The sequence below is a fragment of the Nostoc sp. ChiVER01 genome (assembly GCF_034531155.1).
GTDB lineage: Bacteria > Cyanobacteriota > Cyanobacteriia > Cyanobacteriales > Nostocaceae > Nostoc.
Genome location: NZ_JAVRBS010000031.1, coordinates 1 through 54,850 on the forward strand (window position 1 = coordinate 1; position 54,850 = coordinate 54,850).

Genomic DNA, 54,850 nt, shown 5'->3' on the forward strand with positions numbered 1-54,850 from the left:
TACTCTTCAGTTTTATTGGGCAATAAAAATTGTGTAAATATTCCAGTTTTATGTAGAAGTGGAATATTCACTGATGCGATGTATCCTTCGCCAGCATTACGATTGAGCGAATATTTGCTAATAGTGAATATTTAGATAATTCCGCTTTCACCTCTGATTCAAGTAAAAGCAGAACATACGAAGTTTATTTTTTACTATGCCAAAGAATAACAGAAAGGGAAAAGCGGCGGTACTAACTGATGGTGAATACTCCAAAATTCGCCGGCAGATTAGAACTGAGAAGTACAGATTGCTTTTAGACCTGGCGTGGTTTACGGGCGAAAGGTGGGGGGCTTTGGTTCAACTCAAGGTGAGTGATGTTTACAATCGCACTGGTCAGCCCAAGTCAGACATCATTTTCCCGGCGATTATTAGAAAGCACAGACCAGACGGAACAGCCGAAACAACCGAAATTCCAGTGCATCAAATTTTGAAGGAATCCTTAGAGCGATACCAGCCAGAAACAGATAGCGAGTGGCTATTTCCCTCAAGATGTGGAACTAAACCAATTTGCTGGAAGAATGCCTATAACATTTTCATGCGGGCATCGGATAACGCCGGATTTGAGGCTAAGGGAATTTCGACGCATAGCACCAGAAGGAGCATGGTAAACAAATTGCGGCGGGCGGGAATTGCTAAAGAAATCATTCGCACTTTCACCGGACACCGCGACAACAAAGGACTTGACCCTTATTTTGAAATTGAAATGGACGAGCGCCGGGGCGCGATCGCAACTCTATGAACCCCAACCTCCTATTCCTGCAAATTGAAATTTTCTTCGAGCGCTTGCAGAAAGGGGAATATGACCATCCCCTGTATTTAGCTATGGCACTGGAAAATCTCACCAACCAGGCCTGGGATGAAGTTGACCGTGTATACCCAAATTTGTGACAAACTCCCTGGCTGCGAATAGGCTGGAATTTGGTTTGATGCACCTAACCTCATCGGATTTGTTGCGATCGCAGTTCTTGGTATGCGATCGCATTTTTCATTTTTGAGAGATTAATGCTACTCAATTGCAATAATAAATTTGCTTTAAAGCACATTTATTACGATAAATCAATGCTTTCACCCTACTCTGAGAGGCCCGCAGCACAGCTTCTATTTATTGAGAATCTTTGACACTAAATAGTCATTAGGGAATGAGGAGTGGGGAGTATAAATCAGTCATGTCCCTTACCATTCATAAATTTCATCGCCAATTATCTCTGAAACCTCGTCCTTGGAAAATCGGTAGGTCTTTGTTCCTACTTTTAAAATCCCCGCTTCCCCATCAGCAAAGAACTCTTGCCTATCCTCTGGGTCAAGTTCTTCTAAGTCTTGTTCGATTTCTTCAAATAGTTCCTCGTGAGTCTCTAAAAGCTGAATCAACTCTTTTTCTAGTTCTGTACTCATGGCTTGAATATTGGGCATTGGGGAGCAGAGAACGAAAACCAGGCATCGTAATTTCTATGACTCGTCCGGGTGGTCTTCCTCCCAATCGAGTTCTAAGTCAACTCGCATCATTTGAATTATCACTTGCTCAAGCCCCTCGTATAATTCAGCTGCTTTTTCTGGCGACGATACTTTGACGGTCAACTGTACAAGTGTTTTGTCTTCGCTTAGGGTAAGACGGAAGTTATTATTTTTTGGTCTAGTCATTAGGCATTGGGGAATGGGGAGTGGGGAGTGGTACTATTGCCCTGTTACACGGCAATTGAAGTTAATATGGGGCGGACTAGTACAACTTGGGAATCAGGTAGCACTTGGCACAGTGGGGAAACGACCTCAATTCGCGTACCTATCTCGCTAAAAAATCAGATTTTGGATTACGCTAGGTCTGTTGATTTCAAACTGGTCAACGATCAAAGTCAAAACATCCCCGATTCCGGGGATTTTTTGCAGATAATTGACCGCTACATCGCTTGGAGAACCAAGAATTATCGCTCTACACTTCGGAGTGCAAAACCAGATATTACCGCTCGTACCTGGGACGAACTGCGGAAGCTGCAAGACCTACTGCGGAAGTCTCCAGAACTGTTGCAGGACTAAAGCCTTTGCGGCATTCCTGACAAAACCATCTCTGAACTACGGTGTTGTCAGATAATTTATAACTACCGTTTTTAAAGATTAGTGTTTCGTGGTGGCATCTTGGGCATGGTGGGCGTTTCATTCTTCCAGCCTCGGATTAATTTTTCGATTTCACATGGAAGCTTACCATCTGCGATCGCAATTTCCACATCTGCCTTTTTACGCTTGGCGATGACACTATCCACACTACCCAGGTAAAGGCGGTTTTTCTTCCTGCCTACCATCCAGCAGTAGCGGTAATACCAATATCTATTACCAGACCGCTCAACCCAGTATTTCTCTATCCAGTGGGTATCGTGTTGGGGCGCAACTTTTTTAGTAACTTGTGATACTTGCGCCCCAACAGTCTTATACGGATTGTCAGACTCTAAGATTTGCGCCCCAACACTATGTGACTCTTGGGGGGTGAGTTCATCCCAGAACGGATCGTGAACGTAAACAGGAGTATCAACCTTAGTAAAAGCTTGTAAATCAAAAAGTGTAGGTTGGTTCATAATCAGATTGGAAATTAATGGTCGCTGCTTTCACTTTTTATGTGGAAGCAGTTTTTATGTGGAGTAATAGTCGTAGTAAGGAGAAGAACGAGTAATAATTCCAGCTTTGTGTAGTAAACGTTTGTTTTCTGGTTCTTCCCAGTATTCCCAGCGCAAGCAATCAATCAATAAGCCGATACGGTTATCAATTGAGTCTCGTTTATTCCGCAAGAAGACAAGGTTTAAAGCTAAGAAGATTTTTTCAATTGGGTAATAGTAAACTTCACACTTTTCGGGTAATTGAATGTCTACTTTTTGAGCAAGTTGTTTAATTTCGTTTTTGGTTTCATCGGATACATGATTGCTTGACTTAATATCTAATTGCTGCTGCTGACTAGGCTCCTGATGAGCAACAGAACTGTTTTCTTGGGTTTGAGGCAATATTTTGGAACTGTTGATCCTGATTTCGGATCTTTGTTCCACTCGTTTTCTAAGTGGTTCTAACCACTCTAAAGGTTTGATTATTAACTTGAATTCGTGCCAGTTATATTTTTTGATGAGTCTGACTAGTCCGAAATCAAGTAGTCTTTTAAGAAGATTTTTCAGATGTCTTTCGGATAGTGGTTGTCCTGATTGTTTTTCTACCCAAGCATTAAATTCATGCAATGTAATTTCTATTACCTTGCCAGGTTTAGCGTAGTTTATTAACCAGCACCAAAACTGTTGATATGCTGCTTTTATCCGATATTTTAGACAAAGTTCTTGATGTTTCTGCGTCCAGAAATTAGGATTATTTTGGCTATTTTGTGGCATAATTATTATTAGTTAATTATCCGAGAGCCACCACGATCGCTAAATCTCTGGTGGCTTTTTGGTTTTTTTTGGCTACCGCTTTGCGTTCAACCAATGATCGTCGGGGAAGCGGGAGTCTGCTTCAAAATCAGCATTTTCACAGCTGGTAACACCAAAATAAGAAAGCCCGTTTTGTTGACATAAAGCTGTGCCCACATCGCCGGCTCTACCTTGGTCTATGTGCCAGCACAAGGCAACTAGCGCTCGCGTTTCTGGGCTTAGAGCAAGAGCAATGTAAATCGTTTGTCTCTTCATTGGTCATTAGTCATTGGTCATTAGTCATTAGTCATTAGTCAGCCGCGATCGCACTCTCTACAACTTGCGCGATCGCAAAACAAAACCGCCCTTACCACAGCAGGCAGGACGGTTTTATTCAGGTTCTTTGGGATTTTCGAGCGACTGAGCAGCTATGTTATAAAGTTCAGCCTTGATCAGTCTCATTCCTTCTTCAAATGAGTCTGTAAATTTTTTATTGTCATCAAGTCGAGCTTCAAGACGCTGGCGATGAGAACCAACATAGAAATTAAAACCTTGCTCTAATAACTCAAGTCGCTCTATTACTTTTCCAATATGGCTTTCTCCAGCGAGGGAGACGGCTGCCCTAGCGGTATGTCCCCCCTCGCTATCTTCGCTACCAAGTCCGCCCTGCTTAATCCCATCATTTTTGCCCTCGTCTCGAATAGCTCCCAGTCCTTCTGACTCAGGAATAGGGACACGTTCTTCGCATCGTCTGCCAGTTTTTTCGGCCTCGCCATTTTTCTTGCTCATACACGGTAAACCCATTTTACATATAGAAAACTAAATCTCATATAGAAAACTGTTGACAAGAGGTTTTCTATATGATTAACATAACATTAGTTTCTCACATAGAAAACTATTTTTAACTCCCCCACGCCTAACCCTTTGCGTGGCATCACCGGAGCAACTCACCCGCGCCACCTTGCGCGGAAACACCCTTTAATCACCGAAAACCGAGCGCAGTAACGAGTTTACTGAGCGGTGATATTTTGATGTCTGCACACTTACTTTAGAAACCAAATGACAACCACAGTTTTAGAACTGCTTGAAAACCTAAAACACTACCCCGGTGCAACAGAGGTAACTATAAAAGCCGCAGTCGATGATCGGGAATTTGCGATCGTTGATTTCAAGTCTGAAGCCAACGGCTTGAATATTGTCATCGTCAGTAAGCCAGAGGAGGACGAGGAGGAGGAAGTCTAACTATTAAAAGGCGACCACCTACCGTCCTGCGTAAGCGATCGCCAAATGCGTAGTATTTAATAAGGAAATTGTAACAATGAGTAAGCCACTAGGCTATTACACCAATTACACCCCTGGCGAAGAAACCTTACTTGCGACATTGCAGGATAACTATGGTGCAGCATTCGAGAAAATCAGTAAGCGAGAAAAGCTCGTTATTCTGAGCGTTCTAGCGTCACACATTGGCTGTCAGTTAGAAGGTGATTGTCGAGCCGAAATCTTCACTGTTGCCAAACAAATCACCGAACAGCTGACCATCGCTGACCAAGCAGGAATCATGGAGGCGATTATCGGTCAGATTCGCTGGGGTCAAAACTTTGTCGTTTCAGGAGAGCCGCCTATGGAACAATAACAACCACTCCAAGTTTATTACTGTCAATGGATTATAAGGTTCACCAGCGTGGGCTGGCAAAACTCGCGCTGGTGTTTTTTACACTCATTAGGAATTTAATTATGACTTACCGCGACGACCTTAGACCGTGGGCAATTTTCAAGTATCTGCCCACTGGTGAAAATGTTTGTGTGGCTCGACTTCGTACCCGCACCGATGCCGATGCTTACGCAAGTCTTCTTCGTCAAAGTGACGGTAAATTTGAGGTGGTTTTCGACCAACCACAGAGAGTTCAAGGATAGCTGAAAAATGAGATTGCGATCGCGATCCATGAGGAGTGCGATCGCTGACTCAAACACTTCAAACGTGAACAAGTAAAAAATATCACATTTTGAGCAAATGAAAGTAACAACCATCACTTACCAAAGAGTTCTAAATCTTGGGGATTATAATTCGTGCAGGTTAGAGAAAACAGCATGTGCTGATGAGTTTGAAGACCATGAAGAAGCAACACAGACGCTTATAGAAAGTGTTGAGCGCCAAATTCATGACGAGCATATACAGAACCAAATTGATAAAGAAATTGCAGCCCGGAGGAAAAAAATAGTAGCTCTCAAGGCAGAGTATGAAGAGTTCAGTCAACAGGTTGAACTTCTCAAAGCTCAACAAACAAGCGAATCGCTTGCTGAAGACGACCGATTTTAATTAATAGCTCAAATCAGGAAATGTACGAACCTTTAGAAATTAATGATTTTCAACACATTTTATACATTATCAGGGACAACCATAAATCACATAACTCTTTAACTCACAAAGAAGTCCGGGTGTATTTGGATTGTATGGAGCAACTATGGCCAAGGCTTAACATACCTAATTGTGACTATCCACCAACTATGAAGTTTTATCTTTGGGCAATGTCTTGCACGATTTCTCACGAAAAGCGGGCAATGCTAGCGGGCAAATTACTCGATTTAATTTTGTTGCTAAAACAGCCTAATACCAGCCCTTCTGACAACTTTTAACTGAGGTTTTTGGTGAAACTTACATTATGACCAAACATGACACTTGGGTAAAACTCAAACCCGGCAATCCTTGTGAGCCAATTTTAGACTTGTTCCCAGACGGCATGATACCCATGCGTGACCCTTTCCCCCTGGAGCGGACAAACACATCAGAGGGACTTATTTCTCTGTGGATTGTTGATCTGGAGCGCCTTAGCAGTTTTCAAGCTCAAGCCTTAGCCCAAATTATTGCAATTCACCGCAACACCGATCCGCTTGAAGTAGCGCAAGAGGCAGTAACCAAAGGTGGTTTTTCCATTAACAACGAGTGGGTTGAATCAATGAAATGCTGGCGTGAAGGTTTCGAGCGAGCTAGAGAACTTGCTGATTTTTTAGAAACTGCCCCGCCACAAGGAACTCCTGAAGCCACTAAAGCATTCTGGGAATTTCACCAAAGCCAACATGACCGATGGATTGAGGGGAACCAAGAGCCGCGGCCAATTAATTCTATTGTTGATATTCATCCCTCATTGCGTACTCCTGAACTTGAACGATTAATCAAAATGCATCAAGTCGAGAGTGCGATGGGGCAGGGTAATTATTCAGTATTGGACGTTTTAACTGGACGCGCAATGGTTGATTCTCTAAACATTATCGACCCAGAAAATGAATATTCATTAGTTATTGATGATGATTTTGAGGACGATGAAATTTATGAATAATGAAGAAAATTTAAATATCTCTCAACCAGATCCAGCATGGGATTATTACGAAATCTGGCAATCATTGCACATTATCAAAAATAAAATTGATGCCGGAATAAAGCTCATTTCTGGTGAAGAGCAGGCAGATGATGTAACTGACCAAAAACTTAGACAAATACTAGAACCAGCTTCAGAGAAACTGGTTGGCATAATCGAGCAAGACTTAATGGACTACCAAAAAGACTATGAGTAAAACCGCCCGATGAGCCGGACTGACTCGCCGGCGAAACGCGATTGCTTGATTGATCGCGTCGCGGACTGGAGTCCAACCCAGACGTACAGCACATACACACAGCAGCTTAGGGCTTTTACCTTGAATCAAGCTTTTATGGCTTTCCTGTTTTCATAAGCTCGGCTGCTGTGAGTGCGCTGTTTTCTCCCTATGTCGCCGCAGTTTGCGCTGTGGCTTGCCTTGAGAGTGAACTAGGCTGTTGTGGCCTTCGGGTGATTCGCAGGCATGGCATCAGGGACAAGACGAAACCACCCAGAGGAGAACTGAATGATTAAAATTTTGGGGCTTGATGTTAGCAAGTCCTCAGTCTCGGCTTGTCTGCTTACGGAGAAGCCCGAAGACCCACGTCAATTCTACTACGAGTGTCCATTTTTTAAGTTGAGCGCTGATGCAAAAGGAATTCAAGATTTGCTCGCGCTCAATGCGGACATTGCACTGTTAGAACCAACTGGCAACAATTACAGCAAGCTTTGGGGTACTCACTTGGCCCGCGCCGGGGTAGAAGTGCGGCTGGTAGGTCACAAGGAACTAAGGAATTATCGAGCCAATCACTTAGCACTACCTGATAAAGATGATGATGCTGATGCTCTTGCCCTTGCCTGTTACTACTTTGACTACCAAAAAGAACCGCGTCGATTTGTCCAAATTCGCGATCGCACTATTGTTAAAATTCGCGAATTGGTGCTGAGACTTGCTCACCTAAATCGCGTTCAATCACCGATCATGAATCGGGCACGGCAGGATTTAGCGTGGCAGTTTCCAGAAGTGGCGCTAGTAAAGTCCATGCGCGGTGAATCAGGTGAAGCGCCTTTACTTTGGGGTTGGCTTGCTGGAATCCGGAAAAGCAGCCGCTATGACCGTCTCTACTCTCAATCTGTGGGACTGGGCATTACTGACACTGTTCGAGAACACGCGAAACGTGTCTGTGACCTGCAACGTGAGGAGTATGTCATTGAGGCAGAATTACGAGAACTGCTTGCTGATCCACGGTTTGACCATTACCGGACAGTTTTCAAACACTTTGGATTTGGCGATCGCCTCTCGTCGGTGATTATTTCCCAGATTTACCCCATCGAGGGATTTTTACTAGATGGTAAACCAGAGGTGAGAATACGCCAGGGGCGGAATTCAAAAAAGCCTACTAAACGCCACCTTTCGCTGAGAAGATTTCAAAAAGCCCTCGGCGCTGCTCCTTCAATGGAAGCTTCCGGCGATAGCCGCAAAGCTAAAGTGGTAGGCGGTTCAGATTTGTGTCGTAAGTCTCTCTGGCAGTGGGTTTTTACCCGCATTGAACCAAAGCGATCGCGCCTCAAAAATGAAATTGGTAAAACTTTGGGTGAACAGTTAGACGCTGAAAAAGCAGCTGGTCGTCCGGTGAAGCTTGTCAGAAATCGGATTGCAGCCAAAGGAGCGCGGCTGTTATTCAGAGAACTGATTCAAGTCCACGATAAATTGTTAGAGTGAAAACAGACAGTATCTTCTATCGCATCTTCCAAAGTATCCCCAGCACTTTTTTTGAACTGATTAACCAACCGCCCCAACTAGCTAGTGCTTACCAATTTTCTTCAGTCGAAGTCAAACAACTAGCGTTTAGAATCGATGGCGTCTTCCTGCCAAATGCAGCAGAACTACCCATCTATTTTGCCGAAGTGCAATTTCAACCAGACAAAAAATTCTACTCACGTTTATTTACTGAAATCTTTAACTATCTTGACAAAACCGAATTAACCAACAATTGGCGTGGTGTTGTCATCTTCCCCAACCGCAGCGTTGATACTGGAAATACCGAAAGATATATAGAATTACTCAACTCACAACGCGTAACTCGCGTATATCTTGATGAATTAAGCTCAATTGAGGCATCATCAATCGGCATAAAGACAGTTAAACTCATCATTGAACCTGAATCAACTGCGACAACAAGAGCTATCGAAATAGTCAACAGTGCTAGAGAGCAAATTTCAGATGTCGCTACTATTAGGGAAATTATACAATTAATAGAGACGATATTAATCTACAAGTTGCCGCGATTGAGCCAAGAGGAGATCGGAAAAATGTTTGGATTAAATGAGTTAAAGCAAACTAGATTTTACCAAGATGTTTTTGCAGAAGGCAAACAAGAAGGTAAACAAGAAGGCAGACAAGAAGGTAGGCAAGAAGGCAGACAAGAAGGTAGACAAGAAGGTAAGTTAGAAACGATACCCCAGTTATTAGCGTTGGGTTTAAGTATTGAGCAGATAGCTCAAGCGTTAGGTTTGGATGAACAACTTGTTAGGCAAGCTGCCCAATCAAAACCCTAAAACAGGAGGAGATTAAAACAATATTTGGATCAAATGAGTTAAAGCAAACTAGATTTTACCAAGATGTTTTTGCAGAAGGTAAACAAGAAGGGAAATTAGAAAAGATACCCCGGTTATTAGCATTGGGTTTAAGTATTGAGTAGATAGCTCAAGCGTTAGGCTTGAACGAACAAGTTGTTAGGCAAGCTGTACAACCGAAATATTAAAGCAATAGGGTGCGCGAAGGCTTAACAGTGCGTTTAATAGAGACGATATTAATCTAAAAGTTGCTGCGATTTAGCCAGGAGGAGATCGGAAAAATGTTTGAATTAAATGACTTGAGGCAAACTAGATTTTTCCAAGATGTTTTTGAAGAAGGTAAAAAAGAAGGTAAACAAAAAGCTAAGTTAGAAGCGATACCACACTTATTAACATTTGGTTTAAGTATTGAGCAGATAGCTCAAGGGTTAGGCTTGGACAAACAACTTGTTAGGCAAGCTACACAACCAAAATCTTAAAAAAAACTGATATATAGCTGACGGGGTGCAAGACTTTGCACCCCAATATTTTGCTGAGTTTGAATCGGTTATTAAATTAAAATATGACTGCTGAAAATACTCATACTTTCGCACGAATTAACAGCTAGCAGGAATGAATTCAGTACACTAGGTTATTTAACGCCAGTAAGTAAAAAATAATGATTTTGTTTTTACTATTTTTTGTTTATTACATCTGTTACGAGTATAACAAACAGAATAATTGAAAATAATCTTGTAAAACTGTTAGCTATTGTTAATGATTAATTCTTTTTTAATGAAAGTGAATTAAACCAAAAAATATCTTAAGATTGAAAAATAAATATTGATAAGCAGGTGAGACTTTACAAGCATTATCACCTACCTCATGCATGGTAAACAATACAAAAACACCTAGCCGATGACTAACGTACTATGGCTACAAGGTGGTGCTTGTTCAGGCAACACCATGTCATTTCTCAACGCTGAAGAACCGACAGTCTGCGATTTAATTGCCGATTTTGGTATCAATATACTTTGGCATCCTTCCTTGGGATTGGAACTAGGCAACGATTTGCAAACACTGCTACGGAATTGTATTTCTGGCACAATTCCTTTAGATATCCTAGTATTTGAAGGCAGTGTTGTTAACGCCCCCAACGGTACTGGCGAATGGAATCGGTTTGCCGATCGCGCCATGAAAGATTGGTTAGCAGACCTCGCCAAAGTCGCTAAATTTATCGTCGCCGTGGGAGACTGTGCCACATGGGGAGGAATTCCTGCCATGTCACCCAACCCTAGTGAATCGGAAGGTTTACAATTTCTCAAACGTCAAGAAGGCGGTTTTTTAGGTAAAGACTTTGTGTCACAGGCTGGATTACCTGTAATTAATATACCTGGATGTCCCGCCCATCCCGACTGGATTACGCAGATATTAGTTGCGATCGCTACTGGACGCATAGCAGACATTGCTTTCGATGAACTAAATCGTCCCCAAACCTTCTTCAACACTTATACCCAAACTGGTTGTACCCGCAACGTCCACTTTGCCTACAAAGCATCAACCGCCGAATTTGGTCAGCGTAAAGGCTGCCTATTTTACGACTTGGGTTGTCGTGGCCCCATGACTCATTCCTCCTGCAACCGCATCTTATGGAATCGCGTTTCATCTAAAACTCGCGCTGGAATGCCTTGTTTAGGTTGCACAGAACCAGAATTTCCCTTCTTTGACCTTAAACCTGGAACTGTATTCAAAACCCAAACAGTAATGGGAGTTCCCAAAGAATTACCGCCAGGGGTAAAGAAAAAAGACTACGCCATACTCACAATGGTTGCAAAAGATGCAGCACCACCCTGGGCAGAAGAAGACTTTTTTACAGTTTAGTCATTGGTCATTAGTCATTGGTCATTAGTCATTTGTCCTTTGTGATTTGACCAATGACTATAACCTTTCATACTCTCCTCTACCCCTCAACGAGAAATCCAGTATTTCGACCATTTTGCAGGGAGACGAGTGATTAATTACCAATGATAAATGACCAATGAACAAGGACAAATGACCAATGACAAATGACAAAGGACAAATGACAAATGACAATTCAATCATTAGACATTTCGCCCGTTGGTAGAGTTGAAGGCGATTTAGATGTTCGAGTTGATATTGAACATGGAAGAGTAGTCAACGCCTGGACACATGCGGAACTATTTCGCGGATTTGAAGTTATCCTACGCGGTAAAGATCCGCAAGCCGGATTAATTGTCACACCTCGCATTTGCGGTATTTGTGGCGGTTCTCACCTAACTTCTGCATCTTGGGCATTAGATACAGCTTGGGAAACAGAAGTTCCCCGCAATGCAATTTTGGCGAGAAATCTCGGTCAAATTGTCGAGACAATTCAAAGTATTCCCCGCTATTTTTATGGACTGTTTGCTATTGATTTAACAAATAGAAAATACCGCAATAGTCGCTATTATGAGGAAGCTGTTAAACGTTTTGCTGCTTTTACAGGCAAATCTTACGAACTAGGCATAACAATTTCCGCTAAACCAGTAGAAATTTATGCACTGTTGGGCGGACAATGGCCACATTCTAGTTACATGGTTCCTGGTGGCGTCATGTGCGCCCCCACTTTAACAGACATTACTCGCGCTTGGGCGATTCTTGAATACTTCCGCACCAATTGGTTAGAACCAGTATGGTTGGGTTGTTCTCTAGAACGCTATGAACAAATTCAAACTTATGATGACTTTAGAGATTGGTTGGATGAAGACCGAAATCATCGAGATTCTGACTTAGGTTTTTATTGGCGCATGGGTTTAGATATCGGTCTAGATAGATATGGTGCTGGTGTTGGTAAATATGTAACTTGGGGATATTTAGCCCATGAAGATAAATATCAAAAGCCGACTATTGAAGGGCGAAATGCGGCGATGATTATGAAAAGTGGAGTGTACGACAGCTTCGCGGACACTCACGTTTTAATGGATCAGTCATTTACCCGCGAGAATACAACTCACTCCTGGTACGATGAGGGGACAGAGGATATTCACCCTAGCGATCGCACTACTAAACCCACTGCAATTAATACCAAAGACTTCGATAACGCCTACTCTTGGTCGAGTGCAGTCCTTCACAAAGACTTCGGACGTTTGGAAACTGGCCCCTTAGCGCGTCAATTAGTAGCTGGTGGTAAACATGGCGAATCGTGGCAACACTATGACGGCTTTATTCTAGATGTATTCAAAGAGATGGGTGGTGCTAGTATTCATGTGCGTCAACTTGCACGAGTTCACGAACTTGTCAAGTTATATCGGCAAGCAGAACACTGTTTACGCGAATTCAAATTAAACGACCCCTGGTATATCAAACCTACAGAAAAAGATGGACGCGGTTGGGGTGCAACAGAAGCAGCACGCGGTTCTTTGTCTCACTGGGTAGAAGTGGAGGGCGGTAAAATTAAGAATTACCAAGTTATTGCCCCTGGTACTTGGAATATCGGCCCTCGTGACGGTGAAGGTATCCGCGGCCCCATTGAAGAAGCTTTAATTGGGACACCAATTTATGATTCTAGCGACCCTGTGGAAGTTGGTCATGTGGCGCGATCGTTTGATTCATGTTTGGTGTGTACAGTTCACGCCCACGATGCGAAAACTGGTGAAGAGTTAGCGCGTTTTCGGACTGCTTAATTATTTGAGGTGCGTTATTAGTAATTTAACGCACCACAACCTAGTATATGCCTAAATTACTAAATGACTGCCCCACAGACAATTTCATAACGCGCATCCCAATTTGAAAAATTGTAATCTAATTGCTAAGTTAGACAGCAATAATTTTTTAATATTAAAATATTTAGATAGATTAAGTACAATTCTCTAGTAATATTTTTTTCCATTTGATCAATCCACATTAATTCCTGTCTTATACTTGTTCGTAAATCGCTTAGATATTTGTGTAGAGTCAAATCCATACTTAACCTTACTCCAATATCACAAGCCATAACTTTTTCGTAAAAATACCCCCATCTTAAAGCGTTGGGATGAGTTGAAATTTTATTATATGGATTGCCCTTAATTGGATTATCGTACCAAAGATTATAGTTTAAATCTCTTGTAGGTCTCCAAAAGATGCAGTTTCCAATGCTTTATCTCTCCATTTTCGGTTGATACATGTTGGAAGACAATAATAAATTTCATTCCTTTTTTGGATTAATTTAAATTGCCCTTTAGGGTTATGCAACTTCCAATGAAAGTTCTACTAATGGCGATAGTACCCAAAACTACTTACAGAATAACGGTTGTGTTTAGCGGTGACTAATAAATTTTGCAATCCACCAGGGGCTTCAGTCGGTCTAATGCGACATGGTTGTTAGACTTCATCGCCACTCCAGCATTTCTTCAATCGTCAAACCAATATCGCTCGCAATCTGCCGTAGCAATCTTGGTGAGATGTCACGCCCTTTATGAAATGGGACTGTTGTTCCTCGTCCGTCTTCGTGTCGAAACTGTTTGTGTGAGCCTTTCTGACGTACCTCCACAAAGCCAAGGCTCTCCAATATTCGTACAACTTCTTGGGGTTTCAGAATAGGAATATTACTCATGGTCTACTGAACCACAATCTGTTGTATACCTACAAACTCTGTCTCGAATACCAGATCCTCGTCCTCTAGAAGCATCTCAATAACTTCACGCAAATTTTCTTGCAATTCATCCAAGGTTTCACCTTGAGAATGCGCTCCAGGAAAGCCAGGGACATAGCCAACATAGAACTTAGTATCAGGATCTCTTTCAACGATCGCAGTAAAAGTTTTCATATCACAATCATGAACAACGCTCACTTACAGCTTACTGGATCGGTCATCTAACTGAACGTAGGCAGGCGTAGCCCACCGTAGACATCGCCTTTGCACCACTATGGCAACCAGACTAAACTTAGTTTACAGACTTAGTTTAATCTTATGGAAACCGTAAATATTCATCAAGCTAAAACGAATCTCTCAAAGCTTTTGTCACGCGTAGAACTTGGAGAAGAAATCATTATTTCCAACCGAGGTATTCCGATCGCTAAGTTGGTTCCGTTTCGATCCTCATCAAATCGACTCAATAGTTTAGGGCAAGATAAAGGGCGTTTCGTAATACCAGATGATTTCAATGCCCCTTTGCCAGAAGAAATTTTGGCAGCATTTGAGGGCGGTGAAGAGTGAAACTTTTGCTAGATACGCAGTGCTGGTTATGGTGGTTTACCCAACCAGAGCTTTTGAATGAAGCAGCAATCGCCCATATTGCGGATGAAACAAATGAATTGTGGCTCTCAGTTGCCAGCATTTGGGAAATGGGGATAAAAGTTGCGATCGGCAAGTTACCACTGGCAGATCCTCTAGACAGTTATATTTCTAGTCGGATGACGGTGTTGGCAATGCGTAGGCGTAGCCAGCCGTAGGCATCGCTAGAAATTACAGCTTCTCATGCTTTACAAGCGGCTGCATTGCTTTTGCATCACCGAGATCCTTTTGACAGAATGTTGATTGCACAGGCTCAGATAGAAGAAATGACGCTTGTGAGTGCCGATTCGATGTTTAATAAGTACGACATTTCCCTACTTTGGGCAGCCAAACCTTAATGTCTACGGCTGGCTACGCCTACGCATTTGCTACTTCGGAGACTACATTTGCTATTTCGGCGATCGCATTTACTATTTCGGAGACTACATTTGCTACTTCGGCGATCGCTGCTGCTTATTGCGTTCATCCCTAAATAATAGACTGACCTAGACAATCTAGATTGCAATCAGCTACAACGCTGTGTTATGCGCCACGTACAAGTGACTTATCAATACTTACAGTATTTTTACCTACGATTTCTCAATTCTGAAAAATACTAGGGGATTGCCATTCACGATTTTTTCATCCACCTTCGTCATGCCTATTCTTTGTGTTACCTTTTGCGATTCAAGGTTTGGGCGATCGCAGCTTGCTAAAAGATACTGATAGTTAAGTTTATTAAAACAATACTCCAGTATCTTGGTTGCCGCTTCGGTAGCATAGCCCTTTTTGGTTGCTTCAGGCAGCAAAGCATAAACTAATTGGGGCTGTTCTTCATCAAAGAAATCCCACAAACCAACAAATCCAATGATTTCTTGCTCATTTTTAGTCTCAATAAACCATAAACCAAATTTTTTTCTTCAAAATTATTCTGGCTTTATATCACCATTTCTTCAATCTGTTGCAATGGAAAAATTTTGTCATCGCACAGATACTTTCTAACGTATGAGTCAATGAGAATAGTGTGTAGTGTGTTCAATCCACTCTTCAAAATTGGTTTTAACAACAGCCTCTGAGTTTCAAGTATTAAAGTCATTGGTTTAGACCTCACTTCAACTCCAGCATTTTTCAGAACAGAAATATTATACCAATTCGCAATGGGCTTCTCTGCAAGACGCTAAAAGCGTACAGCTTTCTGGCTATGTAAGTTTTCTACTTTTTAGGGGCGCAAGAGATTGCGCCCCTACAATAGGATATTTTTTTAACTGGTAGTCCAAAAGATGCCGAAAGCACAGAGACAAAAAGGTAAAAAGCGAAATATTGAGGTTGGTTAAAACACGATAGTATTAGATCGTTAGAATGTTTGCTGCTATTCGCTGTGCTACATCTTTATTTTGCCAATAACTTCCGTGAGCGTTGCCGCCATTTGCTAAAGCCAAAAACGTTTGTTGAATGGGTGGGGTTTGAGCAAATAAATTCAATAAACCAGAGTCACTAGTGAGAACGTCTTCTACGTTAACGTAAGAACCAGAATCGGGAATTAACTTAGTGATAAGATTTTCTAGCGGCCAAGCAATTGGATCGCCAGGATGTATAAAATTGATCCAAGACAACTCTCGATCTCCTTGGGTAAGGTTCTTCAACAAATTACTTAAACCAGGGCTGATGTCATGAGTACTTTCATCATTAGCGTTTCTACCATTGATAGTAATTAAGCTAAACAAGGCGATGGGAGAACCCATAGTCTGAATGCTAGCTAGTCGGATACCTGTTGTAGGGTTGTCTCCAACGCCATAAAGCTTATCTCGAATATCCTTTACACTCTGATAGCCAGGAATTTCCTGATTATCCCAACGGCTGGCAAACAGAATATCAAACAGTATGATTGTCCCCCAACTATGAGTCACCAAATGTAGGCGATCGTCCTGTTTATACTTTTCTAAGCCTTTAAATGTTTGGTTTTTGAGTTGTTCAGCCGCCATTGATCCAATTAGGCGACTGATGTACAGTCCTCCATCCCCGACAAATTGCAATATTTGCTTCTGGCGAAAATCCTGAAACCAGAGTTGGTTCCACTTAGACGAGCCTTTCAGGTTTGTTAGTAGTTCATTCAAGGCGCTTTCGTTGACATCACCCCAGTAAAGAGGTACTTTGATGCATTCACGATTACGATCTTTCTGCCGGACTACCTCAACAATCAAGTTAAACAACTTATTGGCATAGGTGTAATTCTGGTTCCTTTCGTTTTCTTTCGATTCCCGTACATTTACGCCATGCAGAAATAAAATATAATCTTTTCCCATAGCTAACTTTGCCTTCCTTAAACTAATTAATCAAAACGGGTGATAATATTCTTAAGATTCTCATGAGAAATACAACTTGAATACATCTGTAAATATTCTTTAAAATATATCCTTGTAATTGTCGTTTTCTCGTTAATCGACAATTATTTCAATATGAAGAGCATCATCGCTCTACTTTAGGATGATTTTTGCTTTAGATATCTAATAATCTAACTATTTATTCAACAGTCGTAGCGTAACACACCAAAACTTCTAGAAACGATGCGTTAGGCTGGCGTTAATGCATTTGCATAAAACAGCAATTTACACGGTAAGCTTGTGTCTGATTTAGCGCTACATAATTATCTTCCTCGCGTTCCCGATGCAGCATTGCAAGAATACATAGAATGGTGTGTTTTAGAGCAGGCTCAAGCCGCAGAATGTAACTTTACTCCCGATAGAAGTAAGTTAGATAATTTGCCACCAGAAGACTACGTTCCTAAACTTGTCGAGCAGTTCATGAAAGTTAAACCAGACCCAATTAAAGCCGGATTGGTAGCTGCGATCGCTGGTAAAGAAGCTGACAAACATGCTTTATCCGGTTTAGCGATCGCTGCTGATTTTGTATCTCTTTATGTCAAGTATTTAATTCCTAAAGAAGGAAGTACTAAAGAACAGGCTGAAGAGATATTAACTCAAGCATCACAACATCAGTATGAGAAACTAACTGAAGTTGCCAAGAAACATGGTGTAGATTTATAGCTTCCTGCTGATAAATTATTTTTCAGAGGCTTTGTCTGTCCCATCAGTCAAAGCCTCATATTTTGCAGATTATGGTAAAAACTCAAAGTAATCACAATCACCAGAAGCTTGATGGTGACTTGTTCTTAATCTTATACCTTTTACTATGACCTTAAGGTTTAAAGTAGGTTTCACTGCATTTATAGATACAGTGCAGCTTATTATTTTATAATTGAGGAAACATATTATTAGTTTATAGTTAAATGGACAAAATTATAGTTAACTCTCAAATTCATTTCGGTAAACCTTGCATCGCAGGCACACGCATCACTGTACAAAGCATTCTTGAACTGCTCAATGAAGGACTTTCATTTGAAGAAATTATCCGAGACTACTATCCAGACTTACAAATTGAAGATATTCGTGCCTGCTTAGGATATGCGATCGCGCTAGTGGCAGCTGAAGACATACGCCTAGTATCTATTTGAGCATGAGATTATTACTAGATCAAGATGTGTATGCGGTAACAGCAAGATTTCTAGTTGATACCGGACATGATGTAGTTCTTGTTGCTCAGATTGATCTTTCGCAAGCAAGTGATGAAGAAATACTTAGAACAGCACAGGAACAGAACCGTATTCTCATCACGCGAGATAGAGACTACGGAAATCTTGTTTTTGTTAGAGCAATGGGATCTGGAGTAATTTATCTCCGAATCCTACCTACAACTGTGAATAAAGTTCATAACGAACTGGTACGAGTTATAGAAACTTACTCGGAAGTTGAATTGATAGGCGCATTTGTAGTTGTACAAGCAGATGGACACAGGTTTAGAAAAGTATCTTTGTAAAAGCTTAAACAATTAAATCTCATCCCATGCTAACTATTATTGGTTGTGGCAATCTAAATCGCAGTGATGACGCAGTAGGCGTAATCATTGCCCAACGCTTACAAAAATATCTAGCTGAAAATCCTCATCTTCATGTGCGAGTATATGACTGTGGCACCGCAGGCATGGAAGTAATGTTTCAAGCTAGAGGTAGTAAAGAATTAATAATTATTGATGCAAGTTCAACAGGTTCTGAACCTGGTGCTGTGTTTAAAGTTCCAGGAAAAGAACTGGAAGCAATGCCCGAACCTAGTTATAACTTGCACGATTTTCGTTGGGATAATGCTTTAGTCGCCGGACGGAAAATCTTTGAAAATGACTTTCCCCAAGAGGTAACAGTTTATTTAATTGAGGCGGCAAATCTTGGTTTTGGACTGGAGTTAAGTCCTGCTATCAAACATTCTGCTGATTTAGTTTTTGAAGAGGTAGCTGCACTCATCAGCCAAAATAATGAGCAGAAATTTTAAACTCCTAACTTTTGTACAAACGCGATTCATCGCGTCTCTCTTCTCTTATGCCCAATCCCGATAAACAGACAATTCATCTACCCTCATTTCAAAAGGTACGCCTTGACTCTCTGGCGGACAAACACGGATTTTAGCACTGCTAACAATTCCATATAATAATGTCCCCATTGGCACGATTTTTTGCAAAATACGCCAATTAGTAACTTGATCGGGACATTCAATAACTAATGTTAGAGCATTGGCATGGGTTGTGACATACCACCGACAAGTAGACAGAAGATTTTGAATCGTGCGATCGCAAGCGTCATAAAAGTATCTACTAATAGAATACTCTAGTTGCTGCCGTAGTATAATGTCCGCAGATGTCGGTTGCATAGGATGCGAGTCATCACCATTTAAGTAATACATCTTTCTAGGCATATCTCTTTAGCTTCCTGTTTATATTCCAATCACCATTCCATAAAGTACATCTTTATTTGTTTCTAATAATTCTTGGGTTTCGTCATCATAATAAGCACCAATCCCACTACACTGAATTCCCAAATAATTACTAATTAAATAAAGCCTCTGTCCGAGAAAACCAGCTATTTGCATAGCAGTTTGATAGTTTAAATAATCTGACACAAAAAATAAAGTTACAGCGCTATCTTTAGCAATAGCTTGATTAATACATAAGTAACCTGTCTTTTCACTAAAGTTACCCGCTTTAACCAGATACGTACCTTTATATAATCCAGGTGTCATTCCCTCTACTCGATGCACCACTAAGTAAATTTCTATTTCTTCATAATTTTCTGTCGGTATTGACTGCTGAAGTTGTTGTACTACATATAAATAATCTTCTTGAGAAATAGACTCTTTCCGGAAACGTCTAATAGAACGTCTATTCCAAACTGTTTGAGAAAATTTATCCTTGTCGAAGTTAAATTGAGGATACTCTAATTTCTGCTGACGACTATTTTGTAGAGCAGTTGCTTGATAGGCATCTTCAATAAATTGATTAGATTCAAAATAATCAGTACCACAGACAAAAGGAACTTTCAGCCTTAAACGTCTAATTTCCTTGTCTTGTATTTCTCCTGACACCGCACAAGCCGTGATAAACTCCTTATTCTCGAATCCCAAATCGGAATTGAGAGTAAGTTTATCAAAATCGAAAATTAGTTGTATATCTCGGTTGTGGAGAAAAGCTGAAGCTGCGATCGCACCTAAATGGTGTCCGCTATCTAAGAAGCAATATCTTATGCTTCTATTTTGATATTTCCAGCTAGACCTATAATAAACACAACTAATTAAAAAGATGAATCCGTTGATACATTTACCCGGTATAATATAATTCTCCAATCCATCATTAATTAATTCATAGATGAGAGTTAGACAATTATTCTCAACTTCTAGATGGTATATACCATTGACTATTCCCTCAATCCCACGAACCTGTACGTAAACTTCCGTAGGATACAGAGCGCCTGCTGATGGATTCACCCGCAGTTTATAAGGGCCATCTTTATATACTTTTTCTAGTGTTATCGCACTGGTTAATGAGATAAAACCATGAACAGGATTATTGAGATTTAATTTCACTCTCCGATAAAACTTGGGATAAACTTTAAATGAAGATGGCTGTGTTGAACCATCTACATAATTTGGATCAAGTTGTACCGATAAGTAAGAATGCTTGGTAGCGTCATGATAAGTTTTGCCCGATATTTGATTTTGTGGCATTTTTAAGTATCCTTAAAACTTCTACGTTACTAGCAAAATCTATCGCTTTATAATCGTCTAAGTTTTTTAAATATAAATTAGGATTATGTTGTAAAAGTAATTTGACAACTTCTGTCTTTCCGGCTGATGCTGCATACATTAAAACGGTTGCACCGTTATCATTTTGATTGTCAATGTTAATGTTTGCAGCCAACAGTAAATTAATTAAATCGTAGTGATTACCAAAACAAGCAAACCACAAAGCATTGTTGCGATCGCTATTTCGAGCATTGATATCCACACCTGTATCAACTAACTCTTTGACGACTGCATACACCCCTTCTCTTGTAGCTTTCATCAAAGCTGTATCACCATTTTCACCCGGCTGATTTAAATCGCTAGGGTTATAGCCTTTTGCTATTAGCCATTTGGTTGTGACTTCACTCAAATCTTGTCTGTTTAATTGACTCATAATTATTTTTTCAACATCATACAATTAAGTATTCTCTAAGCAATTTTATGCTTGGAAAACTTAATGGTGGGCATTACCCACCATTACTTTAAAATCTTATACGAGTAGCTAAAGTATTGTTGTTTGCCAAAGCAACTTTGCTAGGTATTTAGAAGTTTGATAAGACGAAAAAACATTTCCCCACCTCCTACTCTCCGCCCTCATCCAGCAATTTGATTTTGATTTGCTTGAGTACTAAGTTAACTAGCAACAATTTAGCTTAGTTATATATTATCACTCTGATAAGTTTAAATCATGAATCATTTATAAAGATCCCTAGATATATCTAGGAAAAATATTTAAAAACAATTAAAATGCAGTATTTTTTATAATGTAATTTCATTATATAGACTAAGATAAGATAGAAGTTTTGCGTAAATAGTAAATTTTTGCGTAAGTTTTACTAGCTTTAATAATGGTCTTAAGCACATTGTCTAGCTCAAATTTGATGCTATATTTACATTGAATCTTATATTTAATAAAACTGACTTATGATCCTGAAATTTACTTTATAGATGTGAGAGTTATTAAGAAATTTAAAACATTTTCTTTTTTCAAGCCAAATTTGCTAGCTTGTTTAAGTATAAATAAGTAAAAACAGAAGGAACATGGAAATTAGCGCTCGTAATTCTCTCAAAGGTACTGTAAAAAAAGTTGTACCTGGAACAGTTAATACTGAGATAACTTTAGAAGTGGCACCAGGAGTAGAATTAGTGTCAATAATCACAAAATCATCGGCGGAAAAGCTGGGACTTACAGAAGGCAAGGAGGCTTATGCCGTGATTAAATCATCAGATGTGATAGTTGCTGTTGATTAAAAAATGAGCAAGTTGCTTTTTCTTGAAAGCGGCTTTGTCTGTAATACCAAATTGTGTTCATCTCTATAAATTTAGTGACCTCACTCCTGGAATTAATTGGAAAAGGAGTGAGGTCAATGTAATTCGTAATTAGTAGTTGTAATCAGTGCTTGTTTTGTATCTTTTTAATGGAGAAAACATTTGAATTATAAATTAGGGATTGTGAAGGGAAGAAGGAAGTATATTATCATCCTTCATCCTTCATCTTTTGTTTAGTCACTAAAGGTAGCAACCAAAGTAATGATTTAGACGAGATACGCTTCTTGATGAGTCTTAATTGTGCAATTAGAACGAGGATAAGTTACACAAAGTAAAGCGTATCCTTTAGAAACTTGATCGTCATCTAAAAAGTTTTGATCATCTTGATTAACTTCACCTTCAACAACCTTGCCTACACAGCTAGAGCAAGATCCTGCATGACATGAAAAAGGCAATTCAATACCATGTTCTTCTGCTGCTTCCAAGATGGTAGTCTCTTCGTCAACTTCAATTGTGGCGTCGATGTCTTCTTTTTTGTTGATTAGTCTAACTTGGTAGGTAGCCATTTTCAGATTCTCCTCAAACGTTATACAGTTGGTTTAATTTCCGAAGTTTTTGAGCAACCTATCCTACTTTTTGCTTCTTTTCTTCTTAAAGAGATGCTAAGTTTAGTCAGCTTCTCTATAAGGGGTAAGAAATGCAACGCGAACTAGAAGCTACCTCAAGGCATTGAAACTCTGCGGAAGATGTCTATTTGGGATTTGGGTGCTAACGGAATGATGTTAGCTGCAAGGTACACCAGTAGGCGTACAGTCGCCTGTTTTGAAGGACTTTCCACAACCGCAAGTATCAGTTGCATTGGGGTTGATGAATTTAAAACCGCTTTCCATCACTCCCTCAACGAAGTCAACGATAACTCCGTCTAATAACGGCGCACTTTTGGCATCAACGTAAACCAGCACTTTGCCTTGCTGACTTACCAAATCATCTGGTTGAGGCTTGCTGGTGATATCGATCGCATATTCATAGCCACTGCAACCACCATCTTTTACAGAGATGCGGACACCTTTTGTTGCGCCATCAGCGTCGGATGCTGAACCTTTGATGAATGCTCGCAAATGAAATTCTGCTTTTTCTGATAAGATAACGGCCATTAAGTCTCCTGATTTGTAGCGATTAGTTATTCTGATTTCAGGTGTAGGTTGTCAGTTGTCCTTTGTTATTCACTAATGACCAATGACAAAATTAAGTATTTTGTGCAATACCTGTGGCTGTAGGTTCCATCGAATTGGATTGCGCGTGTCTCCAAGGCGCACTATTACCGCATACTGGACAAGAGCGATCGCGGTGAGAACGGCGTTTAGCAAATTCCATCCGATTTAGGTCGATTGTCAGCAATTGCGACAATAGAGGCTGACTAAACCCGGTGATCAGCTTGATAGCTTCCAGTGCTGTTAAACAAGCTAGGGTTCCAGAAACAGCGCCTAGAACTGAAAAGCCGCGCTGATCCCACTCAGGCTTTTCTGGAAACAGACAAGACAAGCAAGGAGTCACACCAGGAATAATCGTCGTCAGGTAAGCCTCCATCCCATTCATTGCGGCTTCCACCATTGGCTTACGCGATCGCACACAGGCTTCATTTAACAAATTGCGCTCTGTAAAATTGTGGGCACAATCAAGAGCCATATCAGCAGATTGCACTAACGAATCTACATTTTCCGGGGTGATGTAATCATGAACAGCTTCCACTTGGACATCAGGATTAATCGCATCCAGAGTTTCTTTAGCTTTGAATACCCTTGGCTTACCTACCCAATCATCAGTCATGAGAACCTGACGATTCATATCATCTAGCCGTAAGTCACCACCCCGGACTAGGATTAGCCGCCCAACGCCCGCTACTGCTAAGTAAAGCGCCGCCGTACCGCCTAATCCCCCCACACCTGTAACCAAAACTGTCGCTGACTTCAGGCGTTTCTGTGCTGTTTCGCCAAAATTCGGAAGCATCATTTGGCGACGATAGCGTTCTAATTCGGTAGGCGTTAGGTTAACCAATTTATACCTCCTAATCAGAAGTGATTTCTGTCAGTGTGACTACATTTTTCGGCTTGTCGTTAAACACTTTGAACAGCTTTTGTTCGTAAGCTGTCGATTCGATAAATACTTGATAGGCTTTTTGCAAAGCCAAAGAATATTGATTTAGTTTCTCTTCTTGACTCAAATCAGGAGAATTCTCATCAATTTCGTGCATATATTGAGAAAACTTTTTCAGAATATGTAGACGATTTACATTCACAACTTCTAAATCGTAGGACATATTAAAGAATTGAAAAAATTCTTCTGCATCTACGAGCTTCTTGAATTCATCAATAGTTCCAGTCACGTCGCTTCGCTCCGAATTCAAAAGTCAAAAGTCAAAAGTCAAAATTAACAATCCCCATGATTTTAGGGCTTGTATCTTTTTCCTCTTAGGTCATTTAGCATTTTCCAATTGTTTTAGATGTTGCTTAAGTTCATCTAACTGGCGATAGATTTCATAAGTTGCGGCGGCAACATCCATAAGTTGGTTGTAATCTGTTGGCAGACCTTCAGCTAAATCATGCAGATCCATTTTCATTTGACCTGCTTTGCTGTTAAGCCGTCTGATTTGTCCTTGTAGTTCCTCAATTGTCATTTGTCATTTGTCCTTTGTCCTTTGTCTTTTGTCATTAGTCATTTATCTTTTACCAATGACCAATGACCAATGACTAATGACTACTTAAACTTTGCCAACTTCAGGAAAGCGCTTCGCCAAATCAAGACCTTTTTTGACGTAGTTTTCTCCCTCTTCTGCTAATTTCTCTAGCGAGTCAAAGCCAAAGCGATGAGCATCTCGCAGGGTTTTCACAGTTAGCAAAAGACGACCAGAAAAAACTAGCGCCCAGCCAAATCCTTCATGGCTCAAATCAACTACAACCTGGGATATCAAACCTGTTTCTTGTTCAATTCCAGCCGCTACAGCTCGAAAAAATGCCATAATCCGGGCTTGAGTTACCGCATCAACTTCGCCCTCAACGGAGATTTCCCGTTTCTTTTGTTTGGTAACAATAAAAGGTTTGAGAATCAACTCATCCGACCAAGTACGATAAACTCCATAGCTATCTTGACCACGGATTTGTTTGATTAATACCTTAAGAAAAGGTGAGTTCAAGACTTCTGTTGTAGCGGTTCCGTTAACACTATTATTTGCGGTCATACTGTTGCTTCGTCTTCAATTTCATCAGCAAAGTTTGTGGTTTTTGGCTGTAAAGCTTTACGCAACCAAGGTGGAGGATTACCTTTGAGGGTTTTGACTAACTTATTTAGAACTTCACTAATTTCTTCTTCTTCCGATCGCGCCTTCACTGGGGTGACACCTTTCTTGATTAACCGAGCGGCGGCACTACCACCAATTGCTGTTACGTAAATAATCGTACAGTCGCCTATTGCCTCAAGTTTTGGGGTGATTTTATCTTCATTCCCATCTTCTTTGAGTTCGCCTTCAAAGGTGAGGGTTTCTACGAAGTGGTATCCTTCATCGGTAATTTCGTAAACATCAATCATTTTTGCCCATCCGAAGTGAGCATTAATATGAACTCGGTCACTCGTCGTGAAGGCTATTTTCATTGTAATTCTCCTCTCTAAAGTTTTGAATTTTGAATTGGGAAGAAGGAATTCAGGAGTCAGGATTCAGAATTCAGGAATAAGAACTAAATCTGCATATTTAGTGTTTTTCCCTACGAAAACGTTCAGGGCAAACAATCAGTGACAGGTTTTACTCTTTCTGAAAAGCATTCTGAATTCTGGATTCTGACTTCTGAATTCTTGAAGAAGAATTCAAAACTCTGCGCTCACAGTTCCGAACTCTTGGAACTGTTTAACTCTCGCTTCTTCTGCCTCTAAAAACAGGTTGCCGATGCCAAATAAAAGTTCCATTGTGCCTCGATAGCCAACTTTGGTAAATTGACCATTACCTAAGCGGTCATAAATGGGCAATCCTAAACGATAAAGAGGAATCGAAAGGCGTTTTGCGATCGCACCCACATTGGAGTTACCAATCAGCAAATCAGAACCGCCCGCTAGACTCTCAAAGTCTTCTAAGTCGCCGATGGTAATACTTTTAACCGGGAGTTTTTCTAAGAGGTGCGATCGCGTGGTTGTCACCGCCGCATGAATTTGTGCTCCCATCGATTGCAGGAAATGCACGGTTGACCACAACAAATCTGGTTCTAGTGCGAGGGAAACTCGTTTTGCACCGAAGTAAAAGTGAGTATCCAACATCGCATCTTGCAACTGACGACGTTGGCGGCGGTATTTTTCAGGTACGCTATTACCGCTCAGAATCGCCAATGCTTGAATAAACTCATCTACTGGTTCTAATCCAGTTAGTTCGCCAAACACTTCGTAAGGTGTGCCAAAGCGTTCTTCGAGAATCTTGGCAGCCCCCCGCATACTTTCACCCAATGCCAGGGTAAAGGCAGAACTACCGACTTCTCGTAGCTGTTTTAAGGTAGTCCCACTGACTGTAACCGCACTATAATTATCCTCTAAATGTCCATCTAGAGAAGCACCAAGATCAGGTACAAAGATCGGCACTAATCCAAAAGATGTGACTATCTCTTTGATTTCCTGTACATCCCCAGGTGTGAAAGCAGAACCCGCCAAAATGGTGACTTGTTCAGTTCTGAGTCCACCTGGGCGAGGAATTTCCTGAACGATGCTTTCTACAGCGACAGCAAAGCCATCTTGCAACGCACCTTTAAAATCTGGGGTGGGTGCAAAAACGATCGCTAAATCATTTAATTCGGGATGGCGATCGCGGATTTCCTTAAGAAAACCTTCAATGTCATCACCTCTGGTTTCCGTTAACCCAGTACTACATAAACCAATAATTTCTGGGTTAGCTTTTTCTACCAGAGTCAGAATTGCTTGCTCCACATTCTCTTCACCACCCAAAATAGTAGTGACTTCCGTCATCGCCGTCGTAGCAAGGGGAATCGCTTCCCGGAAATGCCGCACCAGGACAACTTTAGCGAAAGCAGTACAACCTTGAGAACCGTGGAATAAGGGCATTGTCCCTTTCAATCCCAAAAAGGCTAAGGTTGCGCCCAAAGCTTGACTTTGCTTGAGGGGATTAACTGTCAGTGCTTTGTTAGAAGCGGTAACGATCGCCATTAAACTTCTTCCTCTTCTTCCCAAGGAGCGGGTTTGCGTATTTGTTCCCAAATCGGGCTATACAAAGCTTCGTACAGTTCCCGCGCCATCTCAATCATCCCCACATAACCTGCATAAGGATGGTGGCGTTCTTGGTTGATATCAAGGAAAGGAATCCGAGCTTTCAAAGCTGTGTATTGGTTACGTCCACCAGCAATCAGCATATCTGCTTTGGTGTTTTTAACCAGTTGTAACAATTCTTGAGCGTTGCCTTTCTCTAGCATGATGCCATCGTTGCCAATCAACTTCTTGATTTTGGCTTTATCTTCTTCAGTACTTTTCCGAGTACTGGTAGCAACAACTTCAATACCTAAGTCTCTAGCAGCCGAAATAATCGACCAACTCTTAACACCACCAGTATACAAAACAACCCGCTTACCTTTGAGTCGAGCGCGATAAGGAGCCAATGCCAAATCTAAAGCAGCCGTTTCTTCTGCAATTAGTTTTTCTGTCCGCTCCTGTAAATCAGCGTCACCTAATTTAGCGGCGATGTTTCGCAGACAGCGATTCATATCATCAATGCCGTAGAAAGACTCTTCAATGTAAGGGATGTTGTAACGCTCCTCCATCTTTCTCGCCATATTGAGCAGCGCTCGCGAGCAGATCATGACGTTGAGCTTGGCGCGGTGGGCGTAGCGAATTTCATTGTAGCGAGCATCGCCCGTAATTTTAGACAAAATACGGATGCCTAATTTTTCTAACAGTGGTGTTACTCCCCACATTTCCCCGGCGATGTTGTATTCACCGATTAAGTTAATATCATAGGGCGTTGTATGTTCCGGTTCTGCTGTGCCGACAACATATTCTAATAAAGATTCACCGCCAAAACGGTTGCCTAGATTTTTACTGCCAATGAATCCTGGTGCAATGACGGGAACAACAGGAATACCAATTTTCTCAGCCGCCGCTTTGCAGACAGCATCCATATCATCGCCAATTAAGGCTGTAACGCAAGTGGCATAGACGAATACTGCTGCTGGTTGGTAGCGCTCGTGAAGTTCCAGAATCGCTTTGTAGAGTTTCTTTTCGCCACCGAAGATGACATCATTTTCACCCAAGTCAGTGGTAAAGCCCATTTTGTAGAGTTGCGGGCCAGACGACAGACTACCACGACTACCCCAGGAATTACCAGCACAGGCGATCGGCCCGTGGACTAGATGCGCTGCATCTGCGATCGGCACTAGAGCAATCATTGCACCATCAAAGGCACAGCCCCCTTGAGCCGCGCCAGGTTGTGCCTGTTGAGCGCATGATTTATTTTTCTTTTCTGCTTGTTTGTGCTGATTATGCTCGCATCCTGTCTCAGTCAGCAGCTCGTTGATTTTACCTTGGGTGCTTTTCATCTCTCTTCTCTTAATTGTTAATTGTCCTTTGTCATTTGTTCTTTGTCATTTGTTCTTTGTCCTTTGAATAACTAACAACTAATGACTAATGACTAATGACTAATGACCAATGACCAATAACCAATGACCAATGACCAATGACTAATGACTAACAAATGTATTTTGTGACATCCTCTCCACAGACATCGGTCAGGTAAGATAGAGCGCGGAAACGCAATCCTACAAATTCGTCATATAAAGGATTGAGTTTACATAGTGGTGGAATATCAATACACTTCCCAAATAATTTAATTTGTCGCTCAAAGGGACAACAACAAGGAATTGTTTGGCAAATTAGATGAGCGATGCGATTATTTTTAACCTGAATTCCATCCACTACACCACGCAACGGATTCAGAAGATTGTTAAACCATCCTCGTTTTTTCTGGTTAGGTGGATGGTAATTAGGATGAGGATGAGTGTGAGTATGTTCGTGAGTGTGATTGATGGTTTCCATCTATATATACCTTGGGTAAATGCTATCAAGAAAAAGGGGAGTTGGGGATGGGGGATTGGGCATTGGGCATTGGGTTTGGATATTTCCCTATTCCCTATTCCCTACTCCCTATTCCCCTTCTTCACCCTTTAATTAACACGTTGTGTTTCTACGCAATTTCTAACGAATCAAGTCGTAGGAAATATCTGTCTTAGAAGGAATGTTGGTGTTGCGATCGATTTCTTCAAACAGGGTGTTTACAGTCCAGTTGAGGAGGTTGATCACACCTTGATAACCAATGGTGGAGTAACGGTGTAAGTGGTGGCGATCCATGATGGGGTAGCCGATTCTCACAAGGGGAATCTTGGTGTCGCGCCACAGGTACTTACCGTAGGTGTTACCAACTAAGAAGTCTACTGGTTCTGTGAACAACAATGAACGCATGTGCCACAAGTCCTTACCAGGCCAAACAGTTGCATGTTGACCGAAGGGGCTAGAAGCAAGCAGTTCTTTCATTTCTGCTTCAAATACTTCATTGCTGTTGTGAACCAAGATATGCACAGGTTCAGCACCCATTTCTAGCATAAAGCCAACTACGCTATATACTAAATCTGGTTCGCCGTAGATAGCGAAGCGCTTGCCGTGAATCCATGAGTGGGAATCAGTCATGGCATCAACTGCCTGACCGCGTTCAATTTCCAATTGTTCGGGAATGGGGATACCACTCAATTCGCTGAGTTTCATCAAGAACTCATCAGTACCCTTAATGCCCCAAGGACGGGAAACTGAGGTTGGTTGCTTCCATTCTTTTTCGATGTACTCGCGGGTTTTGGGTGTAGAGTGTGCTTGCAGAGCGATCGTAGCTTTCGAATTGATTGAATCTGCTGCATCTTCTAACTTTGTACCACCTGGGTACATATCGAATTCACCTGTGTTTGGTGAATCCAAGTAGTCGCTATTGTCGGCTAAAATTGTGTAGTCAAAGCCGAACAAAGAAGCAATCCGCTTGATTTCGCGGTTGTTGCCTACGTAGGTGTCAAAACCTGGGATGAAGTTGATTTTACCATTGCTGGTTTCTTTCTTATGACCTGCGGTCAAGTTAGAAAGAATTCCCTTCATCATGTTGTCGTAACCAGTGATGTGGGAACCGACAAAGCTAGGGGTATGAGCGTAGGGTACTGGAAAATCTTGAGGAACTGAACCTGCACTCTTAGCGTTGTTGATGAAAGCTTGTAAGTCATCACCGATTACTTCTGCCATACAGGTGGTGCAGACAGCGATCATCTTGGGCTTGTACAGTTGGTAAGAGTTCGCCAAGCCGTCGATCATGTTTTGCAGACCACCAAACACGGCTGCATCTTCAGTCATTGAAGAAGATACACCAGAGAATGGTTCTTTGTAGTGACGGGTTAAGTGGGTGCGGAAGTAAGCAACGCAACCTTGAGAACCTTGAACGAAAGGTAGAGTACCTTCAAAACCAACAGCAGCAAAGATTGCTCCTAGTGGTTGACAACCTTTAGCAGGGTTAACGGTTAAAGCTTCACGAGCGAAGTTCTTTTCACGATAATCCCAACCCTTTGTCCACTCTGCAACCCGTTGTACTTCTTCGGCTTCGTGACCGTTTTCAAACTGCTTTTTGTTTTCAAATAGCTGTTGGTACTCAGGCTGGTGGAATAACTCGACGTGATCTTGAATTTTTTCTGGATTCTGAGGCATTTTCGGATCTCCAAGCTTACTGAATTCTTTACTAATCGAGAAATGAAGATTTAAGGCGGAGTGGGAATATGATTCAAAATTCAAAATGCAAAAATCAAAATAAATTTTTAATCTTTCAATTTTGAATTTTGGATTCCCAACTCCCACCTGGGGTTTTAGCCCCAGGTTATCCTTACTTATCTCTCTCTCCCATTTCCCTAAACGGCAGCCTTAGCCTTAGCTTCAGCCTTCTTAGCCTTAGCTGCTTCATTCCAAGGAGCGCCAATTAATCCCCAGGTTGGGCTGTTGAGTGCCAAGTCCATATCGCGTGCGAAGATGGCGAAGCCGTCATAACCGTGATAAGGGCCGGAGTAATCCTTTTTGTGGTTTAATTTTTTTCAACAGCCTAATGTTTGCAATAAACAGTGTCAGCGATAAACATTGTTCGCTGATAACACATTTATTTTTAGGCTAAATATAGGCTAAAAATACAGCATAACTAGGTTCAGAACTCACGCATCATCTAAATGTTGTCCTGAACCAAGGCGATTAAAAAATCGCCTGTTTTTTTGCTCATCTCTGCAAGCACAGCAGCAAAAAGAACACATGAGAACGAAAGTACTACTAGAATTAGAGAAAGTTAATCTGCGTTTGAAGTCTGCAAAGGCAAAGGTGACAATTAGAGAATCGAATGGAAGTCTGCAATTACGGGCGACGTTGCCAATTAAACCGGGAGACAAGGACAGCAACGGTACTGGGAGAAAGCAATACAATCTCAGTTTGAATATTCCCGCTAACTTGGATGGACTCAAGACGGCTGAGGAAGAAGCATACGAATTAGGGAAGTTAATCGCTCGTAAAACTTTTGAGTGGAATGATAAATATTTAGGTAATGAGTCGATTAAAAAAGAATTTAAAACTATAGGAGAATTACTCGAACAATTTGAAGAAGAGTATTTTAAGACTCATAAACGAACTACTAAAAGTCAACATACTTTTTTTTATTATTTTTCCCGAACTAAACGATTTACGAATCCTAAAGATTTAGCGATCGCTGAAAATTTGATAAGTTCCATTGAACAAATCGATAAGGAGTGGGCTAAATATAATGCAGCTAGAGCTATATCGGCATTTTGTATGACATTTAAAATCGAAATCGATTTATCTAAATATTCAAAGATGCCTGAGAATAGTTCCCGCAACATTCCTACAGATGCGGAAATAGCTGATGGAATTCTCAAGTTTGAAGATTATTTGCATAACAGAGGTAATCAAGTAAATCAAAATGTTCAAGATAGCTGGCAACTTTGGCGCTGGACGTATGGAATGTTAGCAGTTTTTGGTTTACGTCCACGGGAACTTTTTATTAATCCTGATATTGATTGGTGGTTGAGTGCAGAAAATACAGATTTGACATGGAAAGTTGATAAAGATTGTAAGACTGGTGAGAGAGAAGCATTGCCATTATATATGCAATGGATTGATGATTTTGATTTGAGAAATCCGAAATATTTAGAGATGTTAAGGGGTGCGATCGCTAAAAAAGATAACACCAATCACGCAGAGATAACGGCGTTAACACAGCGAGTTAGCTGGTGGTTTCGCAAGATAGGATTAGATTTTAAACCTTATGATTTACGCCACGCTTGGGCAATTCGGGCGCATATTCTGGGAATACCAATTAAAGCGGCGGCGGATAATTTGGGGCATAGTGTGCAAGTTCATACCCAAACTTATCAGCGTTGGTTTTCGCTAGATATGCGGAAGTTGGCGATTAATCAGGCTTTGAGCAAGAGAAATGAAGTTGAGTTGATTAAGGAAGAGAATGTTAAGTTGAGGATGGAGAATGAGAAATTGAGGTTGGAGATTGAGAAGTTAAAGATAGAGTTAGTTTATAACCGGAGTTAAATTTTTTCATAAAAATAGATGTGGTACATTGTGCAAGTGATTAAAGTAGCCTAGCACCTACTAATTATCTTTCCCACCTTCAAGTTGATATCCTTTACTAGTGCCTAAAAGCTTTTGAGTTTTATAGTTTCCTGCTTGAAGTATTTCTCCATTCAGTTCAACTCCACGTTCGCCTACAAGTAAGCCATTGAGGTCTTCAGCTATAAGAATAGCTGACTTTTCAATACTTTCATTTAGCTCATCTACTTCAAGTCCTGCTTCCTGTAATTTTTCCCTCAATTTAAGAATTGATTCTATTGCTTCAGTCTTGCGAGGAATTGATTCAATCTTCCCTTCGGTAGTTGTGTTTCTATACAAAAAACCAATTGTATCTTTGATCAAATCGGAAATAATCTGTATAACTTTAGGTTCTCCAAATATTTTTACGAATAAACTTCCTGACTCTATTTTCGCAATTCTGAGTGGAAAATCACTTTCAGATATGTGTAGAAGAAAGCAAAGTTCTGAATAAATTTTTTGTAGAATTTCTAATTTCGTTATAAAATCATTATATGTATATTCTGAATGCAATAAAAGTGAAAAGCAACCTAAAGAACTATCGTGTTCATAATTATTTTTAAGATTTATTTCAATCAAATTAGTTACATCTTCAATACTTTTTAATGAGTGGAACATATTTGTTCCTGAGTTAACTAATTCCACAGTTGAAGAATATGAGTAATCTTGAATAAATTTCTGGTATACATCTTCAAATTCTGTAATTTGAGAATTAATATTATTAATAAAAACGTTTTCTTGATTTAAATTTTGTTGTAAAAAACTAAAAACTGTTTTTAACCTACCGATGGAGAGAAAAAATAACTTAGGTTGTATTAAGGCTTTTATATCTGATTTGCAAGTATTTATCTGATTTCTATAATTAGTTAAATTTTGACTATTAGCGTTTGCATCTATTTTAGTATCTAAGAGATTGACCATTGAATTATTCATTATAATTCTGCAATTGTCTAACATAGCTAAACAATCCATAAATACCTTGTTGTCTGCACTTTGTAAAACTTCACGTAAAGTCTCAAGCTATTCTATTATCTGAAAGGATTGCATATCAAGTCTTTATTTATAAGTTTGTCTACACAAGCAATTTAGTTGCCTATCCTACTATAATGCGATCGCATCCGTAGTGTAGCGTGCGTTGCCGCAAATCGCAATGCACCTTTATCGTATCAGCAGGCGATCGCACCCCTCCCAAAGCATACATCTTCACAAAGTTGATTTACTCAAAAACAACGCCGCGATAAATTTCTGCCATCGATAATGCGATCGCAACTGAATTTAAAGAAATAGATACCTCTAAGCTGCTAAAATCACTAAGCAACCAACCTTCAGCTTGTTTACTGTAGCGTTCCACAAAAGGTTCATCTTGCTCGACTAATAAATATTCGCTAAAACTCGGAATTGATCGGTACATCCGAAATTTACTTTGGCGATCGTAATCTGCGGTGGAAGGAGATAGAACTTCAACAATCAGCGTGGGATTTAAGACTTCATCTAAACGTTCAGCATTTAATTGCGGTTCACCGTCAAAAACCATTACATCTGGGTATACTCCGCGTCGATGTTCGGGAATCCACAGCCGTAAATCGCTGTTAATTGGCTCGAATTGAGTATCACGCATCACAGTACTAAAGTAGGTCAGAATGTTCCGACCAATGCGGCTGTGTTTAAGGGTTCCTCCAGGCATGGGTACAATTTCTCCATCTCGGTATTCGCTGCGTCCTTCGGCTTTTTCTTCGATCGCACGATATTCATCCAAGCTGTAGCGGCGCGAGATGGTAGAAATCATAGGTCGTAAGCGATCGCATTGGCTATCAAACAACAATATTATTTTGTCACAAATTTGATTGTGAGGGGATATCTTCTCTTTTCTACGAGATGCTGCGCGATCGCCTTCAAATTCTGCAAAGACGAATTTACACCTAATGCTGCTTGAGTGAGATCAACGATAGAATTTAGGCAAAGACTTTATCTTTCTGGTTAGCTATCTACGATGTCTGCAAGAGATAGGTTTCATGAACTGGTTAGAACTGCCCTTGAAAAGGAAGGGTGGATAATTACTCACGATCCATACCACATTGATTTGGGTTTTGTTGATTTTTATATCGATTTAGGTGCGGAACTGTTGCTAGCAGCGACAAAGGATGAAGAAAAGATTGCAGTTGAAATCAAAACATTTTTAGCAGCCTCAACAATTTCTGAGTTTCATACTGCAATTGGACAATTTATTAACTACCGCATTGCTTTGGAAGATGACGATCCAGAGTGGAGGTTATATTTGGCAGTTCCGCTCGACGTTTATAAGCGATTTTTCAGATATCCATTTATTCAAACGGTCATTGTCCGTAACAAAATTCCCCTTTTGGTGTATGACACAGAAAAACAGGAGATTGCAGAATGGATAAGCTAAATTTGTATCGTGAACTAATTCAGAAATTATTGACGGCGCGAGGAAAGTTGCGTTCTGAGAGTGATCCAATAGAAAGTCAAACCATTTTTGATACTACAAAAGACCACTATCAGCTTGTGCATGTGGGATGGAAGGATAGTAGTACCCGAATTTACGGCTGTGTGCTGCATGTAGATATTAAAGATGGAAAAATTTGGGTGCAGCATGATGGAACAGAGGATGCACTCGCAGATCAACTTGTGAGCGAGGGAGTGCCTAAGCAAGATATTGTGATAGCATATCATGCACCTCATGTACGGCAGTATACAGAGTTTGCTGTAGGCTAAACCTATTTAAAAAGCCTGTTTGCGATCGCTACTCGCAAACAGACTTGACTTTTTCACCTTTCTAATTAAGCTTGTTCCCAAAACTGACGTACATAATCAGGTAGCCAGCTAGCAATTTCCTGAATCCGTTCTTCGGAAAGTTCGTCTTTGGTGGCAGAAAACACTGCTTTAACCGCTTGCTCTCGCTCGACTGATCGCGGCATTCCACTTTCATTAGCAACTCGGAAGAGGAAGCGATCAGAATCGATCTTGAAGATGCCTGGGCCTTGCCAAGGTGGACGAACCCGGCTCAAAAATCTCACAAGTGGATTGCTATCTCTCCAGAGATCAGACACTTCAAACTGGAGTGCTTTTTCATCAGTAGGCACAGCCTCTGTATGCAGTTCTGCTTCTACGCGATCGCTAGCTTCTGTTGTCATTAAGTCGCGCATAACGCGAAACACAACTTCGGTAAAGTCTCTTGCATCATAGGGATCTGCAAATCCGGCTTTAACCTGGACTTTTTCTAAAAATGAGCGATGTTCGTCAGCGATCGCAGTTCGAGTATCTTCAATCTCTGTTGGATCAACTTCTGGAATATCTGTTCTAAAACTTTGATCTGGCATTGTTTTTTCTTCTAGTTATTAATTTTGAGTCTTTATGCTTACCTTATGTAAGGTCGCACAAATCAAAAACCCTTAGTATCATCCAGAAGTTTGAGATGGTATCTATTCTAAAGTTAGAAATTCATCTGATCTGTTCATAGCTGTAAAGTCATGGTTGAGGTGAGGAGAGCAATACTTCTGATGTTTGTACCCGTCTGTGTCGAAAACCAGTCAAAATAAATAAGTTGGTATAAAATCAGCCGAAACAAAGATGCTAGAAACAACAAACATCGAAATTAACACCTCCTATGTCAAAGTACCCAACGATGACTTAGAAATCGATGCTTACTTAGCTCAACCAGCACAAAACGGGACTTTTGGCGCGATTATAGTCTTTCCAGAAATTTTTGGAATCAATAGTAATATTCGAGATATTACAGAATTAATTGCCAAACAAGGATACGTGGCAATAGCTCCGACAATGTATCAACGTATTGCTCCCGGTTTTGAGGCTGATTTTAGCGCTGAAGATGTTGGGTTTAGCCCAGAAGCCTATCGCCTGGGCTTGGAATATTATCAACAAGTAAAATATCAAGAGATATTTAGCGATATTCAAGCTACCATTACCTACCTCAAAACTTTACCCAATGTAAAAAATAATGCAATTGGCGTCATTGGTTTCTGTTTTGGCGGTCATGTTGCTTATATGGCTGCAACTTTACCCGATATCAAAGCAACAGCTTCATTCTACGGTGGTGGGATTACTACTTCCAGTTATGGTGAAGAGACTCCAACTATTAATCGCACCTTGGAAATTAAAGGTACTATTTATGCATTTTTTGGTACAAGAGATGCATTAGTTTCGCAAGAGGAAAACGAGCAAATTGAGGCAGAATTAAATAAACAGAATATCAATCATCGTGTATTTCGATACGATGCAGGACACGGATTTTTTGCCGGATTCTTTAAAGACAAGTACCCATTTATAGAACAACACCCAAGTTACAATCCCGAAGCTGCTCCTGATGCTTGGCAACATGTTTTAGAACTGTTTCAGAATCACTTGTGAAACTGCGATCGCACTCTTGTTCAATAAGTGCGATCCTATTGCTTTTAAGCTTTTGAATTTTTCAGCAGCAATTGACAACCGCATAAAAACGGGTTTGGATTTTCTATGCGATTATCCGCAAGTACTTCAATAGTCAGCTTGCTGTGATAAATTAACTCGTCATAGTCCATCAATGCATTCCACTTGATTTTGCCAGTCGGGAAGCCTAACTGTGAACTAGCATCAAATATTAATTCTTGCCATTTCTGAAACTCTGGATCTTGCGATTTGCAGTAATCGAGAATGGCAATAAATGCACCAGGCTTGGTAACTCGTAGAATTTCCTTAAGAGCAAGAACTGGATCGTTAACGACACAGAAAGTAAATCCTGACGCTGCTGCATCAAAGCTATTATCAGGAAAATCAAGATTGCACATATCCGATACCTTAAAGGTGATGTTTGCGGATATGCGCTTTTTACGTGCTTCATCCATCATCTTCTCGGAAAGATCAACACCGACGACATGCACACCTTCAGGGTAGGCTGAAAGATTAAGACCTGTTCCTACCGCAGCATCTAGTACGGTTTGTCCTGGCTTAAGCTGCAAAGAAGCAATTAGAGGTTCGCGTTCAATGTGCCAGTAACGCTTCATAATTGCGTCATAATCCACTGCGCCTTGATCGTAGGTTTCGATCACCTGATTTATCTGCATAGGTTCCTGAACAAATATAACTACTGATTTTTAATTTCTTAATATACGTATAATAAAATACTTAAACTTGATTGACTACCGTAATAATAGCTAGATAATTTGGCAATTCCAAATTAGTATTAAGTTAAACTACTCCATGAACTTTTAGCTGGAGAGGAACTTGAATGATAAACTCGGTTCCTTCTCCAGGATTTGAAAAGCACTCCAGTTTGCCGCCATGTTTTTCTGTAATAATTTGGTAGCTGATAGACATACCCATTCCAGTTCCTTTGCCAATGGGTTTGGTAGTGAAAAAGGGATCGAATATTCGTTGCTGAAATTCTTTGGAAATACCGACTCCGTTATCAGCGATCGCTACTTCTACCCAGGTTAAGTTAACTACCGATGTGCGAATCCTAATTTGACTAGGATTGTCTTCAATCTCTTGATAAGTACGCTTGACATTGCTTTCTTCTAAAGCATCAATCGCATTTACTAAAATATTCATGAACACCTGATTGAGTTGTCCGGCATAGCATTCTATTAAAGGTACATTGCCATAGTCTTTGATCACTTCAATTTCAGGTTGTTCTGGTTTAGCTTTGAGACGGTGTTGCAAAATCATCAAGGTACTGTCGATGCCCTCATGAATATCGACCCTTTTAAATTCTGCTTCATCGGTGCGAGAGAAATTCCGCAGTGACAGTACAATTTGGCGAATCCGCTCAGTACCCACTTTCATAGAAGACAACATTTTTGGCAAGTCTGACTGCAAAAACTCCAGATCCATATCTTCAATAGCAATTTGAATTTCAGAAGCAGGATTAGAATCATATTGCTGATACAACTGCACAAGTGCTAATAAATCCTGAGTATATTCCTGCACATGAGTAAGGTTGCCATGAATAAAGTTGACTGGGTTATTAATTTCGTGTGCAACTCCAGCAACTAGTTGTCCGAGACTAGACATCTTTTCACTTTGAATCACTTGAGATTGAGTGCGCTGCAATTCCCTTAATGCATTTTTGAGTTCAATAGTACGTTCTTCTACCCGATCTTCTAGTTCTTCCTTATTTTTCTCTAGGGCAGTAAACGATTCGTGTAATTGCCCTGCCATGTAGTTGAAAGAGTTAGACAAGATATTAAGTTCTTGAATGTTGCTAGTTTCTACTGTCTGATCTAAATTGCCAGATGCCATTGCCTCACTTGCCCAACTCAGGCGCAGAATCGGGCGTACAATCCAATGAGAGGTGAACACACCCATCATTGAGGCAATAACCAATGCGCCAAAACAAAGGGCGATCGTGGTTTGCGTGTTGGCATTAATTTGCGCCATAAATGCGTTTTCTGGCACACTAACGACTACCAGCCAATCCAAGCCAAACTTGTCACGCCAAGGTGCAACATCGACAAAATGCCGTTTTCCTTGCACCTCAAGCTGAAAATCTGTGTCTTTAGTGATGGACTTAAACCCGTTGAAGGTTTGGAGGTGTCTGGCGATGTTCTGTATCATTGGATTGGGGCTGTTAATCGCCCGCAATCTCTGCACTTTTTGATTAACGAGGGTAAATGGTTTCTCTGTACCAGAACTGGCAACTAATGTGCCATCGCGCTCTAAAAGGAATACTTGTCCAGACTTACTAACATCTAAACTGCGTAAAAAATCGCTGAGTTTCAACAGATGAATATCCGTAGCAATCATTCCCAGCAAGCGATTTTGCGAATCATAGATGGGACGACTAGCAGAGGCAGCAATGTAGGGGCCTGTTGGGAAATTTGCAGTATAAATCTTTGCCCAAATAGGTTTACTTGCGGCGATGGGTTGGGTATACCAAGATTCCTTAGAATTTTCCCAATCCCACCTAGCATTGACCTGAGTTCGATTACCTTGATTATCGGTAGCGTAGGTGTAAGTATTATTTGGAGGCTTGGCAGTCCAATCATCAATGGTAATTGTCTTGCCATCATAACGAGCAGCACCTAATCCCTCACCCGTAGTTAGTCCCATGCCAATATAAGTCAGGTCATACAGGCGGATCTGATCCCAGAAATACTTGCCAAGGGTTTTGCGATCGCGTATATCTAATATTCCCCTATGGATAGCATCTGCATTGATCTGATTAAGGGTTTGCGGAATGGAAAGATGAGACTTTAAATGCTCATCCACTACCTCGCTAGTACGATCTATCAACTGCTCTGCCAAGTGGTTAACTGCTCTTTGTCCATTTTTAAAGGACAAATAACCTACTAAACTTACTGCTGCAAAAATCTGAATAAGGAAGGGAACAACAAGAACAATCTGTAATGGAAACGCTTTACCTTTGCTATAATAATGAGGTTTCATTGGCAACTAGAAGTTGAGTTTAATCTGATTTACTTCTATAGTTCCCAAGATGCCCACATACTCACCTTTGTTTAGATTTTTTTGTCAAGCTGTAGGGTGCATTGCGCTTTAGCGAATACTAACGGATAAATATTTTGATAAAACAGCGATGTCTACAACGAGCTATGACGCTCCTGCGTCGCTAACGCTACGCTATCGGCGTCGCAATTATTTAGGTTTGACAAAATTTTCAGTACTACGGCACATCTTAACTTGTCGCTACAGTTGTTTTTCCATTCTTGCCTTCCACACTAGCAACAAATGACGGTTGCTCCGCGTTAGGAGTTTGCGATTGGCCTCGCAGTCCCTTACGACGCTGGCTTTTAGGAACTCCTCCTGCCATGCCATACTCTACACTGCTTTTGCCATATCGAGTTCCAACTGCCATTAACATGTGTTCTGTCATATCTCCCAACTTATCTTCTGTTTCCAGCATTTCATGATACAACTTATCTAAGCTGGAAAGGGCGCTGTTGTAAGCATTTTCTTTAGATCGCATCGTTTCGATCAGGGTTGAAAAAGCAGGTAAAGTAAGTCCATTGCCTAAATCTAAACTTGGATCAATTGAGTTTATGCTAGCGGCACGGCGCACTGCTCTTTCTAACACTACAGAAGTTCTTTTTCTACGAGCCATGATCTACACCTTGGAATCTAGTACGGTTAATATTCTTTACCTTAAAAGGCTTCCGTATAGATCAGCCTGAGAGAATTCTAGCAAATCTGCAATAGTTTTTGCTACATAAGAATAATGGCAGCAGATTGCGCGAACTACTTAAATGAGAAAGCAAACTGGGGTTTGAGAAAGTAAAAGCTGCTTTTGCTTGCGGAAAACACCGAAATGAGAAAGCAAACTGGGGTTTGAGAAAGTAAAAGTTGCTTTTGCTTACTAAATTCGACTTTATTCATATTTCTGAGCTGTAATGCTAATTTTGATCGTCTTGAACAAGAGGTAAGGAAGCAGAGAGCAGTTCTTGTTTTACTGGGGGGACAGGATTGAAAAGCTTTCCCCCCGCTTTGTTCCCTGCCTCTTCGTTGATGGCAGTGCGTAGGCATAGCCTGTCGTAGAAATCGCAGAAGAGGGTTTGTTTTAGTGTTTTACTTTCATCAGTATGCTGGCAGTATGAATGTGTAATTTCGTTCTTAATGGTGTCACTTCCTTTGGAACGAACGGAAAGTAAAAATAAAATCATGCTAAATAAAGCAACTCTCGAACATCGTTTAGCAAATTTTGAAATTGGAAAAATAGGCGCAACAAAAGTTATTAATACCAATAAATAAAATCTATATATTTTTATTGATAGGGTTATTGTCTTGAAAGAATTCTCAGCAAATATAGTCAGCTAACTAACTACAGGAGAACGCTCATGGCTGTATATTTAATCGCAGATGTTAAAGTTACTGATGAAGCCTGGATTCCAGAATACGCAGCAAATGTTCATGATATTGTACATAATCATGGCGGAAAATACCTTTCTCGCAGTGGCAATATTACGACTATTGAAGGCGAGGGGCTAGAAACAACGTTGGTTGCCTTGATGGAATTTCCTTCTATAGATGCAGTGGAAGCGTTTGTTAACGATCCAGCCTATGCAAAATATCGTAAAGCTAGACAGGATGGTAGTATCAGCAGATTTCATATAATTGACGACACTGATCTTGCAGGAAGCATACCCTATTTACCAAAAGGTTAATATCGTCGATTGTCCACTTTGATCAAAATATGGTTTTGATTGCATCGGGTAAAACACTCTACTAGTCTGTTAAGTTTAAATTGTTATAAGCAAGTTCGTACTAAGGATTAAAGTCCTTACTACAAACCCTCAAAACTAACTTAAACAAAGTACTACTTCGCTATCGGAAAATTTAAGACAACAAATCTACTAAAAAATTTCACTGTTTCTAATCCAGCCCTTGAACTAGGAGATGTAGTTTACATTGATTTGAGTGAACAGCTAATTTCTAATTTACACTAGCTTGCCTACATTTGACTGAAGCTCGGTTCTATGTGAACCGAGCATTTCTTGAGATTTTATTTGATAAGCGTTATGCGCCTTAGAGGATGTTTTAAAAGCCCCGGAAGTTACAATTTTATATTTCTGTCAGGGTTATTACAACGCCAAATTCATATTTTAGCTATGTACTAAGATGCAATGCTTTGCTAACCATGAGAGCAAAAAACCCTTTTAAAACATCATCTTCAACAAACGCAATTACTTTGTATATAAGGCAAAGTAATTTTACTTGCGAGTTAGGTTAAGTAGTTCTTTGGGAGAAGCAAGTAAGTCAATAGCCACAAAGTAAATTTGACCTTGAGGGTCGAGTAAAAATCGCCAAGCAATATTCATCCCAACATTACCCCCAAACCAAGGAGTTTCGACCGTACCAGTAATTTTGTGCTGTGTGTAATCATCTTCTATAGTTTCCGAAACGCCTTTGGTTGGCTTCATCACTAACCCTTGTCCCTCATCTCTTAGGTAAGCAGTGATTGCTTCTCGGCCAACAATTGGTTTTTGGAAAGGTGGTTGCAGCGCACCATTGTTAGCAAATAAAGCAACAGCAGCTTCAAAGTTATCTGCATTCATAGCTTCAATGTATTTCAGCACTGTGGGTTCTGTAACTCCCTCAATAGTAAATTGGGGACTTAGAGATGAACGTGGGAACTTAAAGTTTATGACTTCTGCCTGTTTATTATCAGCCAGAGACGGATCAAATCCCATATTTACTACAGTATTGCGTAGTACAGTAATTTGCTGACTCGAATCGATTTTTTGAACAGCTTCTAGCACTGCTTTAACTTGGGTTGACATTTGATAGCCAGCTGGCATAGGAGCGACTATACCCTGTTTCATCCACTCTCCTAACTGCCACCAGAATCCCAATTTGGCATTGACACCAAAGTATGCATAAGAACGGCTGATAGGAGTATCAGCATTACTTGCTAAATCTCTCATTAACTGTGTTTGTTGTTCATGAGACATCTGCTTAATTTCGTTGAATATACCTTCCATTAATTGGAGATTGGCTTTTCCAGGAGCAGCTGGAGTAATTGTACGACCTAGTTCAGCGTAGGCATACCAGAGAAATGCCAATTGATCGTCAACGTTGAGTTTAGCAAACATTGCCGTAGTGGCTGGAACAGCATCTGCCACTTGAGTGCTAGAAAAAATATTCCGTGCAGATTCGATAGTATAACTCATGCTTGTTACCTCAAATATTTATCTATTAAGTAGTTGTTTTCGGCTACATTTTGCAGTTTGAGGGATAAATCTAGGGCATTTTTCCTGGATGACACAATTATCCCTAGATATTCAAATTTGAATTATTATTCACTACTCTGGCATCATAGCTGGTAAACATTAACAAAAGACTAAGATTTATAAGAGATTTATCTGATGAATATCATTGAATGAAATGTATATCTACTGTTTTTTTTCAATTTATGGTCTAACAAAGGTAATTTTTTCAAAAGTATATCCTTCAAAAGGAAGATATATAATTAGATAATATCTATCTTTATAGATAAATATATCTATTTTTTGAGCTTTTTCGGCAATAAAAATAGAATTTGGTAATTGCTTAAATTAGTTATTTTAATTACTGTATGTGTTGGAGTAGATTTATGTTTAGCTGTAGGTTGGGCTAAATAAAGTGAAGTTTGTCTAATGTAAACTCTTGGTTCATTTATTAGTAAAATGCAAGTTACAAATTTTTTTGCGATCGCCATTTAGTTAGGGGATGACTTTGCATCAATCGGTGAAGCCAATTCTCTGGAGATTATGTGTAGGTCAATTGCTCAATCCTACCTGGACTGTATTAAATAATTGATTACACCTAAAATTATTATATGAGTCGGGTAGAACAAATAAAACCATCTAGCCCGTGAACCTTGTATCCCATTGAATTGAAAAACAATGAATCCTGCAAAAATTGCCCAAATTTGAAATATATAATTTATAGATAGAATTACTATAATTAAGTGTAAGCTGCACCAGTAGAGCAACCATACTCTGGGATTGAGTTTGTCTATTAAAGACATCAATAAAATTACTGCAATCCCATATCCTCCATACTCAAATTTCAAAACCTCAGAAACTACTGCACACAATCCAATAATTATTAATTGCTGCCATAATTGTGGACAAAGCCTTACTAAGCGCAACATTACAAGTCCAAGAAGAAGCGTGAAGAGAATATTAAATGAGAACTTTTGGAAAACAACAATATAGATTGGCTGAGATATAATTGCTGTAATTAATAGCCTGCTTCCATAACGGTACACATTTTGGGTGTGTTTTTCGCCTGTAGCCAGAAGCCATGCAAAGAGGGGAAAGCTCAATCGCCCAATAAAGTGCAATATTAAAAAGTCTGGCATTAACAAATAGCACACATGATCCATAACCATGAATACTGCTGCTAAGATTTTAATGCTGAAAGCTGAAAATTTAATCATAAGGTTGAGTTTTAGCGTCAAAATTACTACATAGGTTATTAGCGATCGCTTACTAGTTCAAAAAACATCCTGACTGAAATCCTCCGCTTCTTGAGGGTTGTCCAAACCTTCGACGCCAGTCAAAAACTGGAGGATAACCTTAGCTTGCTGGGTTGACTACGGCTTTCTAACTTATCTATATATTCATCAACCCGATGAATAAAAATCAAGATTTTTAATTTTTATTTGATAAAGGTAATAAAAGAGCGCTACTAAATACTAGCAATTTGATAACATTAACAAAGTTGATGATTGTTTACGACCCAAATTAGGCGATATCTACGACGGGCTAACGCCTACGCCCTCTTCAGCAGATTGGCAGAAATACTATGGCAAAGCGTAAAAAAAGCAATCTCCAGTGGATTAAAGAAACCCTTGAACTAAAGCCTGACCATCATTGGGAATCTCCATCAGGCTATAAAATATTTGTTGCGAATCGTGGAGCTGTTCGCTTCAATGTTCCCCAAGATTGGGTTTTTGAGCCACAAGAAAAATCTTTCAAGTTCCTCGATAAAAAACCCCCTAACGATGATTGTTGTCTAGAAGTATCTTTTAATCCTCTGCCACCCAACGATTGGAGCAAGTTTCCCCTAAAATCTACCTTGAAGAAAGTTCTGGAAAACGACAGCCGCAACATCATTGCTAAGGGAGAAATTATTACCGTCAAGCGCCAAACCGCCAAAATTGTCTGGACAGAGATGAAGTTCATTGACACTCAGGAAGAACCACGAGAAGCTTTTTCGCGGACTTGCATTGCTTTGGGGTCGAATATTCAGTGTTTAATTACATTCGATTATTGGGCAGATCAAGCAGAACAATTAATACCCGTTTGGGATGAAGCGATTCGTAGTCTCACACTAGGGTTGTATATTCGTGACCCAATGACTGGTTTAGCTTTCCCAGACTGAAATCAGCAATACTGTTACTTGCAACCGCTCAACTGTACTGTTATGCGGCTCAGACTTAGTGCGATCGCCAGAGAATCAACAAATTATGTTACGCTGTCAGGGTTATTTGCCAAATGATTAATAAATCTAAATTCCGAAAATTAAAACCACCTAATGCAGCTTTCTCTTTTTACTGATTCTATCCATCCGGCTCTTGCACCAACAAATCTTACAAGCTCACTTCATCCTATTCACAGGTGGGTAAATTTTATAGCTGGATATTCACCTGAGTTTGTCTCAGTATGTATCCGAGAAGCTGGTTTATCTTCGGGAGATATAATTTTAGATCCTTTCGGTGGCTTAGGAACTACACCAGTCCAGAGTTTACTTGATGGTTTCAGTTGCATTACCTGTGAAGCTAATCCTTACTTTGCTGATCTTGCAACAGCAAAGTGTCAAGCTGCGCTTGGCGCTATTAACCCTGATGAAGTTTTCTCTACTTTACATCAACTTTCTCCATATAAAGGAGAATTAGAAGATATCTATTCAGTTGATGCTTTAACGTTTCTGAAGAAACTAATTCCAGAAACCGAACTTAGAGTCCTTGTGAATGCAAGACTCAAAGGATTAGAAATTACTCCAGATAATAAGTTTTTTTATAGATTGGTAGTCTCTGTTATTCTTGAACTAACGAGCAAATCTCAAACTGATGGTATCTACAAAGCACCTACAACTAAGAAAAAATCAAATTCCTTTAAAGATGCTTTGTTACGGGTTGAGTCACAAATAATGGAAGACTTAGATTTAATAACAAAAAAACAGAATATAAGCTATGACCTTTTCTATCTTTGCCAAGCTTTTGATTTGCTCACTATTGGCGTTTTTGTACAGTATCTTCGCTATTGCACCAGAGTATTCTATGACCTGTTGATGTTCTTCGGGAGTCATGGATGCACCTAGTATTGATCACTTTATTCTCCCTTGATAGTGTCTAATTACTCCCCTACCTCATATTTCTGTAACAATCTTTTGGTCTTACTTATTTATTCTTGGTGGAAGAATAAAAACTGGGATGCACCCCAAAAGCGGTTGGTAAGGGAACAGGATTAAGATTAGCGATCGCTCATCAGATTGTAGTCGAAAAACATGGTGGAGCGATCGCTGTCAATTCAACTTTAGGTGATGGTACTGAATTTATAATTACGCTCCCAGTGAAAGGGTATGAAGGGGCACAGGGGATAATTCCTAACTCTTAACTCAGTACTCCCAATGCCCAATCCCTTTATGCTAGATTTGAAGCGGGATAGTTACAAAGTTACAAAGCTATGGTTTAGGTTCTAATGCCTAACTGGTGCGCCATCCTTTAGTATAAGCGTATACCGCCGAGTGCTTAAAACTGTACCATCGTTTGATTAGCTCAGTTGGCAGAGCGATCGACTCTTAATCGGTGCGTCACAGGTTCGAGTCCTGTATCAAACACCAAAGGAAGTTAGCTCACTGGTAGAGCAATCGACTCATAATCGATGTGTTGTAGGTTCGATTCCTATACTTTCACCCAACCCTGTCCGGGTCAAAAGACAATACCCTTCCAAGGTATCCAATATGGTACGGGAGAAATCCCAAAACGGTTCAAGTCCGTCATTTTCCAAACTCTGCGGTGTAAGTGTTCTGCTATTGGTCATTACTCATAAGGGTAGATGTTCTGTAGCCACAGTCAAGGAGTAAGCGCAACTGCATTTCTCCCTAACTTGAGTATCTCCCTTTGTTTTCTACATCTAGTTTTCTTTTAAGATTCTAGATTGGTAAATTGAACGGTATATTTGAGCGCGGTTCTTTTTCTAGATTGCCATTGAGCAGTTTGGGAAAAGTAACAGCAATCTTAATCCAGCTTTGGGGAAGCTTTTGCCCACACCTAAACTGTAAACACTTGCACTTGCAGAGTTAAAAAATATTTTGTAGTATTATAGTAATACAAGTAGCTAAAATTAATCCTTTAGGCTTTGTCCGCAAGGTTACAAACTCCAATAACTGTAGTATTCAAGCTGTAAGACAGCGATTTGCATTGCAGGGGGTATTTGAGTTCAAGCAAGGTTATAAATGTGTTGATCAAATCTTCTTAGCTGGTTGCGATCGCGTAAATTATTTATGCAAATTATTATGTGGCAAAAGTTTTATATCAAACCTAACGAAATCGGCATCTTATATCACCGCAGCGACTTTAAGAAAATTTTGCAACCCGGTACACACACGTATTTTGGTCGGCATTGGCAAGTAAAAATTTATGACCTCAATCAGCCACTAGCTCAGATTGAAAACCTAGAACTGTTGTTGCGAAATCATGAAGCCGAACTGCAACAACATTTATTGATTATCAGAACTGCATTTAATCAAGCTGCGTTAGTCCGCTACGGTCAGAATTGGGTAAGCGTTGCACCAAATAAATTGATTGCTTTTTGGCGTGGTTTTATTGAGGTAGAGTCTCATCTATTCAACTTAGAAGAAAGCTTAGAATTGCCTAGTTCATTTGTGCAACAATTGCGCTCAGTTACCTTGAATGGACTGAAGAAGTTCCAAATATCAGAGTATGAGATTGGTTTACTATATCTGCAAAATAATTTTGTGCGACCTCTAGAATCAGGAGAGTATGCTTTTTGGTCGGTAGATAGAGATGTTACAGTCAGGACTCTCAGCCGAATTATCCCTAACCCAGATTTTCCCCTCGAAGATGTACTCATTGAAAAACATCCCGACTTTGTTGCTGCCTACTGTGAAACAGTACAATTACTGCCTTCGCAAGTTGCAATTGTGCGATATCGAGGGAAAATGATTTCTATTTTGCCACCCACCAGCCGCAAGTTATTTTGGCAGGGTGTTACAGTGGAAATTCTCGACATCAGCGCGGATGCTCAGTTACAGCCTAGCTTAGTGGCTGAGTTGGTTGAGGGTTCAACAGAAGTAAAATTGCTCAGTCGCAACTGTTTGCATATTTGCCAAGTTCCTGCCCATCACGTTGGATTAGTATATATTAATCAAGAGTTTCAAGGACAGCGATCGCCAGGGGTACATGCTTGGTGGTTATTTGGCCGCTCTTTTCAAACCGAAACCATCGACCTGCGACTACAAAATATGGAAGTATCAGGCCAAGACATCCTCTCTAAAGATAAAGTACCTCTGCGGTTGAATTTGACTGCTGGCTTCCGTATACTCGACCCATTGAGGGCAAAAAACGGATTGTCAGATATTTCTGGTTATTTGTACAAAGAATTACAGTTTGCTTTGCGTGGTGCGGTCGGCGAACGCAACTTAGATGCTTTATTAGAAGATAAAGGTGCAATTGATAGAAGCATCTCTGAATACATTCGCCAGAAAGCCGCAGACTATGGAATTGAAGTAGATTCTGTAGGTGTCAAAGACATTATTTTACCTGGCGAAATTAAGACTATCTTGAGTAAGGTAGTGGAGGCAGAAAAAGCCGCTCAAGCCAACGTAGTCAGACGTAGAGAAGAAACTGCTGCTACTCGTAGTATGTTAAACACTGCCAAAGTGATGGAGGATAACCCCGTTGCATTGCGTTTGAAGGAACTCGAAGTATTAGAGCGGATTGCAGAGAAGATTGATCGCATTCAAGTTAACGGCAGCTTGGATAGTATTTTGACAGACTTGATTCGGATGAATCCGCAGTAACTTGACAAATTAGCCTTTAATAACTCGGATCTCTTCTTAACAACATGAGTCTTTCTCAAGTACTACTTCGGGAGCATTTCACACAGAATCTTTAGACATCTTTACAACAGGGGTAAAATAGAAGTAATTCCCTTTTATTGAAAACGTCATATACTCAAAGCAGTGCAAAACTATGGCGTACAGCGATTTTACTTTAGAAAAAGCTGCGGCTGTTTTGGGAATAACCACCCAAGAAGCAGATTTGTTTCCCAAGCTTGTACCTCTTTCTATTCCTTCATGGTTAAATGAAACTTTAGGAAAGCGAACCCAATTAGCTTTGATTAGTGAAAAAGCTCGAAGCGAATTTATTATTGTACCGATTTTACTAACCTGTCGCGATCTGAGCCAAGATAGCTTGGCTATTTTCTCTGGACAAAGACTTGATGTTGATCCTGCACAGGGCTTGATTGGGGAATGTGATTTTATTTTAGCAATAGCTCCACCTTTACCACCGTTGCGATCGCCAATTCTCACTGTTGTGGAAGCGAAGAAAAATGATGTTGAAGCTGGGTTAGGACAGTGCATCGCGCAAATGGTAGCGGCGGATTTATTCAATCGTTCATCTGGACAAGCAGAAATACCTGTGTATGGATGCGTGACAACAGGAGAAGTTTGGCAGTTTCTTCAACTTTCGCAAAAAGTGGCTTTGCTTGATAAGCAAAGATATTACTTGGATAACGTAGGAGCTATTTTGGCAATTGTACAGACAATTGTTCAGAAATTCAGTAGTTAATTTTTATAAAGCTTTCTTTTCACCAGTGGATGAATCTACTTTTGAGTTGGGGCGATCGCTATATACTTGGTCTCATAAAATGTCAGTGAAAATAGTTTTTTATTAAAAAATGATGGGTAGATTGCGATCGCTCGTAAAGGCAATTAAATCATCTTTATTACATTACCTTCATTTACTAGCTTGAATGTTACGAATTCCGATTAGTAGTCAGTTGTTGGTTAGAGCATCAGAGTTTCGTACTGGCTCTTACGGAAGTGAGATAGTATACTTGTATTATAGTTACTCGATTAATATATGGTAGAGATAAAGCTTTCCCTTGAAGGTGAAGAAACTGATATTGCTGCTGAAAAACTGTTTGAAACCACTGGTCTACAGGGTAGTTGGGAAATTGCAGTAAATTCTGTGACTACTAAAGAAGGTACATTGGCTGTCATAGGCACTGTGGTTGGGATTGTAGGAGGTACAGTTGCAGTTGCTGAACAAATCCGTAAGTGGTATCAGGAACACAAACGATCTAATAAGAAGTTTGATGTAGTACTTGTAACTGACGATGTGCGAGTGGTCTTAGAAAATGCCACCATTGAAGACATCTGTGCAGTGTTAGAAGAGTTGGAGAGTTAATGTGCAGACGCTTTACATCAAATTAGTACCGCTTGAAAAACACTTTGTAGAATTGCGTTATGCAGTGGGATATCCAGCAAGATACGAAACACAACAGCTTGATGTATCAGCAATTGAAAACTTAATTCAGAAGGCAAAAGGTAGCTACTACATGCTGATGCCTGATTTAAAAGGAATTGGGTATCAATTATTTTGTTGGTTGGATGGAACTGGCAGGTGGCTAAGTCGAGCAATTAATAATTGCACAGAGGAAGGGTTAATTTTGGCGCTAGATGTGCGTGGACGATTAGGGCATCTGCCTTGGGAAACGTTGCATAATGGAGAGCAATTTTTAATAGAACGTGTTAATCCAGTTGTCGTTCCAATACGTTGGGTTGATCGTTCTATTCAAGATTTAGAGGATACCCAGCAACGTCCTTTACGCATTTTATTCATGGCAACATCGCCAGACGATGTAGAACCGCCGCTCGATTTTGAGCAGGAAGAAGCTCAAATTTTGACACAAACAAGAGATATTCCTCTTAATTTACGAGTAGAAGAAAGTGGTTGTATTGCAGAACTAGGTAAACTCTGGGGACGTTATCGTGAACCGTTTGATGTTTTTCACCTGACGGGACATGCATCTATCAAGGATGAACGGCCGTTTTTTCTTACAGAAACTGAAACTGGTGAACTCTACCCAGCATACGCATCAGAGATTGCTTCAGCTTTAAGGTTTCGCATACCACAGCTAGTGTTTTTATCAGGCTGCCGAACAGGTGAAGCGGCGAGTGATGGTGCAGTATCTTCTTTAGCTGAATCATTAATTGAGCAAGGTTGTCGAGCCGTTTTAGGATGGGGACGACCGATCGCAGATGTAGTAGCTACACAAGCCGCAGCATATCTCTACAGCAAACTAGCTGCCGGCTATGAACTTTCGGAGGCACTTGGTAGTACTTATCAATATCTACGAAAGGCCAAAGTTGAGGATTGGCATCTACTTAGGCTTTATATCCGAGGTCAGTGTCCAAAAGCATTGGTTGAACCATTAGGCGATCAAGTATGGTTGCCAGAAGAACCGATTTATGAACAGTTTCTAGATTCGCAAGGAATTGTTCGGGTTGCCACACCACAGGAGTTTGTAGGAAGACGCAGAATACTGCAACGTACCTTGAGAGCATTACGGGCAGCAGATAAATTAGGTGTAATTTTATATGGTTTAGGTGGAGTTGGCAAAAGCACTGTTGCAGCAAGGCTTTTAGAACGTTTACAAGGCTATGATGAAATCTTTATCTATCGGCAATTAGATGAGGATAAACTGCTAAGGCAGCTTGCTGAACAATGTCTTTCAGAAACGGGACAAAAAATTCTACAAAGTAATCTGCCACTCACGCAAAAGTTAACCAAATTCTTACGAGAAGGACTCAATGAGCAAGCCCAGAGACTAATCTTTGTTCTTGATGACTTTGAAGCAAACCTGGAATTGAGAACAGATGGTAACGCAGTCCTAAAGCCTGAAGCTGTACCAGTCTTGATATCTCTGTTGAAAGCAATAACTCAATCGCGTCTTCCACACCGGATTATTATTACATCCAGGTATGATTTTTTGCTTTCAGAGCTAAATCAGCGATTGGATCGAGAGCAGTTAGCTGCCTTATCAGGTACTGAACTACAGAAAAAATGTACCCGCTTAGTATCTTTTGCACCTGGTTCTGAAATTGATCGAGAGTTACAACTCAAAGCTTTGACAACTTCGGCAGGTAATCCCCGTTTGTTAGAGTGGTTAAACAAAGTTTTACAAGTGCAACAAGTTGGTAAGGCACAAATCCTAGAACAGGTAGAGAAAACCACACAAGAGTTTCGTGAAAGTATTCTGGCCGAGGAACTACTGAGTCGACAACCAATCAAATTACAACGAATGCTGGCGTTTGCCTTGGTGTATGACTTACCAGTACCTCAGTCTGCAATAGAAGTCCTTTGTCCAAAAACTTTCGATGTAAACAGTTATATTTCTAAAGCTGTTGCTCTGGGTTTACTTGAGTGTATACATTCTCAAGAAGAAACTTTGTATTATGTTCCACGAATTATAGAGCCGCTTCTTGATTTTCCTAAAGATTCCATAGAATTATACAGAACTGCTGCGAAACATTTGGATGAAATATGGTTTACCAAAGGTTTTGTAAAGGGCATAGAGGCAGAGGAAAAACTATCAGAAAGCTCTCTGCTTAATGATCCTTTTGAGCAAGCCATGCCTACCGATAGATTGTTTGCGTTGTATCAACTCGCAACTAAAGCTTTTAACCCAGATTTATTAACTAGAGCAAATTGGTTTTTAGTCATGCGGCTCAACCGCCAAGGAAGGTACAGAGAAGTAGCGGCACTATGTAAATTTGTCCGTGATGGAGCTTATGCTCACTTAAAAATTCATATTATCTCTTTTAGGCTCCTTTACTACTTAGCAAAAGCGCAAGAAAATATTGGGGAAGTGGAAGAGGCTTTGTATAACTATCAAGAGGCACTAAAATTTTGTTCGGATGAATATGAAACTGAAAAAGCTGCAATTCTTCATGATTTAGGGGATTTATATGTTAAGCAGGGTAACTATCAGCAAGCCATGACAATATGTCAGCAGGTTATAAAAATTGATGAGAAAGATAATAATAAGCTCGGTAAAGCTAAGTCTCTAAGTCAAATGGCAGATATCAAGAGAGAATTAGGTGAACCCGAAGAAGCACTCAAATTATATATGGAAGTACTAGAACTTACTCAAGAAACAGGAGATAAAAACTTTCTCTATACTGTACAAAATAACATTGCCACTCTTCAAGTTGATCTTGGTCAAACTGATGCTTGGGATAACCTATTACCAAGTTTAGTTTCACATAGAACGCAGTCCGAAAACCTTGAGGATAAAATTCCACTCCTCAGCAATACAGCATCGCTGAGGCTTAAACAAGGTGAAATAGAAGAGGCAAGAGAGATTTTAGAGCAGTTGAACAAATTACTGCCTCAAATTGATAACTCTTGGCTCAAGGCAATGCTTTTACATAATCTAGCCACTTTCCGGTCAGAATGTGGTGATCGTGAGCTTGCTTTAAAGCTTTACAATCAAGCTCTTGAACTGCACAGAAAGAATGGTGATCAACCGCGTGAAGCAATGACACTTCAGGAGATAGGAATTCTCTATGAGCGTCAAAATAATGTCAGTGAAGCTTTAAAGTTTCTTGAAGATTCTTACCAGTTGTCATTGAAAATTGGAAATAAAGACACTCAAGCCCATGTTTTACCACGAATCGCATCAATACTTATTGATCAAGATAATTTAGATGAGGCCGAAGAGAAATTAAATACAGCTTTAGCAGTACTTAATCAGTTTAACAATCCAAAACATTATGCGCTCGCTCTTAGAGAAATGGGACGGCTTAAAATAAAACAAGAAAATTATAATACAGGAGCAGATTTTTTAGGGGAAGCTTTAGAGAAATGCAGTTCAGTTGTTGATGTTGTTCTTCGAGCTACTATTCTCAAGCTTTTAGGAGAGGTTATTTCCTTTCTTGGTGAAGTAGATATAGCACTTGAGCATTTAACAGAGTCCTTAAATATTTATCAAAAACTAAATTTTACTAAAGATGTCGAAGAAGTTAGAGGGCTAATTAAAAATGCTCAACTAAAAAAACCTGCACAGTTGTATCAAGCAGCGATCGCCGAAACCGAAAAAGGTAATGCAAGAGCGGCACTTGATTTACTTGAGCAAGCCCTGCCTATGATCGAAGAAGTTGGTGATGAAGAAATCAAAGTATACATTTTGCTATCAATGGGAAACCTTTTGATAGATGAAGGGGATTTTAAGGATGGTGTTAAAAAAGCATCTCAAGCAATTGAGATTGCCAAGCAGCATAATCTTCCTGAAAAGGAAAAGATAGAAAATATTGCCCTTGCAGTACAGTACGGAAAACTAAGACACCTTTTTGATTCGGCTCAGGAAAAATGTGAAAGTCGAAAATTTGACGAAGTGTTAAATTTAGCTCACCAATGTTTAGAACTTTCAGAAATATTAAAGGATGTTCACTGGTGTTCAGAAGTTTTCTCAATGCTTGGTCAAATCAAGGCACATCAGGGCGATTATCAAGGTGGAGTACAAGATTTGGAAAGGGCGGTTTCTTTGGTTCAAGAAAATCAACTTGATGGAATTGACGAATTACAGGAAATAATTTTCACAGTAAAGAACAATGAGGCAGTTTGCTTATACGAACAAGCTAATTTTG

68 protein-coding genes, 2 tRNA genes and 2 pseudogenes (1 of these 72 cut by a window edge) are annotated in these 54,850 nt (G+C 40.2%); 37 read left to right on the plus strand and 35 right to left on the minus strand.

The annotated features are described in order from the left end of the window. Nucleotides 1–196: 196 nt before the first annotated feature. On the plus strand, nt 197–781 hold the full coding sequence (locus RMY00_RS29190) for a site-specific integrase (protein WP_322650884.1): 585 nt from the start codon (nt 197–199) through the stop codon (nt 779–781). A gap of 434 nt (nt 782–1,215) precedes the next feature. On the opposite strand, the gene RMY00_RS29195 is transcribed toward RMY00_RS29190, so the two are convergent. Then, nucleotides 1,216–1,434 (minus strand): hypothetical protein, encoded by a 219-nt coding sequence (locus tag RMY00_RS29195; RefSeq protein WP_322650885.1) that lies wholly within the window; start codon nt 1,432–1,434, stop codon nt 1,216–1,218. A gap of 54 nt (nt 1,435–1,488) precedes the next feature. After that, complete coding sequence (locus RMY00_RS29200) at nt 1,489–1,680, minus strand: hypothetical protein (RefSeq protein ID WP_322650886.1); 192 nt, start codon at nt 1,678–1,680, stop codon at nt 1,489–1,491. Between the two features lie 27 nt (nt 1,681–1,707). Here RMY00_RS29200 and RMY00_RS29205 point away from each other — a divergent pair, with 27 nt between their 5' ends. Continuing rightward, nucleotides 1,708–2,070 carry a hypothetical protein gene (locus RMY00_RS29205; protein WP_322650887.1) on the plus strand — a complete coding sequence of 121 codons (363 nt, stop codon included), beginning with the start codon at nt 1,708–1,710 and terminating at the stop codon, nt 2,068–2,070. A 71-nt stretch (nt 2,071–2,141) separates the two neighbouring features. Here RMY00_RS29205 and RMY00_RS29210 read toward each other — a convergent pair whose 3' ends face one another. From RMY00_RS29210 to RMY00_RS29225, 4 genes are all read right to left on the minus strand, one after another. Further along, entirely contained in the window at nt 2,142–2,603 is a 462-nt protein-coding gene (locus tag RMY00_RS29210) for a DUF4102 domain-containing protein (RefSeq protein ID WP_322650888.1), read from the minus strand. 54 nt (nt 2,604–2,657) lie between these two features. Next, nucleotides 2,658–3,395: a hypothetical protein gene (locus RMY00_RS29215; RefSeq protein ID WP_322650889.1), complete on the minus strand. Its 738-nt coding sequence runs from the start codon at nt 3,393–3,395 to the stop codon at nt 2,658–2,660. Between the two features lie 72 nt (nt 3,396–3,467). Further along, the gene (locus RMY00_RS29220) at nt 3,468–3,689 is read right to left on the minus strand and encodes a hypothetical protein (RefSeq protein WP_322650890.1); all 222 of its coding nucleotides are present in this window, start codon (nt 3,687–3,689) and stop codon (nt 3,468–3,470) included. Between the two features lie 114 nt (nt 3,690–3,803). Beyond that, nucleotides 3,804–4,202 (minus strand): hypothetical protein, encoded by a 399-nt coding sequence (locus tag RMY00_RS29225; protein WP_322650891.1) that lies wholly within the window; start codon nt 4,200–4,202, stop codon nt 3,804–3,806. Nucleotides 4,203–4,472: 270 nt separating this feature from the next. Here RMY00_RS29225 and RMY00_RS29230 point away from each other — a divergent pair, with 270 nt between their 5' ends. The 12 genes from RMY00_RS29230 to RMY00_RS29285 all read left to right on the plus strand — a co-directional run bounded on the left by RMY00_RS29230 (nt 4,473) and on the right by RMY00_RS29285 (nt 13,002). Further along, entirely contained in the window at nt 4,473–4,655 is a 183-nt protein-coding gene (locus tag RMY00_RS29230) for a hypothetical protein (RefSeq protein ID WP_322650892.1), read from the plus strand. Nucleotides 4,656–4,731: 76 nt separating this feature from the next. Further along, a complete protein-coding gene (locus RMY00_RS29235) occupies nt 4,732–5,046 on the plus strand; it encodes a hypothetical protein (protein WP_322650893.1) in 315 nt (104 codons plus the stop codon). Nucleotides 5,047–5,147: 101 nt separating this feature from the next. Continuing rightward, nucleotides 5,148–5,327: a hypothetical protein gene (locus tag RMY00_RS29240; protein WP_322650894.1), complete on the plus strand. Its 180-nt coding sequence runs from the start codon at nt 5,148–5,150 to the stop codon at nt 5,325–5,327. A 97-nt stretch (nt 5,328–5,424) separates the two neighbouring features. Then, nucleotides 5,425–5,730, plus strand: a complete 306-nt coding sequence (locus tag RMY00_RS29245) for a hypothetical protein (protein ID WP_322650895.1) — start codon at nt 5,425–5,427, stop codon at nt 5,728–5,730. Between the two features lie 20 nt (nt 5,731–5,750). Then, entirely contained in the window at nt 5,751–6,047 is a 297-nt protein-coding gene (locus tag RMY00_RS29250) for a hypothetical protein (protein WP_322650896.1), read from the plus strand. A 26-nt stretch (nt 6,048–6,073) separates the two neighbouring features. Continuing rightward, entirely contained in the window at nt 6,074–6,748 is a 675-nt protein-coding gene (locus RMY00_RS29255; RefSeq protein ID WP_322650897.1) for a hypothetical protein, read from the plus strand. Next, the gene (locus tag RMY00_RS29260) at nt 6,741–6,983 is read left to right on the plus strand and encodes a hypothetical protein (RefSeq protein ID WP_322650898.1); all 243 of its coding nucleotides are present in this window, start codon (nt 6,741–6,743) and stop codon (nt 6,981–6,983) included. Before RMY00_RS29255 ends, RMY00_RS29260 begins: the two co-directional genes overlap by 8 nt. Nucleotides 6,984–7,289: 306 nt before the next feature. Continuing rightward, nucleotides 7,290–8,486: an IS110 family transposase gene (locus tag RMY00_RS29265; RefSeq protein ID WP_322650899.1), complete on the plus strand. Its 1,197-nt coding sequence runs from the start codon at nt 7,290–7,292 to the stop codon at nt 8,484–8,486. Beyond that, nucleotides 8,483–9,322: an Rpn family recombination-promoting nuclease/putative transposase gene (locus tag RMY00_RS29270; protein WP_322650900.1), complete on the plus strand. Its 840-nt coding sequence runs from the start codon at nt 8,483–8,485 to the stop codon at nt 9,320–9,322. Before RMY00_RS29265 ends, RMY00_RS29270 begins: the two co-directional genes overlap by 4 nt. A 299-nt stretch (nt 9,323–9,621) precedes the next feature. Next, entirely contained in the window at nt 9,622–9,819 is a 198-nt protein-coding gene (locus tag RMY00_RS29275) for a hypothetical protein (RefSeq protein ID WP_322650901.1), read from the plus strand. A 418-nt stretch (nt 9,820–10,237) separates the two neighbouring features. Further along, on the plus strand, nt 10,238–11,200 hold the full coding sequence (locus RMY00_RS29280; protein ID WP_322650902.1) for a hydrogenase small subunit: 963 nt from the start codon (nt 10,238–10,240) through the stop codon (nt 11,198–11,200). Between the two features lie 206 nt (nt 11,201–11,406). Next, nucleotides 11,407–13,002, plus strand: a complete 1,596-nt coding sequence (locus RMY00_RS29285; protein WP_322650903.1) for a nickel-dependent hydrogenase large subunit — start codon at nt 11,407–11,409, stop codon at nt 13,000–13,002. A gap of 686 nt (nt 13,003–13,688) precedes the next feature. Here the strand turns inward: RMY00_RS29285 and RMY00_RS29290 are convergent. Both RMY00_RS29290 and RMY00_RS29295 read right to left on the minus strand, forming a co-directional pair. Next, the gene (locus tag RMY00_RS29290; RefSeq protein WP_190730944.1) at nt 13,689–13,913 is read right to left on the minus strand and encodes a type II toxin-antitoxin system HicA family toxin; all 225 of its coding nucleotides are present in this window, start codon (nt 13,911–13,913) and stop codon (nt 13,689–13,691) included. A 3-nt stretch (nt 13,914–13,916) separates the two neighbouring features. Next, nucleotides 13,917–14,126, minus strand: coding sequence for a type II toxin-antitoxin system HicB family antitoxin (locus RMY00_RS29295; protein ID WP_190730943.1), 210 nt, complete (start codon nt 14,124–14,126; stop codon nt 13,917–13,919). A 144-nt stretch (nt 14,127–14,270) separates the two neighbouring features. Here RMY00_RS29295 and RMY00_RS29300 point away from each other — a divergent pair, with 144 nt between their 5' ends. Genes RMY00_RS29300 through RMY00_RS29315 form a run of 4 tightly spaced genes read left to right on the plus strand, consistent with a single transcriptional unit; the run spans nt 14,271 to nt 15,066 of the window. Beyond that, nucleotides 14,271–14,516: a type II toxin-antitoxin system Phd/YefM family antitoxin gene (locus RMY00_RS29300; RefSeq protein ID WP_322650904.1), complete on the plus strand. Its 246-nt coding sequence runs from the start codon at nt 14,271–14,273 to the stop codon at nt 14,514–14,516. Continuing rightward, nucleotides 14,513–14,752 (plus strand): hypothetical protein, encoded by a 240-nt coding sequence (locus tag RMY00_RS29305; RefSeq protein ID WP_322650905.1) that lies wholly within the window; start codon nt 14,513–14,515, stop codon nt 14,750–14,752. The genes RMY00_RS29300 and RMY00_RS29305 overlap by 4 nt, the downstream gene beginning before the upstream one ends. 12 nt (nt 14,753–14,764) lie before the next feature. Next, complete coding sequence (locus RMY00_RS29310; protein ID WP_322650965.1) at nt 14,765–14,932, plus strand: PIN domain-containing protein; 168 nt, start codon at nt 14,765–14,767, stop codon at nt 14,930–14,932. Beyond that, nucleotides 14,932–15,066, plus strand: a complete 135-nt coding sequence (locus RMY00_RS29315; RefSeq protein ID WP_322650906.1) for a hypothetical protein — start codon at nt 14,932–14,934, stop codon at nt 15,064–15,066. The genes RMY00_RS29310 and RMY00_RS29315 overlap by 1 nt, the downstream gene beginning before the upstream one ends. A 97-nt stretch (nt 15,067–15,163) precedes the next feature. Here RMY00_RS29315 and RMY00_RS29320 read toward each other — a convergent pair whose 3' ends face one another. From RMY00_RS29320 to RMY00_RS29330, 3 genes are all read right to left on the minus strand, one after another. Continuing rightward, nucleotides 15,164–15,427 carry a GNAT family N-acetyltransferase gene (locus RMY00_RS29320; protein WP_322650907.1) on the minus strand — a complete coding sequence of 88 codons (264 nt, stop codon included), beginning with the start codon at nt 15,425–15,427 and terminating at the stop codon, nt 15,164–15,166. 83 nt (nt 15,428–15,510) lie between these two features. Further along, nucleotides 15,511–15,669 carry a hypothetical protein gene (locus tag RMY00_RS29325; RefSeq protein WP_322650908.1) on the minus strand — a complete coding sequence of 53 codons (159 nt, stop codon included), beginning with the start codon at nt 15,667–15,669 and terminating at the stop codon, nt 15,511–15,513. Between the two features lie 250 nt (nt 15,670–15,919). Beyond that, nucleotides 15,920–16,876, minus strand: coding sequence for a hypothetical protein (locus RMY00_RS29330; RefSeq protein ID WP_322650909.1), 957 nt, complete (start codon nt 16,874–16,876; stop codon nt 15,920–15,922). Between the two features lie 318 nt (nt 16,877–17,194). On the opposite strand from RMY00_RS29330, the gene RMY00_RS29335 reads away from it, so the two are divergent. The 4 genes from RMY00_RS29335 (at nt 17,195) to RMY00_RS29350 (ending at nt 18,952) form a co-directional block, all read left to right on the plus strand. After that, nucleotides 17,195–17,617, plus strand: a complete 423-nt coding sequence (locus RMY00_RS29335; protein WP_114083647.1) for a hypothetical protein — start codon at nt 17,195–17,197, stop codon at nt 17,615–17,617. Nucleotides 17,618–17,859: 242 nt separating this feature from the next. Beyond that, the gene (locus RMY00_RS29340) at nt 17,860–18,084 is read left to right on the plus strand and encodes a DUF433 domain-containing protein (protein ID WP_322650910.1); all 225 of its coding nucleotides are present in this window, start codon (nt 17,860–17,862) and stop codon (nt 18,082–18,084) included. A 2-nt stretch (nt 18,085–18,086) separates the two neighbouring features. After that, nucleotides 18,087–18,446 (plus strand): DUF5615 family PIN-like protein, encoded by a 360-nt coding sequence (locus RMY00_RS29345; protein WP_322650911.1) that lies wholly within the window; start codon nt 18,087–18,089, stop codon nt 18,444–18,446. A gap of 26 nt (nt 18,447–18,472) precedes the next feature. Next, nucleotides 18,473–18,952, plus strand: a complete 480-nt coding sequence (locus RMY00_RS29350; protein ID WP_322650912.1) for a hydrogenase maturation protease — start codon at nt 18,473–18,475, stop codon at nt 18,950–18,952. Nucleotides 18,953–18,997: 45 nt separating this feature from the next. Here RMY00_RS29350 and RMY00_RS29355 read toward each other — a convergent pair whose 3' ends face one another. Genes RMY00_RS29355 through RMY00_RS29365 form a run of 3 tightly spaced genes read right to left on the minus strand, consistent with a single transcriptional unit; the run spans nt 18,998 to nt 21,128 of the window. Beyond that, a complete protein-coding gene (locus tag RMY00_RS29355) occupies nt 18,998–19,372 on the minus strand; it encodes a hypothetical protein (protein ID WP_322650913.1) in 375 nt (124 codons plus the stop codon). Between the two features lie 18 nt (nt 19,373–19,390). Next, nucleotides 19,391–20,677, minus strand: coding sequence for a SagB/ThcOx family dehydrogenase (locus tag RMY00_RS29360; protein WP_322650914.1), 1,287 nt, complete (start codon nt 20,675–20,677; stop codon nt 19,391–19,393). After that, complete coding sequence (locus tag RMY00_RS29365) at nt 20,640–21,128, minus strand: ankyrin repeat domain-containing protein (RefSeq protein WP_322650915.1); 489 nt, start codon at nt 21,126–21,128, stop codon at nt 20,640–20,642. The genes RMY00_RS29360 and RMY00_RS29365 overlap by 38 nt, the downstream gene beginning before the upstream one ends. 647 nt (nt 21,129–21,775) lie before the next feature. Between RMY00_RS29365 and RMY00_RS29370 the strand changes: the two genes are divergently transcribed. Next, nucleotides 21,776–21,985, plus strand: a complete 210-nt coding sequence (locus tag RMY00_RS29370) for a molybdopterin-binding protein (RefSeq protein ID WP_322650916.1) — start codon at nt 21,776–21,778, stop codon at nt 21,983–21,985. Between the two features lie 284 nt (nt 21,986–22,269). Here RMY00_RS29370 and RMY00_RS29375 read toward each other — a convergent pair whose 3' ends face one another. The 12 genes and pseudogenes from RMY00_RS29375 to RMY00_RS36270 all read right to left on the minus strand — a co-directional run. Further along, nucleotides 22,270–22,569, minus strand: a complete 300-nt coding sequence (locus tag RMY00_RS29375) for a 2Fe-2S iron-sulfur cluster-binding protein (protein WP_322650917.1) — start codon at nt 22,567–22,569, stop codon at nt 22,270–22,272. A 216-nt stretch (nt 22,570–22,785) separates the two neighbouring features. Further along, on the minus strand, nt 22,786–23,157 hold the full coding sequence (locus tag RMY00_RS29380; protein WP_322650918.1) for an iron-sulfur cluster assembly accessory protein: 372 nt from the start codon (nt 23,155–23,157) through the stop codon (nt 22,786–22,788). A gap of 91 nt (nt 23,158–23,248) precedes the next feature. Next, nucleotides 23,249–24,058, minus strand: a complete 810-nt coding sequence (locus tag RMY00_RS29385; protein ID WP_152588234.1) for a HesA/MoeB/ThiF family protein — start codon at nt 24,056–24,058, stop codon at nt 23,249–23,251. 10 nt (nt 24,059–24,068) lie between these two features. Further along, nucleotides 24,069–24,386 (minus strand): nitrogenase-stabilizing/protective protein NifW, encoded by a 318-nt coding sequence (gene nifW / locus RMY00_RS29390; protein WP_094339965.1) that lies wholly within the window; start codon nt 24,384–24,386, stop codon nt 24,069–24,071. 90 nt (nt 24,387–24,476) lie between these two features. Next, nucleotides 24,477–24,677 carry a CCE_0567 family metalloprotein gene (locus RMY00_RS29395; RefSeq protein WP_100900533.1) on the minus strand — a complete coding sequence of 67 codons (201 nt, stop codon included), beginning with the start codon at nt 24,675–24,677 and terminating at the stop codon, nt 24,477–24,479. An 84-nt stretch (nt 24,678–24,761) separates the two neighbouring features. Next, nucleotides 24,762–25,238 (minus strand): NifX-associated nitrogen fixation protein, encoded by a 477-nt coding sequence (locus RMY00_RS29400; RefSeq protein WP_322650919.1) that lies wholly within the window; start codon nt 25,236–25,238, stop codon nt 24,762–24,764. Then, complete coding sequence (nifX, locus tag RMY00_RS29405) at nt 25,235–25,648, minus strand: nitrogen fixation protein NifX (RefSeq protein ID WP_109012236.1); 414 nt, start codon at nt 25,646–25,648, stop codon at nt 25,235–25,237. Before nifX ends, RMY00_RS29400 begins: the two co-directional genes overlap by 4 nt. A gap of 210 nt (nt 25,649–25,858) precedes the next feature. Then, nucleotides 25,859–27,196: a nitrogenase iron-molybdenum cofactor biosynthesis protein NifN gene (gene nifN, locus RMY00_RS29410; RefSeq protein ID WP_322650920.1), complete on the minus strand. Its 1,338-nt coding sequence runs from the start codon at nt 27,194–27,196 to the stop codon at nt 25,859–25,861. Continuing rightward, nucleotides 27,196–28,578: a nitrogenase iron-molybdenum cofactor biosynthesis protein NifE gene (gene nifE / locus RMY00_RS29415; RefSeq protein WP_322650921.1), complete on the minus strand. Its 1,383-nt coding sequence runs from the start codon at nt 28,576–28,578 to the stop codon at nt 27,196–27,198. Before nifE ends, nifN begins: the two co-directional genes overlap by 1 nt. Nucleotides 28,579–28,726: 148 nt before the next feature. Further along, nucleotides 28,727–29,074 (minus strand): Mo-dependent nitrogenase C-terminal domain-containing protein, encoded by a 348-nt coding sequence (locus tag RMY00_RS29420; protein ID WP_174710318.1) that lies wholly within the window; start codon nt 29,072–29,074, stop codon nt 28,727–28,729. 159 nt (nt 29,075–29,233) lie between these two features. After that, nucleotides 29,234–30,769 carry a nitrogenase molybdenum-iron protein subunit beta gene (gene nifK, locus RMY00_RS29425; RefSeq protein WP_322650922.1) on the minus strand — a complete coding sequence of 512 codons (1,536 nt, stop codon included), beginning with the start codon at nt 30,767–30,769 and terminating at the stop codon, nt 29,234–29,236. A gap of 197 nt (nt 30,770–30,966) precedes the next feature. Next, nucleotides 30,967–31,134, minus strand: a pseudogene (locus RMY00_RS36270) (nitrogenase molybdenum-iron protein alpha chain); the annotation flags it as partial. Nucleotides 31,135–31,312: 178 nt separating this feature from the next. Between RMY00_RS36270 and RMY00_RS29435 the strand changes: the two are divergent. Continuing rightward, nucleotides 31,313–32,656, plus strand: a pseudogene (locus RMY00_RS29435) (site-specific integrase); the annotation flags it as partial. A 60-nt stretch (nt 32,657–32,716) separates the two neighbouring features. On the opposite strand, the gene RMY00_RS29440 reads toward RMY00_RS29435, so the two are convergent. Beyond that, nucleotides 32,717–33,646, minus strand: a complete 930-nt coding sequence (locus RMY00_RS29440) for a hypothetical protein (RefSeq protein ID WP_322650924.1) — start codon at nt 33,644–33,646, stop codon at nt 32,717–32,719. Between the two features lie 283 nt (nt 33,647–33,929). Further along, nucleotides 33,930–34,499 (minus strand): Uma2 family endonuclease, encoded by a 570-nt coding sequence (locus tag RMY00_RS29445; protein WP_322650966.1) that lies wholly within the window; start codon nt 34,497–34,499, stop codon nt 33,930–33,932. A 204-nt stretch (nt 34,500–34,703) separates the two neighbouring features. On the opposite strand from RMY00_RS29445, the gene RMY00_RS29450 reads away from it, so the two are divergent. Continuing rightward, nucleotides 34,704–35,120 carry a XisH family protein gene (locus RMY00_RS29450; protein ID WP_322650925.1) on the plus strand — a complete coding sequence of 139 codons (417 nt, stop codon included), beginning with the start codon at nt 34,704–34,706 and terminating at the stop codon, nt 35,118–35,120. Next, nucleotides 35,108–35,446, plus strand: coding sequence for a XisI protein (locus RMY00_RS29455; protein WP_322650926.1), 339 nt, complete (start codon nt 35,108–35,110; stop codon nt 35,444–35,446). Before RMY00_RS29450 ends, RMY00_RS29455 begins: the two co-directional genes overlap by 13 nt. Before the next feature lie 65 nt (nt 35,447–35,511). On the opposite strand, the gene RMY00_RS29460 is transcribed toward RMY00_RS29455, so the two are convergent. Next, nucleotides 35,512–36,051: a DUF2267 domain-containing protein gene (locus RMY00_RS29460; protein ID WP_322650927.1), complete on the minus strand. Its 540-nt coding sequence runs from the start codon at nt 36,049–36,051 to the stop codon at nt 35,512–35,514. A gap of 250 nt (nt 36,052–36,301) precedes the next feature. Between RMY00_RS29460 and RMY00_RS29465 the strand changes: the two genes are divergently transcribed. After that, a complete protein-coding gene (locus RMY00_RS29465; RefSeq protein WP_322650928.1) occupies nt 36,302–37,099 on the plus strand; it encodes a dienelactone hydrolase family protein in 798 nt (265 codons plus the stop codon). A gap of 44 nt (nt 37,100–37,143) precedes the next feature. On the opposite strand, the gene RMY00_RS29470 is transcribed toward RMY00_RS29465, so the two are convergent. The 4 genes from RMY00_RS29470 to RMY00_RS29485 all read right to left on the minus strand — a co-directional run bounded on the left by RMY00_RS29470 (nt 37,144) and on the right by RMY00_RS29485 (nt 41,343). Beyond that, the gene (locus RMY00_RS29470) at nt 37,144–37,791 is read right to left on the minus strand and encodes a class I SAM-dependent methyltransferase (protein ID WP_322650929.1); all 648 of its coding nucleotides are present in this window, start codon (nt 37,789–37,791) and stop codon (nt 37,144–37,146) included. Between the two features lie 124 nt (nt 37,792–37,915). Next, nucleotides 37,916–40,114, minus strand: coding sequence for a sensor histidine kinase (locus RMY00_RS29475; protein ID WP_322650930.1), 2,199 nt, complete (start codon nt 40,112–40,114; stop codon nt 37,916–37,918). Between the two features lie 247 nt (nt 40,115–40,361). Next, the gene (locus RMY00_RS29480) at nt 40,362–40,787 is read right to left on the minus strand and encodes a hypothetical protein (RefSeq protein WP_322650931.1); all 426 of its coding nucleotides are present in this window, start codon (nt 40,785–40,787) and stop codon (nt 40,362–40,364) included. Nucleotides 40,788–41,076: 289 nt separating this feature from the next. Then, nucleotides 41,077–41,343, minus strand: a complete 267-nt coding sequence (locus RMY00_RS29485) for a hypothetical protein (RefSeq protein WP_322650932.1) — start codon at nt 41,341–41,343, stop codon at nt 41,077–41,079. 174 nt (nt 41,344–41,517) lie between these two features. Here RMY00_RS29485 and RMY00_RS29490 point away from each other — a divergent pair, with 174 nt between their 5' ends. Continuing rightward, nucleotides 41,518–41,844: a DUF1330 domain-containing protein gene (locus tag RMY00_RS29490; RefSeq protein WP_322650933.1), complete on the plus strand. Its 327-nt coding sequence runs from the start codon at nt 41,518–41,520 to the stop codon at nt 41,842–41,844. Between the two features lie 546 nt (nt 41,845–42,390). Here RMY00_RS29490 and RMY00_RS29495 read toward each other — a convergent pair. Together RMY00_RS29495 and RMY00_RS29500 are read right to left on the minus strand one after the other, a co-directional pair. Beyond that, on the minus strand, nt 42,391–43,350 hold the full coding sequence (locus tag RMY00_RS29495) for an orange carotenoid protein N-terminal domain-containing protein (RefSeq protein ID WP_322650934.1): 960 nt from the start codon (nt 43,348–43,350) through the stop codon (nt 42,391–42,393). Nucleotides 43,351–43,952: 602 nt separating this feature from the next. Then, nucleotides 43,953–44,603 carry a TraX family protein gene (locus tag RMY00_RS29500; RefSeq protein WP_322650935.1) on the minus strand — a complete coding sequence of 217 codons (651 nt, stop codon included), beginning with the start codon at nt 44,601–44,603 and terminating at the stop codon, nt 43,953–43,955. Nucleotides 44,604–44,971: 368 nt separating this feature from the next. Between RMY00_RS29500 and RMY00_RS29505 the strand changes: the two genes are divergently transcribed. The 9 genes from RMY00_RS29505 to RMY00_RS29550 form a co-directional block, all read left to right on the plus strand. Next, complete coding sequence (locus RMY00_RS29505) at nt 44,972–45,550, plus strand: hypothetical protein (RefSeq protein WP_109012220.1); 579 nt, start codon at nt 44,972–44,974, stop codon at nt 45,548–45,550. Nucleotides 45,551–45,703: 153 nt separating this feature from the next. Then, complete coding sequence (locus RMY00_RS36275) at nt 45,704–46,489, plus strand: hypothetical protein (protein ID WP_416212115.1); 786 nt, start codon at nt 45,704–45,706, stop codon at nt 46,487–46,489. 107 nt (nt 46,490–46,596) lie between these two features. Further along, nucleotides 46,597–46,785, plus strand: coding sequence for an ATP-binding protein (locus RMY00_RS29520; RefSeq protein ID WP_322650967.1), 189 nt, complete (start codon nt 46,597–46,599; stop codon nt 46,783–46,785). 150 nt (nt 46,786–46,935) lie between these two features. Next, nucleotides 46,936–47,011: transfer RNA gene (locus RMY00_RS29525), tRNA-Lys, on the plus strand. Nucleotide 47,012: 1 nt separating this feature from the next. Beyond that, a tRNA-Met gene (locus RMY00_RS29530) sits at nt 47,013–47,087 on the plus strand. A gap of 599 nt (nt 47,088–47,686) precedes the next feature. Further along, a complete protein-coding gene (locus RMY00_RS29535) occupies nt 47,687–49,213 on the plus strand; it encodes a slipin family protein (RefSeq protein WP_322650968.1) in 1,527 nt (508 codons plus the stop codon). Between the two features lie 172 nt (nt 49,214–49,385). After that, nucleotides 49,386–49,985, plus strand: a complete 600-nt coding sequence (locus tag RMY00_RS29540) for a hypothetical protein (protein WP_322650937.1) — start codon at nt 49,386–49,388, stop codon at nt 49,983–49,985. Between the two features lie 294 nt (nt 49,986–50,279). Continuing rightward, complete coding sequence (locus tag RMY00_RS29545) at nt 50,280–50,606, plus strand: hypothetical protein (RefSeq protein ID WP_322650938.1); 327 nt, start codon at nt 50,280–50,282, stop codon at nt 50,604–50,606. Nucleotide 50,607: 1 nt separating this feature from the next. Next, nucleotides 50,608–54,850 carry the 5' portion of a tetratricopeptide repeat protein gene (locus RMY00_RS29550; protein ID WP_322650939.1) on the plus strand. It continues 278 nt past the right edge of the window, so only the first 4,243 of its 4,521 coding nucleotides appear in the window; it begins with the start codon at nt 50,608–50,610; its stop codon lies beyond the right edge, outside the window.

Excerpts from the sequence above, each read along its gene's own strand:
- RMY00_RS29215 (WP_322650889.1), bottom strand. The coding sequence starts at position 3,395 with ATGCCACAAAATAGCCAAAATAATCCTAATTTCTGGACGCAGAAACAT.
- RMY00_RS29195 (WP_322650885.1), bottom strand. The coding sequence starts at position 1,434 with ATGAGTACAGAACTAGAAAAAGAGTTGATTCAGCTTTTAGAGACTCAC.
- RMY00_RS29540 (WP_322650937.1), top strand. The coding sequence starts at position 49,386 with ATGGCGTACAGCGATTTTACTTTAGAAAAAGCTGCGGCTGTTTTGGGA.
- RMY00_RS29445 (WP_322650966.1), bottom strand. The coding sequence starts at position 34,499 with ATGATTTCTACCATCTCGCGCCGCTACAGCTTGGATGAATATCGTGCG.
- RMY00_RS29235 (WP_322650893.1), top strand. The coding sequence starts at position 4,732 with ATGAGTAAGCCACTAGGCTATTACACCAATTACACCCCTGGCGAAGAA.
- RMY00_RS29535 (WP_322650968.1), top strand. The coding sequence starts at position 47,687 with ATGTGGCAAAAGTTTTATATCAAACCTAACGAAATCGGCATCTTATAT.
- nifE (WP_322650921.1), bottom strand. The coding sequence starts at position 28,578 with ATGAAAAGCACCCAAGGTAAAATCAACGAGCTGCTGACTGAGACAGGA.
- RMY00_RS29295 (WP_190730943.1), bottom strand. The coding sequence starts at position 14,126 with ATGAAAACTTTTACTGCGATCGTTGAAAGAGATCCTGATACTAAGTTC.
- RMY00_RS29490 (WP_322650933.1), top strand. The coding sequence starts at position 41,518 with ATGGCTGTATATTTAATCGCAGATGTTAAAGTTACTGATGAAGCCTGG.
- RMY00_RS29340 (WP_322650910.1), top strand. The coding sequence starts at position 17,860 with ATGGACAAAATTATAGTTAACTCTCAAATTCATTTCGGTAAACCTTGC.
- RMY00_RS29400 (WP_322650919.1), bottom strand. The coding sequence starts at position 25,238 with ATGACCGCAAATAATAGTGTTAACGGAACCGCTACAACAGAAGTCTTG.
- RMY00_RS29440 (WP_322650924.1), bottom strand. The coding sequence starts at position 33,646 with ATGAATAATTCAATGGTCAATCTCTTAGATACTAAAATAGATGCAAAC.
- RMY00_RS29285 (WP_322650903.1), top strand. The coding sequence starts at position 11,407 with ATGACAATTCAATCATTAGACATTTCGCCCGTTGGTAGAGTTGAAGGC.
- RMY00_RS29345 (WP_322650911.1), top strand. The coding sequence starts at position 18,087 with ATGAGATTATTACTAGATCAAGATGTGTATGCGGTAACAGCAAGATTT.
- RMY00_RS36275 (WP_416212115.1), top strand. The coding sequence starts at position 45,704 with ATGCAGCTTTCTCTTTTTACTGATTCTATCCATCCGGCTCTTGCACCA.
- RMY00_RS29505 (WP_109012220.1), top strand. The coding sequence starts at position 44,972 with ATGGCAAAGCGTAAAAAAAGCAATCTCCAGTGGATTAAAGAAACCCTT.
- RMY00_RS29220 (WP_322650890.1), bottom strand. The coding sequence starts at position 3,689 with ATGAAGAGACAAACGATTTACATTGCTCTTGCTCTAAGCCCAGAAACG.
- RMY00_RS29190 (WP_322650884.1), top strand. The coding sequence starts at position 197 with ATGCCAAAGAATAACAGAAAGGGAAAAGCGGCGGTACTAACTGATGGT.
- RMY00_RS29355 (WP_322650913.1), bottom strand. The coding sequence starts at position 19,372 with ATGCCTAGAAAGATGTATTACTTAAATGGTGATGACTCGCATCCTATG.
- RMY00_RS29290 (WP_190730944.1), bottom strand. The coding sequence starts at position 13,913 with ATGAGTAATATTCCTATTCTGAAACCCCAAGAAGTTGTACGAATATTG.
- nifX (WP_109012236.1), bottom strand. The coding sequence starts at position 25,648 with ATGAAAATAGCCTTCACGACGAGTGACCGAGTTCATATTAATGCTCAC.
- RMY00_RS29325 (WP_322650908.1), bottom strand. The coding sequence starts at position 15,669 with ATGACTTTAATACTTGAAACTCAGAGGCTGTTGTTAAAACCAATTTTG.
- RMY00_RS29480 (WP_322650931.1), bottom strand. The coding sequence starts at position 40,787 with ATGGCTCGTAGAAAAAGAACTTCTGTAGTGTTAGAAAGAGCAGTGCGC.
- RMY00_RS29370 (WP_322650916.1), top strand. The coding sequence starts at position 21,776 with ATGGAAATTAGCGCTCGTAATTCTCTCAAAGGTACTGTAAAAAAAGTT.
- RMY00_RS29380 (WP_322650918.1), bottom strand. The coding sequence starts at position 23,157 with ATGGCCGTTATCTTATCAGAAAAAGCAGAATTTCATTTGCGAGCATTC.
- RMY00_RS29460 (WP_322650927.1), bottom strand. The coding sequence starts at position 36,051 with ATGCCAGATCAAAGTTTTAGAACAGATATTCCAGAAGTTGATCCAACA.
- RMY00_RS29280 (WP_322650902.1), top strand. The coding sequence starts at position 10,238 with ATGACTAACGTACTATGGCTACAAGGTGGTGCTTGTTCAGGCAACACC.
- RMY00_RS29265 (WP_322650899.1), top strand. The coding sequence starts at position 7,290 with ATGATTAAAATTTTGGGGCTTGATGTTAGCAAGTCCTCAGTCTCGGCT.
- RMY00_RS29240 (WP_322650894.1), top strand. The coding sequence starts at position 5,148 with ATGACTTACCGCGACGACCTTAGACCGTGGGCAATTTTCAAGTATCTG.
- RMY00_RS29230 (WP_322650892.1), top strand. The coding sequence starts at position 4,473 with ATGACAACCACAGTTTTAGAACTGCTTGAAAACCTAAAACACTACCCC.
- RMY00_RS29365 (WP_322650915.1), bottom strand. The coding sequence starts at position 21,128 with ATGAGTCAATTAAACAGACAAGATTTGAGTGAAGTCACAACCAAATGG.
- RMY00_RS29210 (WP_322650888.1), bottom strand. The coding sequence starts at position 2,603 with ATGAACCAACCTACACTTTTTGATTTACAAGCTTTTACTAAGGTTGAT.
- RMY00_RS29330 (WP_322650909.1), bottom strand. The coding sequence starts at position 16,876 with ATGGGAAAAGATTATATTTTATTTCTGCATGGCGTAAATGTACGGGAA.
- RMY00_RS29360 (WP_322650914.1), bottom strand. The coding sequence starts at position 20,677 with ATGCCACAAAATCAAATATCGGGCAAAACTTATCATGACGCTACCAAG.
- RMY00_RS29420 (WP_174710318.1), bottom strand. The coding sequence starts at position 29,074 with ATGGAAACCATCAATCACACTCACGAACATACTCACACTCATCCTCAT.
- RMY00_RS29255 (WP_322650897.1), top strand. The coding sequence starts at position 6,074 with ATGACCAAACATGACACTTGGGTAAAACTCAAACCCGGCAATCCTTGT.
- nifK (WP_322650922.1), bottom strand. The coding sequence starts at position 30,769 with ATGCCTCAGAATCCAGAAAAAATTCAAGATCACGTCGAGTTATTCCAC.
- RMY00_RS29315 (WP_322650906.1), top strand. The coding sequence starts at position 14,932 with ATGTCTACGGCTGGCTACGCCTACGCATTTGCTACTTCGGAGACTACA.
- RMY00_RS29495 (WP_322650934.1), bottom strand. The coding sequence starts at position 43,350 with ATGAGTTATACTATCGAATCTGCACGGAATATTTTTTCTAGCACTCAA.
- RMY00_RS29450 (WP_322650925.1), top strand. The coding sequence starts at position 34,704 with ATGTCTGCAAGAGATAGGTTTCATGAACTGGTTAGAACTGCCCTTGAA.
- RMY00_RS29350 (WP_322650912.1), top strand. The coding sequence starts at position 18,473 with ATGCTAACTATTATTGGTTGTGGCAATCTAAATCGCAGTGATGACGCA.
- RMY00_RS29465 (WP_322650928.1), top strand. The coding sequence starts at position 36,302 with ATGCTAGAAACAACAAACATCGAAATTAACACCTCCTATGTCAAAGTA.
- RMY00_RS29260 (WP_322650898.1), top strand. The coding sequence starts at position 6,741 with ATGAATAATGAAGAAAATTTAAATATCTCTCAACCAGATCCAGCATGG.
- RMY00_RS29200 (WP_322650886.1), bottom strand. The coding sequence starts at position 1,680 with ATGACTAGACCAAAAAATAATAACTTCCGTCTTACCCTAAGCGAAGAC.
- RMY00_RS29245 (WP_322650895.1), top strand. The coding sequence starts at position 5,425 with ATGAAAGTAACAACCATCACTTACCAAAGAGTTCTAAATCTTGGGGAT.
- RMY00_RS29375 (WP_322650917.1), bottom strand. The coding sequence starts at position 22,569 with ATGGCTACCTACCAAGTTAGACTAATCAACAAAAAAGAAGACATCGAC.
- RMY00_RS29545 (WP_322650938.1), top strand. The coding sequence starts at position 50,280 with ATGGTAGAGATAAAGCTTTCCCTTGAAGGTGAAGAAACTGATATTGCT.
- RMY00_RS29500 (WP_322650935.1), bottom strand. The coding sequence starts at position 44,603 with ATGATTAAATTTTCAGCTTTCAGCATTAAAATCTTAGCAGCAGTATTC.
- RMY00_RS29300 (WP_322650904.1), top strand. The coding sequence starts at position 14,271 with ATGGAAACCGTAAATATTCATCAAGCTAAAACGAATCTCTCAAAGCTT.
- nifN (WP_322650920.1), bottom strand. The coding sequence starts at position 27,196 with ATGGCGATCGTTACCGCTTCTAACAAAGCACTGACAGTTAATCCCCTC.
- RMY00_RS29225 (WP_322650891.1), bottom strand. The coding sequence starts at position 4,202 with ATGAGCAAGAAAAATGGCGAGGCCGAAAAAACTGGCAGACGATGCGAA.
- RMY00_RS29475 (WP_322650930.1), bottom strand. The coding sequence starts at position 40,114 with ATGAAACCTCATTATTATAGCAAAGGTAAAGCGTTTCCATTACAGATT.
- RMY00_RS29470 (WP_322650929.1), bottom strand. The coding sequence starts at position 37,791 with ATGCAGATAAATCAGGTGATCGAAACCTACGATCAAGGCGCAGTGGAT.
- RMY00_RS29275 (WP_322650901.1), top strand. The coding sequence starts at position 9,622 with ATGTTTGAATTAAATGACTTGAGGCAAACTAGATTTTTCCAAGATGTT.
- RMY00_RS29395 (WP_100900533.1), bottom strand. The coding sequence starts at position 24,677 with ATGACAATTGAGGAACTACAAGGACAAATCAGACGGCTTAACAGCAAA.
- RMY00_RS29455 (WP_322650926.1), top strand. The coding sequence starts at position 35,108 with ATGGATAAGCTAAATTTGTATCGTGAACTAATTCAGAAATTATTGACG.
- RMY00_RS29250 (WP_322650896.1), top strand. The coding sequence starts at position 5,751 with ATGTACGAACCTTTAGAAATTAATGATTTTCAACACATTTTATACATT.
- RMY00_RS29485 (WP_322650932.1), bottom strand. The coding sequence starts at position 41,343 with ATGATTTTATTTTTACTTTCCGTTCGTTCCAAAGGAAGTGACACCATT.